Origin of the sequence: Rhizobium sp. ZPR4, from assembly GCF_040215725.1 — a bacterium.
In the GTDB taxonomy this organism is placed as follows: domain Bacteria; phylum Pseudomonadota; class Alphaproteobacteria; order Rhizobiales; family Rhizobiaceae; genus Rhizobium; species Rhizobium rhizogenes_D.
The window spans coordinates 3709536-3765000 of sequence record NZ_CP157967.1 but is presented as its reverse complement, the minus strand read 5'-3'; the positions used below and the strand labels follow the sequence as shown (position 1 = coordinate 3765000).

Here is a 55465-nt window from a genome sequence, read left to right as displayed (position 1 = left end):
CATTGTCCATGAGATTGTCGAGTACCCGCACCAGAGCGGTCTCGGTCAGCGTCACGGCGATTGGCTGCCCGATCGGCGCAAAACCCACGAGGCCCTGCCCGTCTTGCCGCTCCGCGAGATGGCCTCGAATGGCCGCATCGAGATCGACGATGGTCTTGCCATCCGAGACGACCGTGCTGCGGGCAAAGCCGAGCGCATCCTCCACCAACCGCTGCATGGCCTCGACATCGGCGATCGCCCGCTCGCGGTGCGGCGTTTCCGGCATCATTTCCATGCGCAGGCGGAAACGGGTGAGATAGGTTCTCAGATCATGCGAAATCGCCCCGAGAATGAGAGTACGATTGCTGACGAGCGCGGCGATGCGCAATTGCATGGCATTGATCGCCTTGATCAGCAGACGCAGCTCGCAGGCGCCTCTTTCGGGAATGTGAACCGGCTGCAGGCCATTGCCGATCGAGTTGACGGTTCGCGACAGGCGCGTCAGGGGCCGGGTTTCCCGCGCAACGGCGGCTATGGCGATGACCGCGACCAGCATGCCGAGGATGCCGGCAATCAGGCCGACCGGTATGCCGTTCAATCTTACCGTCGGCGTGTCGGGCAGGTTGAACACGGCGATCTTGCCGCCGGCAACGCCGATCGACACTTCCATGATCCTGTCCGGCGCACCGACAGAGAACCAGCCCTGCGGCTTTTCGGAGAGCGAGCGCATGTTGAAGTAACGATTGCCCAGGGCGATTGTCGCAAATTCGCGGGCCAACTTGTCGGTCAGCGTCAGATTGGATGTTTCCTCTTTGTGGCCCGGAGCCGGCGGATCGGCCAGATGGATCGCCAGGCCATTGGCGTTCAGCGCCCGCACGGCTGCCGGCTGTGCCTCGGGCGGAATGGCATCGAGAAGACGGATGGCCGTCTTGACCTGCATGGCCGGTGACAGTTCCGGATTGAACGGCGTATCCGGCTTCAGCTGCGCGGCGACGAAAGCCGCAAGCTGGATGATGAACAACGCCACGGCGACGATCATGATGATGCGCGCGACGAGACCGAGTTTCAGCATGGCTCAGACATCCTTCACGTCCATTGTGAGGAGATAGCCGGCATTGCGCACGGTGGTGATGATATGGGCGCCATCGGGCAGGCAGTGCCCGAGCTTGGTGCGCAGGCGGGAGACCGTGACATCGATGGTGCGATCGAAGGGATCGGCACCGCGACCGCGAGTCCAGTCGAGCAATTGCTCGCGCGACAGCACGCGGCGTGGTCTTTCGAGAAAGCAGACGAGCAGATCGAATTCGGCCGTCGTCAGATGCACGACGCGCTCGCCATCCATCTCGATCACCCGGCCGTCGAGATCGACGGTCAGCCCGGCAAAGCTTTTTCGCCTTGAGGGGGGAGCAACATCTTCCGGCCGCTCCGGACCGGAGCGGCGAAGGATGGCGCGGATGCGCGCCAGGAGCTCGCGTGGATTGAAAGGCTTGCCGAGATAATCGTCGGCGCCCATTTCGAGGCCGAGGATGCGGTCGATATCTTCCGTTTTCGCCGTCAGCATCAGAATCGGCACCTTGCTGCGGGCGCGGATGCGCCGGCATGCGGAGAGGCCGTCTTCGCCTGGCAGCATGAGATCGAGAATGATCAGATCGGGAAAGCCCTTGGATAGAATACGATCCATGGCGGCGGCGCTATCGGCAGCCTGCACGGAGAAACCCTCACGGCTCAGGAACTCCTCCAGGAGCGCCCTAATCTCGCGGTCGTCCTCGACCAGAAGCAGCGATGCGGAAACCATGACTCTTCCATGCGGGGCGAGAGGCGGTTTTGGCAACAGGGAAACAGCCGGCGTTACAAACTGTAACAAATTTCCCCTCTTTTGAAAAATCCCAGCAAAAGAAGCAGTGCAGTTTCTCTGCAACCGCGATCCCTCCGGAGCGAATGGCGGCAACCACGTTGCCGTCTACCCGACCCCATCGCCCGCTCCGGTCCGCGACAGGGCTCGCACCACGAATGCGAGCCCTGTTTGCCTCCGCTGCCCCTCGACCCCTGCCCCTCGACAATGCGATTTGCGTCCGGTTCGTCGCCGTGCGAAAGGATTGTGCTCGACCGGCTGCCATGCCGGGCCACGACAACAAGCACATGAGGCAAGACGGGTGAGCCAACGGCAATCACCGCAAAGATCCGGCAGGGCGACGAAAGGCAGGCCGGAGCCAGAGGGTAAGCGCGTGACCTTGCCACGGGCACTTTCCAAGCTCGGCTATTGCTCCCGCACCCAGGCAGAGGCGCTGATCACGGCCGGCCGCGTGAGCGTGGATGGCCGCAAAGTGTCAGATCCCGCCACCTGGGTCGATCTGGAGCATTCGAAATTCGCGGTCGACGGCACGGAGATATCAGCGGAGAAAAAACTCTATTTCATGCTGAACAAGCCGCGCGGGCTGGTGACCACCCGCGACGACCCGGAGGGCCGTCCAACGGTCTATGATTGCCTCAGGGATATCGATGCCCGCCACCTTGCCCCGGTAGGGCGGCTGGACAAGGCAAGCGAGGGACTGCTGCTCTTCACCAACGATACGGTGCTGGCGCAGGCTCTGCTCGATCCGGTCAGCCATGTCGGCAAGACCTATCACGTACAGGTCGACCGGATCATGGATCACGAACAGCTTGCGCGCATGGAGCGCGGCATCGTCGACGATGGTGAGCTGCTGACCGCCAGTTCCGCCCGCCTCCTGCGCAGCGGCGATCGCAACGGCTGGATCGAGGTGGAGCTGAAAGAGGGCCGCAACCGTCAGATCCGGCGCATGCTGGAGGCGCTCGGTATCGAATGCCTCCGGCTGGTGCGCATCGCCTTCGGCGATATCGTGCTCGGCGATCTGCCAAAGGGCGCGGTGCGCGCCCTGACCGAGGCCGAAATCCTCGTGCTGCACCGGCGCGCCGGAATGAAGACCAACAGATAGAAGGCGGACTGCGATGCAACCCCATGACTTCTGGCAGGAGCTGCATACGCCTGGCACTTTCGACCCCATGGAAGAGCGCGCGGATTTCCATGTGGCCGAACTGCCGGACGGGCGCCAATTGCGCCTGCCGATCCGCGTGCTTGCCGACGGCGATCATGCGCTGGCATCGCTGATCGTCAATCAGGCAAGCTTTGCCGTGCAGGACGCGCTAGCGGAAGCGCTGGCCGCACAGATCTCAGCTCATGATGTCGATGTCATCGCCGGTTTGCCGACCCTCGGCCTGACGCTGGCGGCAGCGGTGGCCCGCACGCTCGGCCATGCGCGCTATGTACCGCTCGGAACATCGCGCAAGTTCTGGTATCGCGACGAGCTGTCAGTCGCGCTTTCCTCCATCACGACGCCGAACCAGGAGAAGCGTCTTTATATAGACCCGCGCATGCTGCCATTGCTGCAAGGCAAGCGCGTGGCGCTCATTGACGACGTAATCTCCAGTGGCGCGTCGATCGTTTCCGGACTTGCCCTGCTGACATCCTGCGATATCGAACCTGTCGTGATCGGCGCGGCCATGCTGCAATCCGATCGCTGGCGGGATCGTGTCGATCTGAGCGGCAAGCGATGGAGCGAGAGGATTGTCGGTGTGTTTTCGACACCCATCCTCGAGCAAGGTGAAAACGGCTGCTGGCGCCGGCCACGCTGACGCTTTTCGGGCCCGCAACCCGACGAATGGAGCGGGTTACCTATTATTATATGTGAAAACCGTTCCGATTCCGGCTGCAATGCGCTAAGGGTCCGCTCAAGAAGCATCCGTTGGGCGGATGCATAAGCCTGTTGGTGGACGCGTTGCGAATTCTCTCCGAAGCCCATTTCCCGGAATTGCCCAACTACTATCGCGGCAAGGTACGCGAGAATTACGATCTGCCCGATGGCAGCCGCATCATCATCAGCACCGACCGATTGAGCGCCTTCGACCGCATCCTCACCTGCATTCCCTACAAGGGTCAGGTGCTGACGCAGACGGCGCGCTACTGGTTCGAACAGACACGCGATATCTGCCCCAACCACGTCATCGACTATCCGGACCCGAACGTCGTCGTCGGCAAGCGGCTGAATATCCTGCCCGTCGAGGTCGTCGTTCGCGGCTATCTGGCCGGCACCACGGGCACCTCGGTTCTGACCCTCTATAGGAAGGGTCAGCGCGAGATGTATGGCATCACGCTGCCCGAGGGTATGCGCGACAACCAGATCCTGCCGGAGCCGATCATCACGCCGACGAGCAAGGAATTCGACGGCGGCCACGATGAGCCGCTGACGCCGACACAGATTGTCGAGCATGGGCTTCTGACAAAAGAGCAATGGCAGACGTTGACGGATTACGCTTTTGCCCTGTTCGCACGCGGGCAGGAAATCGCCCGTAAGCGCGGGCTTATCCTCGTCGATACCAAATATGAATTCGGTACCGATGAAAACGGCACCATCATCCTTGCCGACGAAATCCACACGCCTGACAGCAGCCGCTATTGGCTGGCGGACAGTTATCAGGACAGGTTCGAAAAAGGCGCGCGTCCGGAAAGCTTCGACAAGGATTTCGTCCGCGCCTGGGTTACGGAGCGCTGCGATCCCTATAAGGATGAGATTCCGGAGATTCCGAGCGACCTCATCGAAGAGACGTCCAAAGTCTACATCCGCGCTTACGAAGCGATTACAGGCACTGCTTTCGTGCCCGACGATCGCGGTGCGACACCGCGTGACCGGGTTCGCGCAAGCCTCGCCCGCTATTTCCCGCAATAGACCGTCTGAACGGTCGTTTAGCTGAATCGATACGCCGAAACTTCCCGGAAGTTGCGGCGGCGATGGAGTTTTGCGCCATTCACATCCCTTGATTGCGGATGCGAGGGTATGTTTTTTGCAACACTTCAGATTTTTTTTACCGATAAGCTGATATTTCGCCCGATCCTACATATGTTCGCTGCCGAGAATTCGTAAAAGCCACTGTGCTATTGCTAAACTCGTTGCTAGATTGACGCCGACCGCTTCGGGTCATTGTTTGTATTGCGTAAGACTGGAGCGCCGGAACGTGGAGTCATGCCGACTCCGTCAAAAGACACTGATCAGTAAATTGAATTGTGGGACAATGTGATGGTTTCCATTCGTACTGCCGCCCCCGCCCTGCTGCTTGTTTTGGCAGGATGCGTCAGCGGCCCAGACCATAAGCCACCGGAAATGCCTCTCCCGGCCAAATTCTCGGAGGGCGGTACGAAGGCGAACGGCGATATCGCCGGTTCGCAATGGTGGACCGCTTTCGGCGATTCCAAGCTGAACGCCTTCGCCGCACAGGGACTTGCCCAGAACCTTACCATCCAGCAGTCGCTGGAACGCATCAACCAGGCGGAAGCTGCTGTCGTCACGGCGGGTGCAGGCGGTCTCCCAAGCCTCACCGTCAGTGGCGATAACACGACGAGCGGCCAGAAGGGCGGCTCGAGGGTTTCCTCTTCGGGTGGACGGCGCAATACCACGACAGGCACCGCTTCGGCTTCCTGGCTGCTCGACCTCTGGGGTCAGTATCGCCGTGCAACGGAAAGCGCCAACGCTTCGCTCGATGCCGCCTATTCCACCGTCGACGTCCAACGCCTAGCCTTCCTGTCGGATCTCGCCAACAGCTACGTCAACGCCCGCTATTATCAGGCCCTGATTTCGATCGCTCAGGAAAACCTGAAGTCACGGCGCGACACGCTTTCGCTGACCAAGTTCCAGCTTGAAGCCGGTGCGGCATCCCGCCTCGACGTGGTTCAGGCGGAAGGCCTCGTCAACCAGACACTGGCACTGGTACCTGGTTATGAAATCAGCTACCGCCAGCAGGTGCATCATATCGCAACGCTGCTCAACGTGCCGTCGTCGACGATCATCGCACAGATGCAGGGCGGCGGCAGGCAGCCGGTGTTCCGCGGCAGCGTTCGCACCGGTGTTCCGGCCGACCTGATCCGCAACCGTCCGGATGTTCGCGTGGCAGAACGGACCCTTGCAGCCTCGACGGCCCAGATCGGCGTTGCTGAAGCCAAGCTCTTCCCGTCGATCACGCTCAGCGGCTCGATTTCGCCGACCTATATCCATACCTCGTCGGCGAGCGGCGGCCTAACCACCTGGTCCTTCGGTCCGCAGCTGAACCTGCCGATCTTCGACGGCGGCGCCCTGCGCGCCGGTGTCAAGAGCGCGGAATCGACGAGCCGCGAGAACTATCTCGCCTGGCAGTCGACGGTACGTTCAGCTATCGAAGATGTCGAAAACTATCTGTCCGCCGTCGCCCGCGACGCACAGACGGTCGCCGCGCTGCAGGCTCAGGTCAAGTCCTATCAGGAAGCCCTGCAGCTCTCGACCGCGAGCTATAAGGATGGTGCATCCTCGCTGCTCGACGTTCTCGATGCACAACGCAACGTGACCGCTGCCCAGCAGAGCCTGGCGCAGGCCGTTCAGCAGAGCGCTCTCGACTATATCGGGCTGAACGTCAACATCGGCGCAGGTTATGTCCCGGCCGGCAAGGCAACCATCGCACAGGCTCAGGCCAAGGTTGTCAAGGTTTCGGCCAAGAAGGCAAACTGACGATCTCGCCCGCTTCGGCGGGCGCATCACTTAAATTGAAAAACCGCCGCGGTCATCTGCGGCGGTTTTTCTTTTGTCACCTGAAAGATGCCGAAAATGAAAATGGCGCACTCCGCTTTCGCCACGAGCACGCCATCGCCAAAAAACAAAAAGGCCGGAATGATCCGGCCTTTCGCCATCCGCCTTCGCATCAGTGCCAGTACATCCGTGGTCAAAGGCAAGAGCGGAACTGCAGCCAGATTGGTCATGAAAGGTCAACGAAGAGTTAACGCTGCTTCCATGATATTGACGGACCAAACGGCTCGCTTTCCAGCGCGCCAGCGCCCATCGGCTGCATGACTGAACCGTATATCGGCGTCCAAGGTGGCAATTTCAAGGCCGCTTTTTTAGTTTCTTTCAAAAAGCTTTTGAAGCAGCCGATGCTGCCACATCGGTAACGCCGATGAAGGCAAGCAAGCCTTATCAAAAAGTCTTGCAGCATTTCAGTTTCGAATTGATGCCGTTCAAGCTGCATTCATGCAATTACTTCTACAACACATGCAAAGATTGAAGAGGCATCACGGAATCCTATCAGATTCCGTGCAGCGCCAGGCCTTTATCTTGCCGAAATTGGAAAGTCTTACCGAAGAGCGCCGGAGTAGGCGCACGACAGCGGAACAGGCATCAGGCAGCGATTTCGCAGCATGGGTGCGCAAAGGGAGAATAATCTATGAGGTTCAAGGTTCTTGCGGCGGGCATTCTGGCGGCGCTCGTGGCGTTGCCGGCCATCGCAGAAGCGGCAGAAGGCTTTGCCACCGCAAACGTCAACATGCGGTCCGGTCCGAGTACCGCCTATCCGGCAGTGACGATGATCCCCGTCGGCGTGCCGCTTCAGATCAATGGCTGCCTTAACGAGACGCCCTGGTGCGACGTTTCCTTCTATGGCGGCCGCGGATGGGTTGCCGGCCGTTATATCCAGGCAACCTATCAGTCACGCCGCATCTATGTCGGTCCGCAATATTACCGCCCGCTCGGCATCCCGACGGTGGTCTTCAACTTCGACGACTACTGGGGTCGCTACTATCGCGGCCGCGACTTCTATCGTGACCGCGACCGCTGGCGCCGCGGCCCGGGCTGGGTCGACCGCCGCCCTGACAGCGGCTGGGACCGCAATCCTCCGGGTTGGGATAATGGGCAGGACCGCAATTGGGACCGTCGTCCCGATCGCAACCGCGATTGGGATCAGGGGTCGGACTGGAACAACAGACCGGACCGCAACTGGGATCGCCAACCCGATCGTGATCGCAACTGGGACAGGCAGCGCGACGGCAATCGCGACTGGAACAGACAGCGCCCAGACAACAATCAGGATTGGGGTAATCGGCCAGACCGCCAGCGCGACAACAACCGCCCGGACAATAATCGTCCGGACAACCGCCCGCGCCCGCAGCCGCAGCAGGCTCAGCCACAGCCGCAGCCGCAGCCGCAGCCGCAGAACAATCCGCAGCCGAACGCAGGCCAACCAGGACCCTACAGCCCCGATCACCGGGATCCATGCCCAGCGTCGGAGCCGAATTGCCGGATGTCCGTGAGAGGCTCGAACCGCTGACGGTCGTGCAACAACTCCTAGAGCGGTTCAGTTTTTCACGGAACCTCTGAACCGCTCTATCTCTTTGTTTTCACGCAATTCCGGACGGAAAACCGCTTCGCAGTTTTGCCGACAGCCTATAAAAAGCCAAAAGGCCGGCGACTTTGAAAGTCGCCGGCCTTTTTTATGGAATGCACCGCCTCGGAGAGGAATGCGCTCACCGACTTGCGCGGGAGCTGCATCATCGAGGCGCCTTCACGGAACTGCGCGCATCCAAAACTCTCAACTCCCGCCGCATTTTCGCGGGCTCGCAAGGCTTGGACGGATAATCGGCCCGAGTGGTGCCGAGGCGCTTCAGTGCATCTTGAGATGCGCTTCCCGCGTCGCCGAGATGAACATTTCCCGTGCCTCTTCGGCGGACTTGCGACCGTCGATGGCCGCACGGCAAAGACTTCTCGCCGCCACATAGAGCGGACCGCGCCGGTCAGGCCAGAGATTGGCCATGCAATTCAGGGCCTCGGACGGGCCTGTGACAACCTGGAACGTATCCTGAGCAAAACCGATCTCGATTGGATTGCTCCATTTGACGTGTCGCATGAATACTCCTCCTCACGCGCTACCAATTGCCTGGAACTGTCCTCCAAGACAGCCACATGACAATACTATAACCTCGATCAGACCATTCGAAAATACGGAAGATTGAGTGCGATACGCGAAGTTTCGACGCATCCGACGAGATAGCTTGGCCGGGACGGCGGCGGCATCGTTTTCCTGAAGCTTTGTGGAAACTGGCATGATTGACGATACCGGATGCGTGGCACGGCTATTTTTCGCGCGCGATCCGCCTTGCCTCGTCTGGAGAAAAACCTGCTCGGCGGGCAAGCCGCTCAAGCCCGAAAATCCGGTCGATCTGGTCGACCAGCCACAATTCGAAACGCTTCCACATCAGCGTAGCCTCCTCCGCTGCAAACCCTTCGGTCACAGCAGCCCACGATAACATCGCGCCCGGCCTGCCAAATCCCTTTCAGCAACCCTGTCAACGAAATTGGGGCGGCCTTTGCGCGTTTGAGAGCAATTCCTGCTTCGTTGCGAAGTCGCCAAACAGCTTTTTCAGCCGGGCTTCCTCCTCCTTGCAAATCCGGTGGCGCCGGGCAAAATCCTGGACGCTCCAGACCTCGCGTAACTTGCTCTCGTCGACTTCCTCTATCTTCAGCAATGAACTCATCTATTCGCCCTCTTTGTTTTTTATGAAAGGATAATGCTCAGGGTAGCGAAAAGTTCCCTACGCACGTCTGCTGGATGCACGGGCGAATTGACCGACATAGCGGACCGAAATGTTCTTAATCCCTCCTTAAATCGCCGCATTTACAGTTCAGGCGGGACTTGATGTCTTCACGAGGGGTTCGTGGACGAATTAGCGGGTTGCTTCGCCTTGAGAGCCATTGGCGGTTTTCGAGGTCATGCGCCGCCCTGGCGACCGAGCAGGCTCAAAGATTTCTACCGCTCCTGTAAGCAGCCTGATAGAAGACATGGAACACAAGGGCACCGAGGTACGACCGGCCGGCAATGGCAGATAAGAAGAAATCACGCCAGAGGATAGAACCATCCTTTTCCAGCGGCCGAGAACGCAGCGATGACGGATTCAATGCTGGCGAACGCATCGTTGGCAGCAGGCGTTCGGCCAAGGCATATTCATCTTCTTCCAAGACATACTACGAAGAGCCGGACCCCGACGAAGAAGAGGATGAAGACGACGAGGATGAGCCCGTGGTCGCAAAGCCTCGCCGCACCCGTAGCCGCCGCAAGCCCGCACGACGTGCGCGTCCGCGGCGCGGCTTTTTCGGCTTCATCCGTTCGACGATCTACTGGGGCCTGGTGCTTTGCCTCTGGGCCGGCATCGGCCTTGCGGGCCTCGTCGCCTATTATGGCTCGCGCATGCCGAGCGCCAGCACCTGGTCGATCCCCGAGCGGCCGCCGAACGTCAAGATCAACGATCTCGACGGCAGCCTGATCGCCAATCGCGGCACGACAGGCGGCGAAGCCGTCGCGCTAGGCGACATGTCGCCCTATATCCCGGAAGCCATCATCGCGATTGAGGATCGGCGCTTCTATTCGCATTTCGGCTTCGATCCGATCGGCCTTGCCCGCGCCATGGTGACAAATGTCGTGACGGGCCACGCCGTCCAGGGTGGCTCGACGCTGACGCAGCAGCTCGCCAAGAACCTCTTCCTGTCGCCCGATCGCACACTGGAGCGCAAGGTGCAGGAAGTGCTGCTGGCGCTGTGGCTGGAGCACAAGTACACCAAGGACCAGATCCTGACGATGTACCTGAACCGCGTCTATTTCGGCTCCAACGCCTATGGCGTCGAGGCCGCCTCGCGGCGCTACTTCAACAAATCGGCAAAGGACGTCAATCTCGGTGAAGCCGCCATGCTTGCCGGCTTGGTCAAGGCGCCGTCGCGACTGTCGCCGGCCCGCGACCCAGCAGCCGCAGAGGCGCGCGCCCAGCTGGTGCTGCAGGCCATGCATGACCAGGGCTTCATCAGCGAATCCGATATCAAGACTGCGATGTCGCAACCTCCGACCCGCTCGAAAAGCTATTGGAGCGGCGCAGAGAATTACGTTGCCGATATGGTCATGGACCAGCTGCCGAAGCTGATCGGCGGCGACGTCAAGGAAGATCTGATCGTCGACACAACGCTCGATATGTCGCTCGAGGAAAAGGCCGAAAAAGCGCTAGCCGATGTGCTCGAGAAGGACGGCAAGAAGCTGAACGCCTCGCAGGCTTCGCTCGTTTCCGTCGACGCGACAGGTGCCATCCGCGCGCTCGTCGGCGGCCGCGACTATGCCCAGAGCCAGTTCAACCGTGCAGTCACCGCCAAGCGTCAGCCGGGCTCCGCTTTCAAGCCATTCGTCTATACCGCAGCCCTGGAGGCGGGCCTGACGCCCAACTCGATCCGCAACGACATGCCGGTCAAGATCGGCAACTGGGCGCCGGAGAATTACGAGCAGCGCTATAGCGGCCCCGTAACGCTTGCGACGGCGGTGGCGAAGTCGCTGAACACTGTTGCCGCGCAGCTTGTCGCCGAAGTCGGACCGGATCAGGTCATCAAGGTCGCCCACCGGCTCGGCATCGAATCGGACCTGCAGTCCAATGCCTCGATCGCGCTCGGCACCTCGGAAGTATCGCTGATGGAGCTCACCTCCGCCTATGCGACGTTCATGAACGGCGGTTTCAAGGTGGCGCCGCATGTCATTACCAAGGTGACGACAGCCTCCGGCAAGGTGCTCTACCAGGCCAATACCGATAATCCGCAGCGGGTGCTGAACCCGGATATTGTCACCAACATGAACGCCATGATGGCCGGCGTCATCGCCAATGGCACCGGCAAGTCGGCGCGCATTCCCGGCTGGCAGGCGGCCGGCAAATCGGGCACGACGCAATCCTTCCGCGATGCGCTGTTCGTCGGCTTCACCAGCCATCTGACGACGGGCGTCTGGTTCGGCAATGACGACGGCAAATCGATGCGCAAGGTGACCGGCGGCGGGCTGCCGGCAAAGGCATGGAAGGAATTCATGGTCGCCGCCCATAAGGGCATCACGCCGACACCGATCTTCGGCGGCGGTCAGATCATCGATAACGGCCTGCCGATGGCGCAGACGGGACCGAACGGCGACCAGCCGACCACCATCGGCAACATCATCTCCGGTGTCGCAGACGGCGGACAGCCAATCCAGCAGCCAACCTTGCAGCAAAGGCCATCGCAGCAGCCGATCCAGCCTCAGATCGTCAATCAGACCTCCGTCAACGAGGATCCGCAGGACCTGCCTCCGGCAAACCTCACCGACGACACCAATCCCTACAGCTCCAACCCGTATGACAGCGATATACCGCCTGCCGATGTCGGCGATAGCGGCGCTCCGGTCGCCACCGCGCGGCCGCATCGCTCCTCGCTGCTCGACGTCATCCTTGGTCGATAAAATTGCAATTTTTCACCTTGCCGCTTGCATGGCCGCGGCAAGGCTGCTCTGATACACGGTCGCGTCAAATTCGCTGGTCCCCGGCGCATATGGGACCATGTGGAATTTGGGCGACAAACCATTTGTTTTGCTGGATTTCAGGCCATTTCCTGCCTTGCAGTCAGTAAAACCGCTACTTATATACGCGGCATCACCGCAGTCATGGCTGCGCAATCCTCAAGACCATCCCGTAAGGGGCTGTCAATGGAATGCCTGACAGGGGTTCCGACAGCTTGCTTCAAGGAGAGAATGACATGGCAAAAGTAATTGGTATCGACCTTGGAACGACAAATTCCTGCGTCGCCGTCATGGACGGTAAGGACGCGAAAGTGATCGAAAATGCCGAAGGCGCCCGGACCACCCCCTCCATGGTTGCCTTCTCCGACGACGGCGAACGCCTCGTCGGCCAGCCGGCCAAGCGCCAGGCTGTCACCAACCCCACGAATACCCTCTTCGCTGTCAAGCGCCTGATCGGCCGCCGCTACGAAGATCCGACCGTCGAGAAGGACAAGCACCTCGTTCCCTTCACGATCGTCAAGGGTGACAATGGCGACGCCTGGGTCGAAGCTCAGGGCAAGGGCTATTCGCCCGCACAGATTTCCGCAATGATCCTTCAGAAGATGAAGGAAACCGCCGAATCCTATCTCGGCGAAAAGGTCGAAAAGGCCGTCATCACCGTTCCCGCCTACTTCAACGACGCGCAGCGCCAGGCAACCAAGGATGCCGGCAAGATCGCCGGTCTTGAAGTTCTGCGCATCATCAACGAGCCGACGGCTGCGGCACTCGCTTACGGCCTCGACAAGAAAGACGGCAAGACCATCGCCGTTTACGACCTTGGCGGCGGCACCTTCGATATCTCGATCCTCGAAATCGGCGACGGCGTCTTCGAAGTGAAGTCGACCAACGGCGATACTTTCCTCGGCGGTGAAGACTTCGACATGCGTCTCGTCGAATATCTCGTTGCCGAATTCAAGAAGGACAACGGCATCGACCTCAAGGGCGACAAGCTTGCTCTGCAGCGCCTGAAGGAAGCTGCCGAAAAGGCCAAGATCGAACTTTCGTCCGCACAGCAGACCGAAATCAACCTGCCCTTCATCACGGCAGACGCCACCGGCCCGAAGCACCTGACGCTGAAGCTGACCCGCGCCAAGCTCGAAAGCCTGGTCGACGATCTCGTTCAGCGCACCATCGCTCCCTGCAAGGCAGCGCTCAAGGATGCCGGTGTCACGGCTGCCGAGATCGATGAAGTCGTTCTCGTCGGCGGCATGAGCCGCATGCCGAAGGTACAGGAAGTCGTCAAGCAGCTGTTCGGCAAGGAGCCGCACAAGGGCGTCAACCCGGATGAAGTCGTCGCTCTCGGCGCCGCCATCCAGGCCGGCGTTCTGCAGGGCGACGTCAAGGACGTTCTGCTCCTCGACGTGACTCCGCTGTCTCTCGGCATCGAAACGCTGGGCGGCGTCTTCACCCGTCTGATCGAACGCAACACGACGATCCCGACGAAGAAGTCGCAGACCTTCTCGACCGCCGACGACAACCAGTCGGCCGTAACCATCCGCGTCTCGCAGGGCGAGCGCGAAATGGCTGCCGACAATAAACTGCTCGGCCAGTTCGACCTCGTCGGCCTGCCGCCGGCACCGCGTGGTGTTCCGCAGATCGAAGTCACCTTCGATATCGACGCCAACGGCATCGTCCAGGTTTCGGCCAAGGACAAGGGCACCGGCAAGGAACAGCAGATCCGCATCCAGGCTTCCGGCGGTCTTTCCGACGCCGACATCGAAAAGATGGTCAAGGATGCCGAAGCCCATGCTGCTGAAGACAAGAAGCGCCGCGAAGGCGTTGAAGCCAAGAACCAGGCTGAAAGCCTGATCCACTCCAGCGAGAAGTCGCTGAAGGATTACGGCGACAAGGTCACCGAAGCCGATCGCACCGCGATCTCCGACGCGATCGCTGCGCTGAAGACGGCAACCGAAGCTTCCGAGCCGGATGCCGAAGACATCAAGGCCAAGACCCAGACGCTCATGGAAGTTTCCATGAAGCTCGGCCAGGCGATCTATGAGTCGCAGCAGGCGGAAGCTGGTTCGGGCGATGCCTCGGCAGCAGCCGGCAAGGACGATGTCGTCGATGCCGACTACGAGGAAATCAAGGACGAAGACGACCGCAAGCGGTCTGCATAAGCGCGAATCGAAAGGTTCTCGAGGAAACTTAGCTCCGGCTGCCTTCGGGCAGCCGGAAATCCATTTCCGGGGTTCTAATCCTTAATATGGCAAAAGCGGATTTTTACGAGACGTTGGGCGTCTCCAAGACGGCGGACGAGAAAGAGCTGAAGAGCGCCTTTCGCAAGCTGGCAATGCAATATCATCCGGACAAGAACCCGGACGACAGCAATGCCGAGCGGAAGTTCAAGGAAATCAACGAGGCCTACGAAACGCTCAAGGATCCGCAGAAGCGCGCAGCCTATGACCGCTACGGCCATGCCGCTTTCGAGCATGGTGGCATGGGCGGCGGTGGCGGCTTCGGAGCCGGTTTCGGCGGCGGCGGCTTCTCCGATATTTTCGAGGATATTTTCGGCGAGATGATGGGTGGCGGACGCGCACGCGGACGCTCGTCCGGCGGACGCGAGCGCGGCGCAGATCTTCGCTACAATATGGAAATTTCGCTCGAGGAAGCCTTCAGCGGCAAGACGGCGCAGATCCGCGTTCCGACCTCGATCACCTGCGACGTCTGTTCCGGCTCGGGCGCCAAGCCCGGCACACAGCCGAAGACCTGCGGCACCTGCCAGGGTTCCGGCCGCGTCCGCGCTGCCCAGGGCTTCTTCTCCGTCGAGCGCACCTGCCCGACGTGCCATGGCCGCGGCCAGATCATTCCCGATCCCTGCACCAAGTGTCATGGCCAGGGCCGTGTGACCGAGGAGCGTTCGCTCTCCGTCAATATCCCGTCGGGCATCGAAGACGGCACACGCATCCGCCTGCAGGGCGAAGGCGAAGCCGGCCTGCGCGGTGGTCCTTCGGGCGACCTTTACATCTTCCTGTCCGTCAAGCCGCATGAATTCTTCCAGCGGGATGGCGCCGATCTCTATTGCGCCGTGCCGATCTCGATGACAACGGCGGCACTCGGCGGTACCTTCGATGTGGCGACGCTCGATGGCACCAAATCGCGTGTCAGCGTTCCCGAGGGAACCCAGGTCGGCAAGCAATTCCGCCTGAAGGGCAAGGGCATGCCGGTGCTGCGCTCCAGCCAGGTCGGCGATCTCTATATCCAGATCCAGATCGAGACACCGCAGAAGCTGACCAAGCGTCAGCGCGAACTGCTGCAGGAGTTCGAGCAGATCTCTTCGAAGGACAACAATCCCGAATCGACGGGCTTCTTCGCCCGCATGAAGGATTTCTTCGATACGTTCAGCGACTGAGCAGCGAATCAAAAGTGTTTCACATGAATCCGGCCGATGATTCGGCCGGATTTTTTGTTTGAGCGGACGAATCAGTTATCCGCTTGCGAATCAGCCCCAGGTCAGCGGATCGAGCCTGAGATAGAAGGCAAGGCGCCCGTGATCCGGCTCTTCAATCTCAAGGGTCTCGAACAGGATCGAAAAAGCTCTCTGTCCCTGCTCGAGCATTGTCCAGCTCTCTTCGGCATTGGCAATCATCAGCGAGAGATCGACATAGCGATCCGCCTTGCCGACACGGCCGAGATCGATCAGTCCGGTACATCGCAGGCTATGCGGATCGACCATGAAGTTTGGCATGCAGGCATCGCCATGGCAAAGAACCCTGTCGATCGCCTCTTGAGCAAGCCGCGCGGGCAGACCGCGCTCGACACGATCAAGCAGTTCGCGGGCCGGCCTACCCCGATCCTCCGGCGGCAGGAAATCCGGGTTTACCGCATCGCGCGAGACCACATCCGCCGCCCGGGCGAACATCAGCGAAAGGCTGCGATCGAAGGGGCATTGATCCGAAGGCAGCTCGTGAAGAGATTTGAGTTGCCGCGCCATTGACGGCCAAGCCTTCAGCAAGGCATCTCCGTCCAAATCGACTGTCGGCACGCCGGGGATCGCAGTCATGATGAGGCACGCGCCATCCTCGACTTCACGCCAGTCGATCACTTCAGGCCCGGCAATGCCCCTGCCCTGTAGCCAAAGCAGCCGGTCGCGTTCGCCGGCGAGATCCGCTGATCGGGCTGATGAGGCGACTTTTGCGTAAGCAAGACCGTCCTCACGCCGATAGACGAGATCGCCCGATTCGCCTGTCTTCACGCGCATCCAATCGCGGCTGGTGCGCGCGAGCAGTATTTTTGCAAGATCCAATGGATGCCCCTACCTCAAATTTCCCCGAGCATGGCGATATAGGGAGTGCGATACGCCAATACCAACATCGGTGAGAACTCAGGCGGAAGTCTTCGAAGGACAACAAAGCCGAATTGTTCCACATAATCCTTCGCTGATCGGCCGGATTTTCGTTTTGCGAGCGAATCACCCGCCCTTGTGGTTCGAGACGGCCCTTTTGGCCTCCTCACCATGAAGGCCAGCCTTCAACGACTCGACGTCTTTGGGACCAGGCGCAAGCTCTTACTCCACCCTCATCCTGAGCCCGTCGAAGGACAAGGGTGGCCCATGACAGGCCTCACCCCGCTTACGCCGCGAACCATCGGCAAAATCCTTGCACTCGTGCGGTGTTCGGCATACCCCTCGGCATCGATTAAGAATCCGAAAGACCCATGCCGAACAAGGTTTTCATCTCGCGCCTGAAGCTGACCGACTTCCGCAACTATGCGGCGGCAGCGCTGACACTTGACGAGCGGCATGTGGTGCTGACTGGCGACAATGGCGCGGGCAAGACCAACCTCATGGAAGCGGTCTCGCTGCTGTCGCCCGGCCGCGGCTTGCGTCGCGCTGCCTATGCCGACATCCCCCGCGTCAACGCGCCGGGTGGGTTTTCGATCTTCGCCGAACTCGAGGGCATGGAGGGCACGGTCGAAATCGGCACCGGTATCGACACCGCCGATGAATCCGCCGCCCGCAGGCTCCGAATCAACGGCACACCTGCCAAGACCGTCGACGAACTGACCGACCATCTGCGCGTACTCTGGCTGACGCCTGCCATGGATGGCCTTTTCACCGGCAGCTCCTCGGAGCGCCGCCGCTTCCTTGATCGGCTGGTGCTGTCGCTGGACCCCGCCCATGGCCGCCGCGCCAGCGATTTCGAGCGCGCCATGCGCAGCCGCAACAAGCTTCTGTCGGAAAGCCGGTTCGATCCGTCCTGGCTTGGCGGTATCGAAGAGCAGATGGCAAGCCTCGGCATCGCCATGGCGATCGCGCGGCAGGAAATGCTCGGCCTTCTTTCGCGGCTAATCGCAGAAACGCGTGAGACGACGCCGTTTCCTTCGGCGGCCCTTGAACTTTCCGGCTTCCTCGACGGGCAATTCGATCGGCCGGCCGTCGATCTGGAAGATGCCTATGCCGACATGCTGCGCGAAGGGCGCTATCGCGACGCCGCCGCCGGCCGGACGCTGGATGGACCGCACCGGGCCGATCTTCTCGTACGCCACCGCGAAAAAGACATGGAGGCAGAGCGTTGCTCGACGGGCGAGCAGAAAGCTCTTCTCGTGGGCCTTATCCTTGCCCATGCGTGTCTCGTCGGCAACCTCACGGGCTATGCGCCGATCCTACTGCTCGACGAGATCGCCGCCCATCTCGACGAAGGACGACGCGCGGCCCTCTTCGACCTTATCGACGGGCTCGGCGGCCAAGCCTTCATGACCGGCACGGACAAATCCATGTTCTCGGCCCTTGGCGAGCGTGCGCAATTCTTTACCGTTGCGCATGGCGGCATTACGAAAACCTAGCGCCTCCTTCCCGGTGATTGTGCTAGACTCGCACCCATGGATCCGTTGAGCTCAGACGAAATCGGCCGCTATCACCGCCATATCCTTCTGCCGGAGGTTGGCGGCGCCGGCCAGCAACGATTGAAAGCGGCGCGCGTGCTTGTGATCGGCGCCGGTGGTCTCGGTGCGCCGGTGCTGCAATATCTTGCCGCGGCCGGCGTCGGGACACTCGGCATTGCCGATGACGACCGCGTTTCGCTGTCCAACCTGCAGCGGCAGGTAATTCACGACACGGGTACGATCGGCGAGATGAAGACGCAGAGCGCGGCGGACGCCATCGCCCGGCTGAACCCGCATGTGCGCACCATCCGCTTCGAAGAGCGCTTCAGCCCCGATACCGCTGCGCGGCACCTCGCCGGCTTCGATCTCGTCATCGATGGCTCCGACAATTTCGACACCCGCTATGCGGCTGCCGATGCAACCGAAACAGCGCACCTGCCACTGGTGACCGGCGCTGTCGGTCGTTTCGACGGGTCCGTGACGACATTGAAGCCTTACGAAAGCGACGCGGACGGCAACGCCAATCCACGCTATCGCGATCTCTTCCCGGCGCCGCCGCCGGAAGGTCTCATCCCCAGCTGCGCGGAGGCAGGAATCATCGGCGCTCTCACCGGCGTCATCGGCACGCTGATGGCCATGGAGGCGATCAAGCTCATCACCGGTATCGGTGAGCCGCTGATCGGCCGCCTGCTGCTCTATGACGGGCTTTCTACACGCTTCGAAACCGTGCGCTATCGCCGCAAACGCCCCCAGGTCGCGGCGGAATGAGCGAAATCGCGCTTCGTCGTCTCGATGACGGCTTCGATCGCTGGGATGCGTTGCTGGATCTTATCCTGGCATCCTTCGCTTACATGAACGGGCGCATCGATCCACCCTCCTCCGCGCTGGCGCTGACGCCGGAAACGCTGAAGACGAAGGCTATCGGCGAGATCGCTTATGCGGCACTCGATGGCGAACGGTTGGTCGGCTGCATTTTCTGCCGGCCGGAGGCGGAGAGCCTTTATGTCGGCAAGCTTGCCGTGCTGCCGGCGGCGCAGGGCAAGGGTATCGGCAAGCGTCTGCTTGTGTTGGCTGAGGCTAGGGCGCGGGATCTCGGCCTCAAGGACCTGCGGCTGGAGACGCGGATCGAGCTGATCGACAACCACGCCACCTTCGCCGCCTGGGGCTTCCGAAAAACAGCCGAAAATCGCCATGCCGGCTTCGATCGCACGACATCGATCGAGATGCGCAAGGCGATCGCCTAGAGCGGTTCAGTTTTTCACGGAATCTCCGAACCGCTCTATCTCTTTGTTTTCACGCAATTCCGAACGGAAAACCGCTGCGCACTTTTCCTGGAATTGCTCCAGCACATCTTCATCCGTTGAATCGGGTTCTTACGCCTCGCGCGGCGGAATGCGGGTGATTCGAGCGCCCATGGCATTCAGCCGCTCCTCTATGCGCTCGTAACCGCGCTCGATCTGCTGGGCGTTGTTAATGACGCTCGTGCCCTCGGCGCACATCGCCGCGATCAGCATCGCCATGCCGGCGCGAATGTCAGGGCTTTCGAGCTGGGCGGCGCGCAGCTTGGAGGGGCCGGCGACGATGGCGCGATGCGGATCGCACAGCACGATACGGGCGCCCATGGCGATCAGCTTGTCGACGAAGAACATGCGGCTTTCGAACATTTTCTCGAACATCAGCACGACGCCATCGCATTGCGAGGCGGTGACGATGGCGATCGACATGGTGTCAGCCGGAAAGGCCGGCCAGGGCTGATCTTCGATCTTCGGAATATGGCCGCCGAAATCGGGCTGGATCTTCATTTCCTGGCCTGAGCGGATGATGAGATCGTCGCCGTCGATCTGGCAGCGGATGCCGAGGCGCTCGAAGGTCATGAGGGTGGAGCGTAGATGCTCGACGCCCGCGCGGCGAATGGTGATTTCCGAGCCGGTGACGGCGGCAAGGCCGATCAGCGAGCCGACCTCATTGTGGTCGGGTCCGATACGATGCGATGCGCCGCCGAGCCGCTGGCCACCATGGATGGTCATCATATTGGTGCCGACCCCCTCGATGCGGGCGCCCATGGCAATCAGGAACCGCGCCAAATCCTGAACATGCGGCTCGGAAGCGCAATTGCGCAGGATTGTCGTTCCCTCAGCGAAAACGGCAGCGCAAAGAGCGTTTTCCGTTGCCGTCACGGAGGGCTCGTCGAGGAAAACATCGGCGCCACGCAGCCCTTCGGTGCGGAAGCTGTAGACGCTGTTGACCTCGATCCTGGTGCCGAGCTGTTCCAGCGCCAGGAAATGGGTGTCGACCCGCCGGCGGCCGATGACGTCGCCTCCCGGCGGCGGCAAGGTGATCTCGCCACAGCGCGCCAGCATCGGACCGGCAAGCAGGATGGAGGCGCGGATGCGGGCGCAGAGATCGGGATCGAGATTGGCGGGGCGAAGCTCGCGCGCTTCGATTTCGAGCTCGTTGCGGCCGAGCCAGCGCACCTTGGCGCCAACCGACTGGATCAGCTCCACCAGCGCCTCGACATCGCGAATGCGCGGCACGTTGCTGAGCTCGACGCGTTGATCGGTCAGAAGCGATGCGGCGATGATCGGCAATGCGGCATTCTTGTTACCGCTCGGTTCGATCTCGCCCGACAGCTTGAAGCCGCCCTCGACCACATATTGAATCCGCTCATGCGGCAGCGCACGCGCCATCGTTTCCGCCCTTCCTGATTTGTGTTTGTGGTCACCTCTGGCCCGGCTTTGTGACATGCACATGACCGGCGAGAGGCAAGTGAGATCAAATTTGAAGCTGACACTATCCGCTTGGTTTCGCCAGGAGATTGCAAGCGATTCGCTTATCGAAACGGCAGCACGCGATTGGGCGGACGATGGCCGTCGATGAAGGTGCGGATGTTGATGATGACCTTGTCGCCCATATCGATACGGCCCTCAAGTGTGGCCGAACTCATATGCGGCAGGATCACCACCTTGCCTTCATTTGCGAGCTTCACCAGCTTCGGATTGACAGCCGGTTCGTTCTCGAACACGTCGAGGCCGGCTCCGGCGATCTTGCCTTCGCGCAGGATCTTGATCAGCGCCGTCTCGTCGATCACATCGCCGCGCGCCGTATTGACGATGTAGCTCGTCGGCTGCAGCAGCGCCAGGCGACGCGCCGAGATCAGATGATAGGTGGCCGGGGTCGACGGGCAATTGACCGAAACGATATCGACGCGAGCGAGCATCTGGTCGAGGCTGTCCCAATAGGTTGCCTCCAGCTCGTCCTCGGTCGCCGGATTGACGCGCTTGCGATTGTGATAGTGGATCGAGAGGCCGAATGCCTTGGCGCGGCGGGCAACGGCGGTGCCGATGCGCCCCATGCCGACGATGCCGATTCGCTTGCCGTGGATGCGGCGGCCGAGCATCCAGGTGGGCGACCATCCGGCCCATTCGCCGGGGCTGTCGGTCAGCACGCGCGCACCTTCCGCCAGCCGGCGCGGCACGGCGAGGATGAGCGCCATGGTCATGTCGGCTGTATCCTCGGTCAGCACGTTCGGCGTATTGGTAACGGTAATACCGCGGCGGGCGGCCGCCTCGACATCGATATGATCAGTGCCGTTGGAGAAGCTGGCGATCAGCTTCATCTGCGGCCCGGCCTCGTCGATCACCTCCGCATCGATACGGTCGGTGACGGTCGGCACCAGCACGTCGACGGAGCGGACGGCCTCGATCAATTCGTCTTTGGTGCGCGGGCGGTCGTCGATATTGAGCTCGGCATCGAAGAGCTCGCGCATCCGCGTCTCCACCGCGTCAGGTAGTTTGCGCGTGACGTAGACCTTTGGTTTTTTCTTCGTCGTCATGGTGAGCGGCGATGCCTTGTTCAGATGTTCTTAACCAAGAAGCGGGATAATTTTCCCGTTCCGGGCATTTCTACCAGACCCGCAGGCGAAGACAAATAAAACTCGCTGACGCGATCCGAGGATTTGCCGCTCACCGGAGCGAAAGGTCGCCGGAACGGCGCCTTTGTCATGACGAACGAACGGAAATCCCATGCGTGGCAAAGCATTGAAGTCCTGCGCCATTTTCGCAATCGGCCTGATGATGGCCGCTGTGTCGGCCGATCTTGCCGCTGCCCAGGCCGCCAAGGGGCCGAGCGGCCTGCCACTGCCGCGCTTCGTCACGCTGAAGTCGAAGAGGGTCAATCTGCGCATCGGTCCCAGCGCTGATTACGCCGTGTCGTGGCTCTATCTCAGGCAGGGCCTCCCGGTCGAAATCATCCAGGAATATGATAATTGGCGGCGCGTGCGCGATGCCGACGGCACCGAAGGCTGGGTCAACCAGTCGCTGCTGTCGGGCCAGCGCTCGGCGATTGCCGCGCCGTGGATGAAGGGCAAGGGCAAGGCGGTTTTCGTCAACATGCGCCGCGAATCCCAACCGTCCGCGGCCGTCATCGCCAAGCTTCAGCCCGGCGTGATGATGACCATCAAGGAATGCACCGGCGACTGGTGCCTCGCCACCGCCGACGGCACCGAAGGATGGGTGGCGCAATCCGAGATCTGGGGCGCGTACCCCGGTGAAGCCTTCAAGTAACGACCGCTTGGTGCCGAACGCAACCATGCAACTTTCGCGGCGCAATGCTATATCCGGGATCGAATAGGGAGACCGGCGATCTTGGGTTATGTGCTAGGCGTTTTCGGCGTTGCCATTGTCATGTTCGCATCGACGAACATAGACGACATATTCGTCCTTCTCGGCTTTTTCGCCGATCGGAAATTCCACCTGAGGCAGATCGTTATCGGCCAGTATCTCGGCATTGGCGCGCTCTATGGCTTCAGTGCCCTAGCCTCGTTTCTGGTTCTCGTCATTCCCGCCACCTATATCGGTCTGCTCGGTCTTGCGCCGATCTATTTCGGCGTCAGGCGATTGTGGGAACTCTGGAACGGCATCGAGGCCGGTGACGATCCGGAAGATCATGCGAAAGCTTCGGCGGGGCACGGAAACATCGTCGCGGTTGCACTGGTGACGATCGCCAATGGCGGCGACAATATCAGCGTCTACACGCCGATCTTCGCGACGCGCTCGGCCTATGAGATCCTTACCATCGGCTGCATCTTCGTGGTGCTGACGGCCATCTGGCTCGGCGCCGCGCACTCCCTCGTCAATCACCCCACCTTGGGCGCGCCGATCCGGCGCCACGGCCACAGGATCGTGCCGTTCGTTCTGATCGCGCTCGGCATCCTCATTTTCTACGAGGCCGGGACCGCGACGCTCTTCTGGCGCTAGACGATCACATCAAAAACAAAAGCCGCCCGGCGCTCTGCAGCGGGCAGCTTTCTTTATCACTCACAATGGATTTCTGTCAGAGCAGGCCGAATTGCTTGCCGGCTTCCGACAGCGACCGCATCGGCCGCGGGCCGATCTGTTCGATGACGATGGCTGCTGCGAGATTGCCGAGCTTGGCGCAATCTTCCAGGCCGCGGCCTTGCGTATAGCCAAAGAGGAAACCGGCGGCGAAAAGATCGCCGGCGCCGGTCGTATCGACGCGTTCCTCAATCGGATGGGCATCGACGACATAGCGTTCGTTGCCGCGCACGATGACAGCGCCGTCCTTGCCCGTCGTCACGGCGGCGATCTTGCAATCGGCCGAGATCAGCGTCAGCGCCCTATCGAAATCATCGGTCTCGTAGAGCGACAGGGCCTCGTCACGGTTGGCAAAGACGATATCGACGGTGCCGGAGCGCATGAGATCCAGGAATTCGTCACGGTAGCGGCCGACGCAGAAGCTGTCGGAGAGCGTCATCGACATTTCCCGGCCATTGGCATGGGCAATACGGGCGCATTCGCGGATAGCTTCCTTGGCGCGCGGCGGATCCCAGAGATAGCCTTCGAAATAGGTCACCTTGGCATCGGCAACGACGTGTTCCTCGACGTCTTCCGGACCAAGCTCGACACAGGCGCCGAGATAGGTGTTCATGGAACGCTCGCCGTCCTCGGTTACGAAGATCATCGAACGGGCGGTGGGCGGAAAGGTGCCCTTGGCCCTGGTTTCGTAGTGCACGCCCTGGGCGCGGATATCGTGGGCGAAAATCTCGCCGAGCTGATCTTCGGCAACCTTGCCGAAATAGGCAGCCCTGCCGCCGAAATTCGCGACCCCGGCCGCCGTATTGCCGGCGCTCCCGCCCGAGGCTTCCAGGGCCGGTCCCATGCGCGAATAAAGAAGTTCGGCGCGCTCGGCGTCGATGAGGTTCATCGCGGCTTTGGTGATCTTGTTGTCGATCAGGAACTGATCATTGCAACGGGCGATAATGTCGACGATGGCATTGCCAACGGTCAGTACATCGAAGCGAGTCATCTATAGGAAGGTCCCGGATACTGGTGATAGCCGGTATCCGGTATTATCGGTTTTTCTGAAGTTTGGAAGAAAAATCGGCACCAGCGCCGCCAAGTTAATTGCATTCAGTCATTTGCCTGTCACTTTCTATCTTTAAATGCTTATCAAGCGGCTGGGATGGGAAGTTCGAAAGACTTTCGAGCCAGTCTGGGAAGGAATGATGCCTTCCGCCTCACCGGTACGCGGGCCGACCACGGATGAACTGGCGGCATGTGCACCGGGGGGAATTTCCGGCGAGACCGGACACACAAGCGGGCATTGCCCGCTTTTTTGTTTTTACGGGTTCCCACACCTACAGCGCGCCGCGATCTTTCGAACCCGTTCCTCGTGTTTTAAGCTTTTGATTTTGCGCATGTCGTCTTCGCAAAACCGCTGCGCACTTTTGCGCGACATGCTTCGAGCAAGCTGCTACAACTTCTGGATCACCCTCCAGAGTCACGCTTTTTCACGGCCTCCGTCCGGCATGTCCGAAATCTTCACTGATGTTCTCCCGGTCTTCCTGCTCATTCTCGTCGGCTGGGTGATCGTTCGCACCGGCCTGTTGAAGGCCGAGGTCGGCGAAGCCATGAGCGAGTTCGTCTTCAAGATCGCCGTGCCGCTGCTGCTGTTCCAGACCATCGCGGAGGCTGATTTTCGCGGCGCTTCGCCGTTTCGGCTGTGGATCGCCTATTTTTCCGGTGTCGCGATCACCTGGACCGCCGGCCATATCGTCGCAACGCGGCTGTTCGGGCGGGATGCGCGTATCGGCGTGCTCGCCGGCGTCTCATCCGCCTTCGCCAATACGATCTTCATCGGCCTGCCGCTGGTCGGGCGCACAGTCGGGCCTGACGGCGTCATGGCGATGTCAATCCTGATCGCGGTGCATCTGCCAACGATGATGATCGCCGGTACGCTGCTGATGGAACAGGCCGAGCGCAAGGAGAATGCCGGTGCCGGTCGCAGCATCGGCGAATTGTTGCAGCATGTCGGCAGCAATCTTGTCCGCAATCCGCTTGTCATCGGCCTTTTCTGCGGTCTTGTCGTCCATCTGACCAGCCTTCCCATCCCTGCAACACTCGGCACCGCTATCGACAGCATCGCCAATATCGCCGGCCCGGCGGCACTGATCTCGCTCGGCATGGCGCTGCGCCAATATGGGCTGTCAGGCAATCTCGGCATTACCAGCGTGATTGCCTCCTTCAAACTGTTCCTGCTGCCGGCCTGCGTACTGGCAGCCGGCCATCTTCTCGGCCTTAGCCCGGAATGGCGCGCCGCACTGGTCTTGACGGCGGCAGTTCCTACAGGTGTGAACGCCTGGCTGATTGCCAATCGCTTCGGCGTCGGTCACAGTCTCGCCGCCTCGACGATTACCTTGACGACAGCGCTCGGGGCGTTCTCGGTGTCGTTTTGGGCCTATCTGCTCGGATAGCCGAGGCTCGAACTTGCCGACGATAACCGCATCTCTCCGCTTTCGGAGAGGCCGGCAGGAAAGTGGTCATATATTTGCGCATCCCGGCCTTCCCACCCGGAGCGCAGCAAAGGATGGCACATGAATATTGCAGCTCCAATCACCAACCCCGCGTCAGCCTATTCGCAGAAGGTCTTCGTGCTCCAGGGCGGCGGCGCGCTTGGCTCCTATCAGGCGGGTGCCTTTCAGGCATTGCGCGAACAGAATATCGAGCCGGACTGGATCGCCGGCATCTCGATCGGCGCGATCAACGCCTCGATCATGGCCGGCAACGTACCCGGCGAGCGGCTCGAGGCGCTGCGCTCCTTCTGGAACAAGGTGACCGTTCATCTTCCCGTCGATCTGCTGATGGAAGATCGGCGCGAAACCAATCCTTTCTATCGCTCAGTCAGCAGCTGGTGGGTTTCGACCTTCGGCGTGCCCGGTTTCTTTTCTCCCTGGCAGATTCCAGCCTGGTTCCAGACGCGAGGATCGGCGGGCGCGACCAGCATCTACGATACCGAGCAATTGCGCCAGACGCTGCTCGATCATGTCGATTTCGACCGGATCAACCACGGCCCGGTGCGCTTGAGCCTCGGCGCGGTCAACGTCCGCACCGGCAATTTCGCCTTCTTCGACAACAAGGACACCAAGATCGGACCGGAGCATGTGATGGCGAGCGGCGCCCTGCCGCCCGGCTTTCCCGCGGTCAAGATCGGCGGCGAATATTACTGGGATGGTGGCCTCGTCTCGAACACGCCGCTGACTTACGTGCTGCGCAATGGTGCCGATATCGATACGGTCGTCTTCCAGGTCGATCTCTTCAGCGCCGTCGGCCCGCTGCCGCAAGATCTCGAGGAAGTCGAGGAGCGGCGCAAGGACATCACCTATTCAAGCCGCACCCGGCTCAATACCGATCTCTTTCTGGAACGCCATCGTCTGCGGCGCGCGATATCCGACCTCTATGCCCGCCTTCCCGAAGAGGCCAAGGCCGATCCGGAGATCAAGAAGCTGGAGCAGCATTGCTCCGATTACGGCGTCACCATCATTCACCTGATCTACCGCAACAAGCAGTTCCGCTCGCATTCGAAGGATTACGAGTTTTCGGCACTGTCCATGCATGAGCATTGGGAGGCCGGATTGCGTGATGCCCGCAAGGCGCTGATCGCGGAAGACTGGCGCATGCCTCCGAGCGCGGAGGACGGGTTGAAGGTCTTCGACCTCGATCAGCGGACGCGCTCACGCCGTCACGCAATCTGAATACCGCAACACGAAAAACCCGGCCCTGAAGGCCGGGTTTTCCAATTACGCCTGTGACTTGTCTTAGTTCGTGGCGGCCGGTGCGTTCGGGTCCGGCAGCGGCACCTGCGTATCGGCGAGCGTGCGCAGATAGGCGATCACGTTGGCACGATCCTCTTCCTTCGGCAGGCCGGCAAAGCCCATCGCCGTGCCGGCGACGAATTTCTTCGGAGCGGCCAGGAAGTGATAGAGGTGGTCATAGGTCCACTTTTCCGCACCACCCTTGGAGAAGTCCTTCATGCCGGACGAATAGGCGAAGCCCTCGTGCTCGGCGACCGGGCGGTCGACAATACCCCAGAGATCGGGGCCGACCTTGTTCGGCCCGCCCTTCTCTCCGGAATGACAGGCCTGACACTTCTTGAAAATCGTCTCGCCGACCTTGGCATCAGCCTTCTGCAGCAGCTGAGCGATCGGCGTATCCGGCTTGGCGGCCGCGGCCTTGTCGCCTGCAGCCGGTTCCTCGGTCGCGACGATGGCGAAGCCTGGCTTTTCCGGTGCCTCTGTATGGAAAATAAATCCTGACGCGAGCGACACGGACTTCAACACGAATAGCGTGGCCAAAAGCGCCCCGACACCCATGTTCACGTAGGATGAATTCATCTGCTATGCTCCCCTCGCCGCCAGCATCCTCCGCTGGCCCATCTTGAATTCGCGCGAAACCTATGTCTTTTGGCTGTTTCTTGCAACTCTGTAAACGGTCTCCACCATGAGACGTTTTGACACTTTTCCCTCGGGAATAGAAGGCCCAACAATGACTGATTCAAATTTAGACAAGACGCTGGTCCTCATTCCCGCCCGCATGGCCTCCACGCGCCTGCCGGGCAAGCCGCTGGCGGATATTTGCGGCCTGCCCATGATCGTACAGGTTGCCAAGCGTGCGCGCGAGGCGGCGATCGGTCGCATCGTCGTTGCAGTCGACCATGCGGATACCTATGCCGCGGTCGCCAATGCCGGCTTCGACGTCGTCATGACACGCGGCGATCATCAATCCGGCTCGGACCGCATCTATGAGGCGCTGCAGGCCGTGGATCCGCAGGGTCGCGCCGAAATCATCGTCAACGTGCAGGGCGACCTGCCGACGATCGATCCCGACACCATCCGCGCATCGCTGCGCCCGCTCGAAAACCCGGCGGTCGACATCGCCACGCTGACCGTCGAGATCAAGGACGAGGAAGAAAAGACCCTGCCGAGCGTCGTCAAGGTCATCGGCTCGCCGATTTCCGAAAATCGCCTGCGCGCCCTCTATTTTACCCGCGCCACCGCACCCTACGGCAAGGGGCCGCTCTATCACCACATCGGTCTTTACACCTACCGCCGTGCCGCACTGGAAAAGTTCGTGAAAGCTGGGCCATCGCCACTCGAGTTACGCGAATCACTCGAGCAGCTGAGGGCTTTGGAGGCCGGCATGCGCATCGACGTCGAGATCGTTGACACGGTCCCGCTCGGTGTCGATACTCCCGGCGACCTTGAAAAGGCCAGACGTATCCTCTCCGCCGCTTCTCTCTGACGGCATTCCCCCAAGGGCAGTTCCATGATCACCAAGACCAACAAGATCTCCTTCCAGGGCGACTACGGCGCCAATTCCGACATGGCCAGCCGTGACATGTTCCCGACCATGGAGCCGCTGCCCTGCCAGACCTTCGAGGATGCCCTCACCGCCATCGACAATGGCGACGCGGATCTCGGCATGATCCCGATCGAGAACACGATCGCCGGTCGTGTCGCCGACATCCACCATCTGCTGCCGGAATCGCGCCTGCATATCGTCGGCGAATATTTCATGCCGATCCGCTTCCAGCTGATGGTCCTGCCTGGTGTCAAGAAGGAAGAGATCCGCACGGTGCACAGCCACATCCACGCACTCGGCCAATGCCGCAACATCGTGCGCGCGAATGGCTGGAAGCCTGTGATTGCCGGGGATACGGCGGGTGCTGCCAAGCTGGTGAAGGAAACCGGCGATCGCAGCATGGCGGCATTGGCGCCGCGGCTTGCGGCCGATCTCTACGGCCTCGAAATCATCGCCGAGAATGTCGAAGACACCGAAAACAACATGACGCGCTTCGTCATCCTGTCGCGCGATGAGGACTGGGCGGAGCGCAGCTCGCCCGACGAAAAGATCGTCACCACCTTTGTCTTCAACGTCCGCAACATTCCGGCCGCGCTCTACAAGGCGCTCGGCGGCTTCGCCACCAACGGCATCAACATGACCAAGCTCGAAAGCTATCAGCTCGGCGGCCGTTTTGTAGCAACGCAGTTCTATGCCGACATCGAGGGCCACCCCTCCGATCCGCATGTGCGCCGCGCGCTGGAGGAATTGCGCTTCTTCTCCGAAAAGGTCCGCATCCTCGGCGTCTATAAGGGCCACCCGACGCGGGGCGATCTCTAAGCAGCGGTTATTGCGACGCTTTGGTCACGACCTCGATACGATGCCCATCCGGATCGATGACGAAGGCGGCGAAATAGTTCGGGCCATAGTGAGGCCGAAGACCCGGTGCGCCGTTGTCCTTACCGCCATGGGCCAATGCGGCCTGATGGAACAGGACAACGGCTTCCCGGTTTGGCGCGGCAAAGGCCAAATGAAAGCCCGAGCCAGGGGCTCGCGCTTCATTGCCGCGCAATTTGATGGCGAATTTATCGCCACCGCCCGCAGGGCCATATCCAACCGCCTGGTCGGGATCGCCGGGGCTCAAGTCTTCCCAAACCCTGACATAGCCGAGCGGCGCGAAAGCGGCGTCGTAGAAGGCGGCGGCTCTCACGATATCGGACACACCGAACGAAATATGATGGAGCAATTGGTCCTCCCTTGGCTCCAAGTGTATCGATCAGTTTCTTTTGCAAACGCTGGAAGTCAACTCGGACGATTGGCATGACTGCATCGCAAGTCACTTTGATGAAACGATCTCCGGCGGTCGCCGCTAGCCCCTCATCCGGCCTTTCGGCCCCCGTCTCCCCGCCTGCGGGGAGAGGGTTAGGGTGAGGGGCAAGCCATTCGCTCAGTGCCTACTTATCCGGCTCACATACCCGCAGGCGATGGCCATCCGGGTCGAGCACAACGAAGGTCGGGCCGAAATCCATCGTCGTCAGCTCCTGCGCGATAGGCAGGCCGCGTGCCTTCCAATCCCTATAATGCTGCTCGACGGCGCCGGCGCCTTCGACCATGAAGCCCAGTTCGCCACGATTGCCGATGGCGGAGGGCTGCGGCTCGACGCTGCTGCGGCGCCAGAGGCCGAGGCTTAGGCCGTTGTCGAGCGCGAAAGCCACGAAGTTCGGCGACGCAAAAGCCGGCTCTCGGCCGAACAGATCGCGGTAGAACGGCGCACTTTCGCCGGGGTCCTTGACGTAGAAGATAATGAGGTTGGGGTTGGTCATTTGGATATTCCTCTTGTTTCGATGGATATGCGGGCATGCGCAGGCAGTCCGGCGAGCGGAGCGGCGCCCGCCAGGGATGGCTTTGTCAGTGCATGGTCAGATCTTATGCAGGCGAGTTTCCAGAACGCATCACGCTGTTCGTATCAGCTTGCTGCACTTGGTTTTTTGATTGTGCGTAGTCGTTATCGCGGAGGTCGCGACGAGCTTCTGCGGCTCGCGTCAGCGCATCCGGTCTTCCTCCCGGTAAGGGGCGCAGCCGTCCAGGAATCCCAGATCGCGCTTAACGGAACTCGGCGCCTCGTCGATATCGAGACGATTCCAGCGGCGGGTGAAATAGCCAAGCGCAATCTGCGAGAGCCGAGCCGGCCACGCCGGATATCCGTCTTCGCGCGCCTCGGCGCCACCGCGATGCGCTTGTTTCGTTAAGGTGAAAACATTGGCTGCCATGATCGGTCCTCCTTCCTGATTGGATAGACCCATCATAGTCGTACCTACTGACAGTTTCTGGCAGTAGTATCGCGTCGCCGGATCAATTGTGGACCATGCCTTCCCGCGCCTGCCATTCTCTGGCGAGGGCGACACGGCGGCGCGGGTAACGCGCCTCCAGCACCGCGAAATCGACGATACGGTCGGCGCGGAAATGGCGATAATCCTGACGCAGTTCGCACCAGGCCATGATGATGCGCGCATTGTCGAAATAGCCGAGCGCGAAAGGCCAGATGCGCCGGGTCGAGATGGCACCGTTCACGTCGCCATAGGTCAGCTGCACCATGCGCTCCGTCTGGATCGCCTTGCGCATCAGGGAAAGATCGGCCTTGTCTTCCGTGATACGACGCGTACCGACGACCACCGCCGCCTGGTCGACCGCATCGCGAAGGTCCGCGGGCAGCACGGCGGCGATCTTGGCGAGCGCATCGGCGCCGGCGGCCGCCAGACGGGCGTCAGTGGCGCGTGCCACCCATCGCGATCCCAGAACCAGCGCCTCGATCTCATCCTGAGAGAACATCATCGGCGGCAGCATGAAGCCGGGCTTCAGGACATAGCCGATACCCGGCTCGCCCTCGATCATGGCGCCCTGCGACTGCAGGCTGGCGATATCGCGATAGAGCGTGCGCAGGCTGACGCCGGTCTCCTCCGCCAGCACGGCGCCGCTGACCGGACGGCGATAGCGCCGCAATGTCTGCAACAGCGTCAGCAAGCGTTCCGAGCGGGCCATGACGCGACAAGACCTAGCGTTTCCATTCCACCCAGTCGCGCATCAGGCGATGGGCAATGGCGCCCTTGGGTGGAGATGTGTTGCCGGATGCCGAGACGCGGTCGAGCATTGCAAGCGTCTCTTCCGGGGTGAACCAGCGGCAATCTTCCAGCTCGGCCTCATCCATGTGGATTTCGCTCGACTTCGCCTCGGCGTAGCAGCCGATCATGAGGGAATGCGGCATCGGCCAGGGCTGGGATGCATGATAGCGCACGCGGCCGGTATGGATGCCGGATTCCTCATGCGTCTCGCGGCGCACCGCGTTCTCGATGGTTTCGCCCGGCTCGACGAAACCGGCGAGACAGGAATACATGCCCGGCGCGAAATGATGGCTGCGGCCGAGCAGGCAGAGGTTCTTCTCCTCGTCGATAACAAGCATGATGACCACCGGATCGGTGCGCGGGAAGATCATGTGTTCGCAAGCCGTGCACACCCGCTTGTAGCCGCCGATGCGGCTTTCCATGACCGATCCGCAACGGCCGCAGAAGCGGTTGTCGCCATTCCAGCGGAGAAGGCTCATGCCCTGCGCGGCTTCGCCGAGGATTTCGCCTTCCAGCAGCAGATCGCGCCAGAGCGAGCGCATGTCGGCCGGTTTGTACTGGCAGGCAAGCTCGTCGGCATTGACGCGCACGGGCACGGCAAGCCGGGGCTCGCCGGTCTTGCGGTATCCGAGCAGCACGGCCTCATCCCAATTCGGATCGAGATCCTTCAGCTCGTAGCGGGCAAACAGCGGGTCGAGCACCTGGCCGTCATGCTTCAACACCAGACGATCCTGGGCGAAAGCCAGGATATGGGTGCCTTCCTTGGCGAGCGCATGTTTGATCGATTCCTCGTCGCGATGCTCGGCATCCCGGTTGAGCTGGTTTTCCGCAAAGGCGGTGAGACTGCTTGGTTCCGGATGCGGGGCATCCGAGGAAAAGATGGAATGGCTCATTGTGAAAGCGTTTCCCGCAACTTGGCTATGAGGCTGTTCATGTCTTCGTCCGAATAGGGTTCCGCCTTGCCGTAGCCCCAGACCGGGCCTGGCCAGTTGGCATCACCTTCGAACCGCGCGATGACATGAACATGCAGCTGACGGACGATATTTCCAAGTGCCCCGACATTGATTTTTGCAGCGCCCGTCACCGTCTTCAGGGCGCTTGCGACCTTATCCGTTTCGAAGGTCAGCAGGATCCGGTCGAGCGGGGTCAGCTCGAAAACCTCCGATTTGTCGGGCCTGCGGGGGATCAGCACAAGCCATGGCCAGCGGCGATCCTTCATCAGCCTGACGTCGCAAAGGCCTGTGATCGCGACAGAAACGCTGTCATTCGCCAGACGATCGTCGAGCGTAAACTCCTTCAAGGGGGCATCCTCCATTGTTTTATCAAATGTTTAGCAGTTTTTTTTGACCTTGGCTTGCTTTTGATGGCGATATTGCCGATATGTGCATCCGGGAGGTTGGTGGTGGACGAGCCACTCGCCAACCGGGTCAGGTCCGGAAGGAAGCAGCCCTAACGAGCCCGGCACGGGTCATTCGTGCCAGCCTCCCACCCTTTCCGAAAGCAAGACCCGGCTTTCGCCGGGCAACAAGCTAGGCACCGGGCAACAAGCAGGGCGATGAGCGACACCGAGCGACAAGCAAAAGATGCCGCTTCGACCGGCACCGGTTACCGGGTGCTGGCCCGCAAATACAGACCCAAGGACTTCACAGATCTTATGGTCGGCCAGGAGCCGATGGTTCGCACGCTGACCAACGCGTTCGAAACCGGCCGTATTGCCCAGGCCTATATGCTGACCGGCGTCCGCGGGGTCGGCAAGACCACGACCGCCCGCATTCTGGCGCGCGCCCTCAACTACAAGACCGCCGACATCGATCGGCCGACAATCGACCTGCGTGAACCCGGCGACCACTGCCAGGCGATCATGGAAGGCCGGCATGTCGACGTCATCGAGATGGACGCCGCCTCGCACACCGGTATCGACGATATCCGGGAGATCATCGAGCAAGTGCGCTACCGGCCGGTCTCGGCGCGCTACAAGGTCTACATCATCGACGAAGTGCACATGCTGTCGACGGCCGCCTTCAACGGGTTGTTGAAGACGCTCGAAGAGCCGCCCGAGCATGTGAAGTTCATCTTCGCCACCACCGAAATCCGCAAGGTGCCGATCACGGTGCTGTCGCGCTGCCAGCGCTTCGACCTGCGCCGCATCAGCGCCTCCGATCTCGTCGGGCTGTTCACCACCATTGCCGGCAAGGAAGGCATCGAGGCCGAGCCGGAAGCGCTCGCCATGATCGCCCGCGCCGCCGAGGGCTCGGCGCGCGACGGCCTGTCGCTGCTCGACCAGGCGATCGCCCATGGCAGCGGTTTCGTTGCCGCCGATGCCGTGCGCGGGATGCTCGGGCTCGCCGACCGCGCCCGCATCGTCGATCTCTTCGGCCATGTCGTCAAAGGCGATGTTTCGGCAGCGCTTGCCGAATTCAACAGCCAGTACGAGGCCGGCGCCAATCCCGTCGTCGTCTTGACCGACCTTGCCGATTTCACCCATCTCGTGACCCGCCTCAAATATGTGCCCGATGCCGCCGACGATCCGTCGCTCAGCGAAATCGAGCGCACGAAAGCGGCGGAATTCGCGCAAGGGGTCGCCGTAACCGCACTTTCCCGCATCTGGCAGATGCTTCTCAAAGGCATCACCGAGACGGAAAACGCTTCTCGCACGGCCGGCGCTGCCGAAATGGTGTTGATCCGGCTGGCACATGCAGCCCATCTGCCGGCACCGGAAGATGCCGCCCGCAGGCTTGCCGAGTTTTCCGATGGTAATGGTGGTTCGCGCCCATCGCCCGCCCCAAGCGGCGGTAACGGCGGCGGCGCGGTATCCTATCAGGGTAGCGCCATGGCGCGTGCGGTCGAAACATCTGCGCCGCGGCCCACGCCCTCCGCACCGGTCGCCATGCTGCGTGCCGTGCCGAGTGCCCAGCCGGATTCGCAACCCTTCGGACGTATCGAGCCGAAGCCGGTCGAAGCGCCGAAACCACTCGTGCCGGTCAATTCGATGGCCGACATCGCCGAACTCGCCAGCCAGAAGCGCGATCCGAAGCTGAAGGCGCTGGTGCGAACCTTTGTGCGCCCCGTCAAACTGGAGCCGGGCCGGCTCGATGTCAGCCTCACGCCGGGCGCGCCCGGCACGCTTTTGAACGAGCTTGCCGTCAAGCTGAAGGAATGGACCGGCATCCACTGGATCGTCAGCCTCAGCCGCGAGGAAGGCCAGCCGACGCTGGTCGAAGCCGAAGCGAACGCTCAGAAACAGCGTGTCGCCGATGCACGCCAGGACCCCGACGTCGCAGCGATCCTGGCGCAGTTTCCAGGCGCAAAGATCATCGACGTGCGGGTGCGGGCACCCGAGACGGAAGACGAAGAGGAAGTTACGGCGCCTCCCGCCGCCGCCGAATCCGTTGACGGCGATATTCTACCGGGCGACGATATCGAATTCTAACGCTAGGATGGCCGTTTACGGAACCGCATCGGCCTGAGGCCGTTGGCGATATATCCCGGCTGAGCATACAGACACTTGCAGAAGAAGGACCAAAGACGATGCGCGACATCATGGGCATGATGGGCAAAGTGAAGGAAATGCAGGCGAAGATGGAGAAGATGCAGTCGGAGATCGCCGACATTCGCGTCGAAGGCAAGGCCGGCGGCGGTCTCGTCACCGTCACCGTCAACGGCAAGGGCCTGATGCTCGGCCTCAAGATCGATCCCTCGCTCTTCAAGGAAGACGATGTCGAGATCCTCGAAGACCTGATCGTCGCCGCCAACAAGGATGCCCAGGAAAAGGCCGAGGCGATCGCCGCTGAAAAGACCCGCGAACTGACGGCTGGCCTGCCGATCCCGCCCGGCTTCAAGCTGCCGTTCTGAGACTAGAGCCTTTCCGCGTTTCTTCGAATCGCGAAAACGCTCTATTTTTTGCTTCTACGCAATTCCAAGCGGAAAACCGCTATACACTTTTCCTGGAATTGCGGTGCCCCTCTTCCATCAGCGGGCGGCGGCTTTGCGAATGAGATCGCGGCCGATCGCCTTTATTGGCTCATTTCGCAGCACCAGCGACGTCGTCACGGCCCCATGGCGGGCAATGGAATCGACGATGGTTTCAAGATCAGATGGCGTCGGCACGAGAACCTTGAGCATAAAGCAATCCTCGCCCGTCAGCCTCAAGACCTCGATTATCTCGGGCATTTCGGAAAATTGCTTCAGATAGGGCCGGATGTGCTCATGCGTGGTCCTGAGACGGATGACCGCCATCATGCCGAGCCCGACAGCTGAGGGATCGACGACCGCGCGATAACCGGCAATCACGCCACGCTCTTCCAATCGCTTCAGCCGCTCCGAGGCTGCCGGCTGCGATAGACCGACCCGGCGGCCAAGCTCCGATACCGAGATTCGCCCATCCTGCTGCAAAATCTCGATGATCGACAGATCCGTCGGATCCAAACCTCTTTCGATGATATCCATTGCCCACCTTCAATTCATCGGTTGGTGAAAGTTTTATCCGATGGATTGCAATGTCAATCGGCAACCCGACATGTCAGCTTTTCTCCATTCGGGACTATGGAGAAAGAATAGAGATGAGCGATATCATCACGCTACCGGGGCTCGACGGCTCAGGTGAAGGTCACTGGCAAACGCTTTGGGAACGGGATGATCCGATCATGCGCCGTTTCCAGCCGTCGAGCTGGGACAGGCCGATACTCACGGACTGGATTGCCGCGCTGGAGAGGGAAATCTCGCGCTCCAGAACGCCGCCGATCCTGATCGCGCACAGTCTTGCCTGCCAGTTGATCGCCCATTGGGCTCCGTCAACGACAAGCGCGATCCGTGGCGCATTCATGGTGGCTGCGCCAGATCCGACGGGGAAAATCTATCTTGCCGAGGCCGGCAGCTTTGCAAACCCGCCGCTGAAGCGGCTGCCTTTTCCGTCCCTGCTTGTCGCCAGCACCGACGATCCGTTCGGCTCCTTCGATCATGCGCGTCGGAGCGCCGAAATCTGGGGCAGCGCCTTCGTCGATGTCGGGCCGCGCGGCCATGTCAACGCCGCATCCGGCCTGGGCGACTGGCCGGAAGGCAAGGCGATCTTCGAGCGCTTTCGCGCGCAGCTCGGCTGAATGCAAATCAGGCGTTTGGAAAAGCCGGGCCGGGGTGCTATCTCTCAATCTCGCCTTCCAGATATCGTCTGGTCTGCCTGCTCGGAGGGAATGCGATGAGCCTGTCGACGCTGCTTGTTTTTGCCGGCGCTTTGTTCATTGCGGCGGGATCGCCGGGGCCGAACATTGCCGCGCTGGTGGCGCGCGTGCTGACGAAGGGCGCGCGCAACGTGCTGCCCTTCCTCTCGGGCATGTGGCTCGGCGAGGCGATCTGGTTGACCTGCGCCGTTGCCGGCCTTGCGACCATCGCCGAAACCTTCCACCTCGCCTTCGTGGTGATCAAGTGGCTCGGCGTTGCCTATCTGCTCTATCTTGCCTGGAAGATGTGGTTTGCGGCTTCCGACGCTGCGGAAGAGCAGTTGCCGAACGAGCAATCGGCCGTGCGGCTTTTCCTTGCCGGCTTCACCGTCACCATGGGCAATCCGAAGATCATGGTCTTCTATGTGGCGCTGCTGCCCTCGATCATCGATCTGCACGGTGTGACGATCTCCGGCTGGGCCGAGCTGGTGGCGACGATGTTCGTAGTGCTGATCGTTATCGACCTCTCATGGGCGATGCTGGCGGCAAAGGCCCGGACCTTCCTCAAGAGCCGCCGCGCCGTGCGCATCGCCAATCGCGCCAGTGCCGGCACGATGGCGGGTGCGGCCGTCGCCATCGCCATGCGATAAGCTTAGACGCCAGCGTCGTTATCGAGCGTCGCCCGCAGCTTGTAATGGATCGGAGCCGCAAGGTAACGCGCCCGATCCACCGGCGATAATCGCCTGCCAAACGTTGCCATCAGCTCCGGCATGGTCACCCGTCCGCCGGCATAAGGCACATAGGCGACCGGCGTACCGGCACTCACGGTGCCAGAGGTAAGCACCCGGCAATAGATGCCGGGGCGACCCGCACGGGAATAGAATTTGACGAACAGGGGATCGCCCATCTTCGCGGCAAAGGTGGCGCAAGGGGTGCGTGCCGAGGTCACCTCCAAAACCAGATCGCCGGCTATGAATCTATCGCCGACGGCGACGGTGCAATTGTCCAGGCCCTCGACAATGAGATTCTCGCCAAAGGCGCCGGGCTCCAGCGGGCGTCCGAGTTCCTTCGCCCACCAGTCCAAGGTCAGCGAACCCTCGACATAGACGGCCTGATCGCGACCGCCGTGATATTCGCGATTGCAGATGGTGTCGCCGAGCAGACCCTCGGTGTCGATCATCACGGCGCCGTTGACCGCATGCTTGTTGATGCCGGTCTTCATTTTCTTGCCCGGCAGCGTTTCCGGAGCGCCGAGGCAAACGGCCAGAATTTTCATCGCTCAACCGTCCCTTCCGTGATTCCGTTCCTTGAGCATATGAGCTAAAAGCCTCCCATGGCAAAGCGAGTCACCGGCCCCGAAATCGAAAAACTCATCCAGCTTCTGGCGAAGGTGCCTGGGCTCGGGCCGCGCTCGGCGCGGCGCGCGGCACTGCATCTGATCAAGAAGAAGGACCAGCTGCTCGGGCCGCTGTCCCATGCCATGGGCGAGGCCTATGACAAGGTGAAGATCTGCTCGCACTGCGGCAATGTCGATACCGTCGACCCCTGCACCGTCTGCACGGACGACCGGCGTGACCAATCGGTCATCATCGTCGTCGAAGATGTCTCGGACCTCTGGGCACTGGAGCGATCAGGCGCGATGAACGCTGCCTATCACGTTCTAGGCGGCGTGCTGTCGCCGCTCGACGGCGTCGGACCGGACGATCTCAACATTCGCGGGCTGGTTGCCCGCGTTGGCGAAGGCGGTGTCCGCGAAGTCATCATCGCCGTCAATGCGACGGTCGAGGGGCAAACCACAGCACACTATATAACCGATCAGCTCGACGGCCTCGAGGTCAAGATCACCCGTCTTGCCCATGGCGTACCTGTTGGAGGCGAGCTCGACTATCTGGATGAAGGCACGCTGGCGGCGGCGTTGAGAGCACGGACGGCGATTTGAGGCGATTTTTCGCGAAGATATAAAGGACTGAGCATGAGGAGAGTGCACACCCCCCTCCGTCAGCTTTCGCTGACATCTCCCCCACAAGGGGGGAGATTGGTTGCTCGTAGCGCCGACGTGCCTCAAACCAATATTGTGTCCGCGGAAACTTCTGACCATCGATATGGCGTGAAGCGCGCCGCAAACGATCTCCCCCCTTGTGGGGGAGATGTCCCGATAAGGACAGAGGGGGGTATCTCGCGGCATATTCTGCGGCTGCTCATCCTCCTCCTTACGCTTCTCCCCCTCCCCGCTCTCGCCGCCTCGAAGGCCGATGTCGAGGCACAGTTTCAGACCTGGATACAGAAGGATCTCTGGCCGGACGCACAGAAGGCCGGGATTTCGGAAAAGACCTTCCAGGCCGCCTTTACCGGCGTGACGCTGAATTGGGATCTGCCTGACCTCGAGCCGCCGGGCTTCCCGAAGCCGAAGCAACAGGCGCAGACCCAGGCCGAGTTCTCCTCGCCCGCCCCCTATTTCAACGAGGCGCGGCTGCAGAAGCTCGCCACGACGGGACGGAGCCTTGCCTCGCAATATGGGCCGGTGCTGCGGCGGATCGAGAAGACCTATGGCGTGCCGGGGCCGATCCTGCTCGCCATCTGGGGCCGAGAAACCGGCTTCGGGGCCGCCAAGCTGCCGAATTCGGCGATCCAGGTGCTTGCGACCAAGGCGTTCATGTCGACCCGCAAGGACATGTTCCGCAACGAGCTCATCGCGGCGCTGCGCATCCTCGAGCACGGCGACGTGACGCCGGATCAGTTCAAGGGCTCCTGGGCGGGCGCTCTTGGCCAACCGCAATTCATGCCGACCAACTATCTGAAATATGCCGTCGATTTCGATGGCGACGGCCATCGCAACATCTGGACCTCGGTGCCGGACACGCTGGCTTCCATAGCCAACTATATGGTTCAGAAGGGCTGGCAACGCGGTCGTGGCTGGGGATACGAAGTGACCATCCCTCAAAACGTCTCCTGCGCACAGGAAGGGCCTGATCTCGCCAAGCCGGTTTCGCAATGGGCGTCGCTCGGGATCGCACGCGTCTCCGGCAAGGCGTTTCCGTCGGACGAAATGCGGGCGAGCGGCATGATGCTAGTGCCGGCCGGCCGCGACGGGCCGGAATTCATCGTCACGCCGAATTTCTACGTCATCAAGGAATACAATAATTCCGACCTCTACGGCCTCTATATCGGCAACCTCGCCGACCGCATCGCCAATGGTAGCGGCGCCTTCCAGGAAAAATGGGGCGATGTCGGCAAGATGCTGCGCTCGGATGTCGCCAACATGCAGAAGGTTCTGGAGCACAAAGGCTACGATGTCGGCGGGACCGACGGCCTGCCCGGCTACAAGACCAGGCGCTCGATCGGCCAGTGGCAGGAAAAGAGCGGCATGAAGCCCACCTGCTATCCGGACAGTTCGATGCTGGGCGTCCTGAAATAGCAGCGCGGACAGCTTTCGGCGCGAATGCCTTGCAATTTGCCGGAAAGGGGCTTATATCGGCTTCAAATTCTTGATCGCGTGATGAAGAGTGGGCCGCAAGGACCCGCTCTTTTTTATTAGCGCGATCTCCCAATGCATGAACAATGCAGGAGTGAATGCTTGTCGGACGTGACAAACGCAGACAATACCAATGAACCCAGGCTGATCGTCGAAACCGGCCTTGATCAGCGCGTCGCCGCCATCATCGAGCCCGTCCTTGTGGGCATGGGCTTCCGTCTGGTGCGCGTGCGTCTCCTCAATCTGAACGGCCTGACGCTGCAGGTCATGACCGAGCGCAACGACGGCACGATGACCGTCGAGGACTGCGAAGAGGTCTCCACGGCCATTTCGCCGGTTCTGGATGTGGAAGATCCGATCGATAAGGCGTATCATCTTGAAGTATCTTCGCCGGGCATCGACCGCCCGATGGTGCGCAAGTCGGATTTCCAGCGCTGGATCGGCCATATCGTCAAGTGCGAAACGTCGATCCTCGTTGACAACCGCAAGCGTTTCCGCGGCAAGATCGCCGCCGTCGACAATGATGGTTTCACGATCGAGCGCGACCAGGTTGCCTATGGCGAGGAGCCGAAGGTGACCATTCCGTTCAGCACGCTGGCCGAAGCCAAGCTGATCCTGACGGACGATCTCATCCGCGACGCGCTGCGCGCCGACAAGCTGGCGAAAGCCGAGGCAGCGAACCAGAACGAAGCGGACGACGACGAAGAATAACCGATCAACGAACCGCCTGACGGAACGGGAACCCAGAAGGCAGGAAGACGGAGACTAATACAATGGCAGTCAGTGCGAACCGGCTAGAACTTCTGCAGATCGCAGATGCAGTGGCGCGCGAAAAGGTCATCGACCGCGAGATCGTGCTTGCCGCAATGGCGGATGCGATCCAGAAGGCCGCGCGCTCGCGTTACGGTACGGAATCGAACATCCGCGCCGACATCAACCCGAAGACGGGTGAGATTCGTCTGCAGCGTCTGCTCGAAGTGGTCGAGAAGGCCGAGGACTATTCCACGCAGATCCCGCTGGAGCTGGCCCGCGACCGCAACCCGGACGCAGCGCTTGGCGATTTCATCGCCGATCCGCTGCCGCCGATGGATTTCGGCCGCATCGCCGCCCAGTCGGCAAAGCAGGTCATCGTGCAGAAGGTGCGCGAAGCCGAGCGTGACCGTCAGTTCGACGAATTCAAGGATCGCGTCGGCGAGATCGTCAACGGCACCGTCAAGCGCGTCGAATACGGCAATGTCATCGTCGACCTCGGCCGTGGTGAAGGCATCATCCGCCGCGACGAGATGATCCCGCGCGAAAACTTCCGCTACGGCGACCGCGTTCGCGCTTACGTCTACGACGTTCGTCGCGAACAGCGTGGTCCGCAGATCTTCCTGTCGCGCACGCATCCGCAGTTCATGGTCAAGCTCTTCACCATGGAAGTGCCCGAAATCTACGACGGCATCATCCAGGTGAAGTCGGTTGCCCGTGATCCCGGCTCGCGCGCCAAGATCGCCGTCATCTCGAACGACTCGTCGATCGATCCGGTCGGCGCCTGCGTCGGTATGCGCGGTTCGCGCGTCCAGGCCGTCGTCGGCGAGCTGCAGGGCGAAAAGATCGACATCATTCCCTGGTCCAGCGAGCCGGCGAACTTCGTCGTCAACGCGCTGCAGCCGGCCGAAGTCGCCAAGGTCGTTCTCGATGAGGACGCAGAGCGTATCGAAGTCGTGGTTCCGGACGAGCAGCTTTCGCTCGCCATCGGCCGCCGCGGCCAGAACGTCCGTCTCGCCTCGCAGCTGACCGGCTGGGACATCGACATCATGACAGAAGCCGAGGAATCGGAGCGCCGCCAGAAGGAATTCAACGAACGCACGAACCTGTTCATGGACGCGCTCGACGTCGATGAAATGGTCGGCCAGGTTCTGGCCTCCGAAGGCTTTGCCGCCGTCGAGGAACTGGCTTACGTCGATCTCGATGAAATCTCCTCGATCGACGGCTTCGATGAAGACACCGCTCAGGAAATCCAGACCCGCGCCCGCGAATATCTCGAGAAGCTCGAAGCCGAGATGGACGAGAAGCGCAAGGCGCTCGGCGTTTCCGACGAGCTGCGCGAGATCAACGGTATGACGGCGCAGATGATGGTCGCGCTTGGCGAAGACGGCATCAAGACGATCGAAGATTTCGCCGGCTGCGCCGCCGACGACCTCGTCGGCTGGTCCGAGCGCAAGAACGGCGAGACGAAGAAGTTCGAAGGTCTGTTCTCAAAGCTCGAAGTTTCGCGCGTCGAAGCTGAGCAGATGGTCGTGCAGGCCCGCCTGCTGGCCGGCTGGATCACCGAAGCCGATCTCGCTACCGAAGCCGAAGAGGCATCGGAAGGTGAAGGCGAGGCCGAGCAGGAAGCATGATGAGCGCAGAGGGGCCGAAGGCTGCACCCGAAGACGACGATCTTGCGGGTGATGGCGAAAATGGCCGTATGTGCATCGTAACACGCGAAAGCGGATCGCCGGATGAGCTGATCCGCTTCGTCGCCGCTCCGGACGGAACCGTCGTTCCGGATCTGAAGCGGCAGCTGCCGGGACGTGGGTGCTGGGTCAAGGTCGACCGGGCGCTCGTGGACAAGGCAGTGGCAAAGAAGTTGTTCTCCCGCGCCCTGAAGGCGGAGGTGGCCGCGCCGAGCGATCTCGGTGCCACCGTCGACCGCCTGCTTGCGGCGCAACTGGCTGGGATGATGAACATGGCACGCAAGGCGGGCCAGTTCGTATCCGGCTCGTCGAAGGTGGATGGCGCCGTTCGCAACGGCTCGGCACTTGCCGTGTTCCATGCGATGAACGCCGCCGCCGATGGCGTGCGCAAGATAGACCAGGCTCGCAAGGCCTGGCATCTCGGCATGGAGACCGAAGCGGAAATACCGTCCTTCCGTGTCTTTACGGAGGCGGAAATGGACGAACTGATGGGCCAGAATGCTTTTATCCATGCCGCAGCGCTTGCAGGGCAGGCGGGTGAGGGTGTAGTGAAGCGCGCAAACCTGCTCGAACGGTACCGCAACGGCGGTCAGTCCCGGGCAACGGGCGGCGCTGGCCGGCGAAAACAATGACGCGGTCACCGGCCTTTGCCGGACGCCTCATTAAGGTACATGCATTGAACGACAGGGTCTGACGGACATTTCCGAGCCCTGTCCGAAGGAACAGGAACGGAATGACCGACAATCAAGACGACAAGACGCTGAGTGTTTCGGGTAAGAAGACCCTCACCTTGAAACCTTCAGGCGTAAACCAGGGCACCGTGCGCCAGGACATGGGCCGCGGTCGCACCAAGGCGGTCGTGGTTGAGACCCGTAAGCGCCGCCCGCTACGTCCTGAAGACGAAAAGCCAATCACGCCGACGACGACAGCCGCGCCATCGGTGACGCGCGTCGCCGAACCGACGCCGCAGCCGCCGCGCCCGCCGCAGCCGGCTCCGCGCATTCATCAGCCGGGCGGCCAGCAGCAGCGGCCAGCACAATCCAACCAGGGCTATCAGCAGCGCCCGCAGCAGGAGCGCTCGTCGCGTCCGGTGGTTCTGAACCACCTGTCGGCCGACGAGATGGACGCTCGCCGCCGCGCTCTCGCCGACGCCCAGGCTCGTGATGCGGCCGACGCTGTTCGTCGCGCCGAAGAAGAAGCCCGCCGCAAGCAGGAAGAAGAAGTCCGCCGCGTTGCCGAACAGGCCGAAGCCGCTCGCCGTGCCGCCGAAGAGGCTGCTCAGGCCGCGGCGGCAGCCAAGGTTGCCGAACAGGCTCCGGCTGCTCCGGTTGAAGCCAAGGTTGAAGCTCCGAAGCCGGCTACGCAGCCTGCTCCGGCTCCGGCCGTTGCACGCCGCCCGGATGCTTCCGCTCCACAGTCTGCCCGCCCCGGCGCAGCCGCTACGGAAGCGCCGGCCAATCGCCGTCGCCCGGGCAGTGAGGAAGAGGAAAGCCGTGGCCCGTCGCGCGGTGCTCCGATCCGTGGCAAGGTCACCCGGCCCGAGCCGGCGAAGCCCGTCACCACGCGTCCGAAGACAGACGAAGAGCGTCGCCGCGGCAAGCTGACGGTCACCACGGCCGATGTCGACGAAGACGGCAACGCACGCGGTCGTTCGCTTTCGGCCATGCGCCGCCGCCAGGAAAAGTTCCGCCGCAGCCAGATGCAGGAAACGCGCGAGAAGATTTCGCGTGAAGTCGTGCTGCCCGAGACCATCACGATTCAGGAACTGTCGCAGCGCATGTCCGAACGCGCCGTCGACGTCATCAAGTACCTGATGAAGGAAGGTCAGATGATGAAGCCGGGCGACGTCATCGACGCCGATCTGGCCGAACTCATCGCCGGCGAATTCGGCCATACGGTCAAGCGCGTTTCGGAATCCGACGTCGAGCAGGGCATCTTCGACGTTGCCGACGAGGAAGGCGAACTGGTTTCCCGTCCGCCTGTTGTCACCATCATGGGTCACGTCGACCACGGCAAGACCTCGCTGCTCGACGCCATCCGTCATGCAAACGTGGTTGCCGGCGAAGCCGGTGGCATCACCCAGCATATCGGTGCCTATCAGGTCGAGCAGAACGGTCAGAAGATCACCTTCATCGACACCCCCGGCCACGCCGCCTTCACGGCAATGCGTGCCCGCGGCGCCCAGGCGACCGATATCGCAATCCTCGTGGTTGCGGCTGACGACAGCGTGATGCCGCAGACGATCGAATCGATCAACCACGCCAAGGCGGCGGGTGTTCCGATCATCGTGGCGATCAACAAGATCGACAAGCACGAAGCCAACCCGCAGAAGGTCCGCACGGAACTGCTGCAGCACGAAGTCTTCGTCGAATCCATGGGCGGTGAAGTGCTCGACGTGGAAGTCTCCGCGAAGAACCGCACCAACCTCGACAAGCTGCTCGAAGCCATCCTGCTGCAGGCGGAAATCCTTGACCTCAAGGCCAATCCGAACCGCACGGCGGAAGGCACCGTCATCGAAGCCCAGCTCGATCGCGGCCGCGGCTCCGTCGCCACCGTGCTCGTACAGAAGGGCACGCTGCGTCCGGGCCAGATCGTCGTTGCCGGCGATCAGTGGGGCCGCGTTCGCGCGCTCGTCAACGACAAGGGTGAGCATGTGAAGGAAGCAGGCCCGGCCATGCCGGTCGAACTGCTCGGCCTTTCCGGCGCACCGCAGGCCGGCGACAAGTTCGCCGTCGTCGAAAGCGAAAGCCGTGCCCGCGAGATCTCGGAATATCGCCAGCGCCTCACCCGCGACAAGGCGGCTGCCCGCCTGTCCGGTCAGCGCGGCTCGCTGGAGCAGATGATGACGCAGCTCCAGGCTGTCGGCGTGAAGGAATTCCCGCTCGTCATCAAGGGCGACGTGCAGGGTTCGATCGAAGCCATTGCCGGCGCGCTCGAAAAGCTCGGCACCGACGAAGTCCGTGCCCGCATCGTTCATTCCGGTGCAGGCGGGATTACCGAATCGGATGTGTCGCTGGCGGAAGCCTCCAATGCGGCAATCATCGGCTTCAACGTCCGCGCCAACGCACAGGCACGTCAGTTCGCCGAGCGTCAGGGTATCGAAATCCGCTACTACAACATCATCTACGACCTGGTGGATGACGTGAAGGCAGCGATGTCGGGCCTGCTCTCGCCGGAGCGTCGCGAAACCTTCCTCGGCAATGCCGAGATCCTCGAGGTGTTCAACATCACGAAGGTCGGCAAGGTCGCGGGTTGCCGCGTTACCGAAGGCAAAGTCGAGCGTGGCGTCGGTGTGCGTCTGGTGCGCGACAACGTCGTCATCCACGAAGGCAAGCTCAAGACGCTCAAGCGCTTCAAGGACGAAGTGTCGGAGGTCAATGTCGGCCAGGAATGCGGTATGGCCTTCGAAAACTACGAAGACATTCGCGCCGGCGACACCATCGAGTGCTTCCGCGTCGAGCATATCACCCGCACGCTGTAAGCGATCCTTCGATTTACGAGATACAAAACCGCCGGCCAAGACCGGCGGTTTTTTGTTGGATGCTACGAACGGGATGCGCAAACGGTATGACGCCTGTATCTGAGGACGAACATTCAATCACCGTCTCCTTCATTCGCCAGCCGGACGAGCACGTCGCGGTGATGCTGCGGGCGGGCAGGCGCGCGGCGGGCCGCAGCCCGCAGAAAGCCCAAAACGACGCGGGATGGTTCGTACTGTGGGCGATCGCTATCGGTGCAGCCCTGCCCGTCGTCTTCCATTTCCTGCGCGAATACATATTCATTCCAATTTTCGGACTGTCGCCGTCGATCAATAAGGGCGACATGGCGATCATTTGGCTCATACCGACGCTGATCCTCTACGCACTGGTTTTGACCTACTCGAGTTGGCAGGTGCGGCGGCGCCTGGCGGCGATGCAAGCCCGTATACGGCCCGATATCACGATCACGGTGACAATTACGCCCAATGGCGCCACCTGGAACACAGAGCACACATCGATGTGGCTCGCCTGGAGCGAGATCGTCGATATCGGCCTTCGCGACAAACGGATCGAATTCGATCTCGAGTCCTTCGCAACCTATATCCCCATATCCGCTTTCGCCTCCGAGGCCGAGCAACAGGCCGCTTTCGCAAGGATTCTCGGCCTCTGGCGGGCTGCAAAGCCTGTGCAGCCTTGACCTTTGCGCCGGATCGAGTCATTTGACCCGCTTTATCGCGTCCAAGGGACGCTGCTAACGGAACAACCATGACCAAACCAACCTCTTCCGCGCCCTCGCAGCGCATGCTTCGCGTCGGCGAGCAGGTGCGCTCAGCGATCACGCAGGTTCTGCAGCGCGGCGAAGTGCGCGACGACCTGATCGAGCGCACCGTGATCTCCATTTCCGAGGTGCGCATGTCGCCCGACCTGAAGATCGCCACCGCCTTCGTGACCCCGCTCGGCGTTTCCGACCACAACGCCGTCATCGAGGCGTTGAACCGCCATGCGAAATATATCCGCGGCCGCCTCGGCCCGCAGCTTCGCCAGATGAAGTACATGCCGGAAGTCCGCTTCCGCGACGATACGAGCTTCGACAATTACAAGAAGATCGATGCGCTGCTGCGCTCGCCCGAGGTCAGCCGCGACCTCGAAGACGATAACGACCAAGATCAATAACAGAGACAGACAATGTCCAAGCCACGCAAGCCCAAGGGCCGCCCGATTTCGGGCTGGCTCATCCTCGACAAGCCGATCGATTTCGGCTCGACCGAGGCCGTTTCCAAGATCAAGTGGCTGTTCAAGGCCCAGAAGGCCGGCCATGCCGGCACGCTCGATCCGCTCGCCTCCGGCATGCTGCCGATCGCGCTCGGCGACGCCACCAAGACGGTTCCCTACGTCATGGACGGTCGCAAGATCTATGAATTCACCGTGACCTGGGGCGAGGAACGCGCTTCCGACGACCTCGAAGGCGAAGTGACCGCCACGTCCGACAGGCGTCCGAGCGAAGAAGATATTCGCGCGCTGCTGCCGAACTATACCGGCGTCATCAACCAGATCCCGCCGCAGTTCTCGGCCATCAAGATTGCTGGCGAGCGCGCCTACGATCTGGCCCGCGAAGGCGAGACGGTCGAGATCCCCTCGCGCGAAGTCGAGATTTTCCGCCTGACGCTGCTGGCCTGCCCGGATGCCAATACGGCGCATTTCGAAGTCGAGTGCGGCAAAGGCACCTATGTGCGCGCCCTTGCCCGCGATTTCGGCCGCGATCTCGGCTGCTACGGCCATATTTCCGGCCTGCGCCGCAGCTTCGTTGCACCCTTCGCCGAAGAGGCGATGGTGCCGCTTGCCGATCTTGTGGCACTCGAAGAGATCGAAGATGCCGACGAACGGCTTGCCGCCCTCGACGCGCTGCTGATCGACACGGCGGAAGCCCTGTCTTCGCTGCCGCATCTCGTCATCAGCGATGACCAGGCGCACCGCCTGAAGATGGGTAATCCCATTCTCGTGCGCGGCCGCGATGCGCCGGTTGCCGAAACCGAGGCCTACGCCACGGCACGCGGCAAGCTGATCGCCATCGGCGAGATCGGCCAGGGCGAATTCCGCCCCAAGCGCGTGTTCGGCTGATCCTCGATCAACCGGAAATGGCAGCTATTGCGAGGCAATGGCGATGCGATATGCTCTCCGACGGGCCATGACGGCCCGTTCAAGGGGGAGAATATGCGCAGCGCTACCATCAGCATACTGACATTCCTTTCGTTGTTCCTCACAGTCGCAAGCGCGCATTCCGCCGAACGCTGGGCCGGGCTGCCGCCCTTCCCGCCCATGCCACAGCCGAAGACGAGCGGCATGGCCGATGTTAATGACATCAAGATGTATTACGCCGAATATGGTCAGGGTGACCCCATCCTCTTCATCCATGGCGGACTGGGGAATGCCGATGTCTGGGGCGCTCAGGTTGCCGATTTCGCCAGGGATCACCTCGTTATCGTTGCCGACAGCCGCGGGCATGGCCGCTCGACGCGCAGCCAGCAGCCCTTCGGCTACGATCTGATGACTTCGGATTACGTCGCGCTGCTCGACTATCTGAAGATCGGCAGGGTGACGCTGGTCGGTTGGTCGGATGGCGGCATCATCGGCATCGACATGGCGATGAAACATCCCGAAAAGCTGACGCGCGTGATCGCGCAAGCCGCCAATGTCACGACCGACGGTGTCAAACCGGATGTCATGAGCAACAAGACCTTCAACGACTACATCAACGTCGCCGGCGAGTACTACAAGAAGCTGTCGCCGACGCCGAACGAGTATGATGCCTTCGTCAACCAGATTTCGCAGATGTGGGCGACGCAGCCGGCATGGACTGCAGCCGACCTTGGAAAGATCACAGTGCCGGTCACGCTTGCCATCGGCGATCATGACGAGGCGGTCAAGCTCGACCATACGCAGATGATGGCGAAGGAGATTCCGGGAGCCAAGCTCGTCATCCTGAAGGACGCCAGCCATTTCGCCATGCTGCAGCATCCAGAGGGCTACGATGCCATGATCCGGGATGCCATGGCGGGGCGCTGAAACCGCCTCGGGGACAACCCTCTTTCCATTGCCGCTCATTTGGTTTATAGGCAGCGCCAGCATCAGGCATGCCTGATTGCATTCGCGGCCAATGCTGGACGACATCCCGGCGTTTGGCGACTTCAATCTCCTCTCATAGAAAGGACCATCCGATGTCGATCACTGCTGAGCGCAAGGCTGCGCTGATCAAGGAATACGCTACCGCTGAAGGCGACACCGGTTCTCCGGAAGTCCAAGTTGCGATCCTGACCGAGCGCATCAACAACCTCACGGAACACTTCAAGGACCACAAGAAGGACAACCACTCCCGTCGTGGCCTTCTGACGATGGTTTCCAGCCGGCGCTCGCTTCTTGACTACCTCAAGAAGAAGGACGAAGGCCGTTATACCAAGCTGATCACCAGCCTCGGTATCCGCCGCTAACGGAATTTCCGGCGGGCGTTCACCTGAACGTCCGCCGGATGCTTATGAAGAGTACGAAATTCTGAGACCAGTTTCCCTCGCGCCTTGTGTCGGTGCGATGCGAAACCATCGGCAGGCCGGATGGGCCGGTGCTGCCAACAACAACCGTTGACCTGTCATGGGGCAGGATTGCCGGATGCTTTCAGCCGAAGCTTCGTGCTTCGGCCTGATTTCGAAAGCCTCTCGTTGTCTTGCCCGTGATGCGTCACATTTCGTGCGGTCGAAGATGTGCCCTGCCGAATTCGTCGGCGACGGCGCCTTTTCCCGCATAATGCAAGGACAAGATATGTTCGATATCCATACCGTCGAAATCGAGTGGGCAGGCCGCCCGCTGAAGCTGGAAACCGGCAAGATCGCCCGCCAGGCCGACGGCGCCGTTGTCGCCACCTACGGCGAGACCGTGGTGCTTGCGACCGTCGTTTCCGCCAAGGCGCCGAAGCCGGGCCAGGACTTCTTCCCGCTCACCGTCAACTACCAGGAAAAGACCTACGCAGCCGGCAAGATCCCCGGCGGCTACTTCAAGCGCGAGGGCCGTCCGAGCGAAAACGAAACGCTCGTTTCCCGCCTGATCGACCGCCCGATCCGCCCGCTTTTCCCGGAAGGCTACAAGAACGACACGCAGGTCGTCGTTACCGTCATCCAGCATGACCTTGAAAACAACCCTGACATTCTGTCGATGGTTGCCACTTCCGCAGCGCTCACACTCTCCGGCGTTCCCTTCATGGGCCCGGTCGGCGGCGCTCGCGTCGGCTACATCAACGGCGAGTACGTGCTGAACCCGCATCTCGACGAGATGGACGAATCGAGCCTCGACCTCGTCGTCGCCGGCACGCAGGACGCCGTTCTGATGGTTGAATCCGAAGCCAAGGAACTGCCTGAAGACGTCATGCTCGGCGCCGTCATGTTCGGTCATCGCGGCTTCCAGCCTGTCATCGACGCGATCATCAAGCTCGCCGAAGTGGCCGCCAAGGAGCCCCGCGATTTCCAGCCGGAAGACTATTCCGAGCTCGAGAAGGAAATGCTCGGCCTTGCCGAAGCCGAACTGCGCGATGCCTACAAGATCACCCAGAAGGCCGATCGCTACGCTGCCGTCGACGCCGTCAAGGCGAAGGTGAAGGCACACTTCCTGCCCGAGGAAGGCGAAGCCAAGTACACGGCCGAAGAAGTCGGCGCCATCTTCAAGCATCTGCAGGCCAAGATCGTTCGCTGGAACATCCTCGACACGTCCAGCCGCATCGACGGCCGCGACCTGTCGACCGTTCGCCCGATCGTTTCGGAAGTCGGCCTTCTGCCGCGCACGCATGGTTCGGCGCTGTTTACCCGCGGTGAAACGCAGGCAATCGTCGTCGCCACGCTCGGCACCGGCGAAGACGAACAGTATGTCGACAGCCTGACGGGCATGTACAAGGAGCGCTTCCTGCTCCATTACAACTTCCCTCCCTACTCGGTTGGCGAAACCGGCCGCATGGGTTCCCCGGGTCGTCGCGAAATCGGTCACGGCAAGCTCGCATGGCGCGCTATCCGCCCGATGCTGCCGACGGCGGAACAGTTCCCCTACACGCTGCGCGTCGTTTCCGAGATCACCGAGTCCAACGGCTCGTCTTCGATGGCAACGGTTTGCGGCACCTCGCTCGCTCTGATGGACGCCGGCGTTCCGCTGGCCAAGCCGGTTGCCGGCATCGCCATGGGTCTGATCCTGGAAGGCGAGCGTTTCGCCGTTCTCTCCGACATTCTCGGTGACGAAGACCACCTCGGCGACATGGACTTCAAGGTCGCCGGCACCGCTGACGGTATCACCTCGCTGCAGATGGACATCAAGATCGCCGGTATCACCGAAGAGATCATGAAGGTCGCGCTCGGCCAGGCACAGGGCGGCCGCGCCCACATCCTCGGCGAAATGTCCAAGGCAATCACCGAAAGCCGTGGCCAGCTCGGCGAATTCGCACCGCGCATCGAAGTCATGAACATTCCGGTCGACAAGATCCGCGAAGTCATCGGCTCCGGCGGCAAGGTCATCCGCGAAATCGTCGAAAAGACCGGCGCCAAGATCAACATCGAGGACGACGGCACCGTCAAGATCGCATCCTCCTCCGGCAAGGAAATCGAAGCGGCCCGCAAGTGGATCCACTCGATCGTCGCCGAGCCGGAAGTCGGCCAGATCTACGAAGGCACCGTTGTCAAGACCGCCGACTTCGGCGCCTTCGTCAACTTCTTCGGCGCCCGTGACGGCCTCGTCCACATCTCGCAGCTCGCCTCCGAGCGCGTGGCGAAGACCCAGGACGTCGTCAAGGAAGGCGACAAGGTCTGGGTCAAGCTGCTCGGCTTCGACGAACGCGGCAAGGTTCGCCTGTCCATGAAGGTCGTCGACCAGGCCACCGGCCAGGAAATCGCCGCCGACAAGAAGAAGGACGACGCAGCCGAGTAAGCTGCGCCTTCATCCAAGTTCCGGGGCGCGGGATTTTTCCGCGCCCTTTTTATATGATCGTCGTCGGCTTCATCCGACGGCCGAAGCCCGTTAGTTTGCCACGAGACCACGCCCATGAGCCGCGATGCCCTGAAGACCCTGTTCCACCCCTTTGCCTCCGGCACCGTCGAGGCGCCTGGCGAGGGGCAGCGAATCCTGTTTCTCGGCGCCGAGGCGGGCTTTGCGCTGCCGGAGGGGTTTGCCGCCGAGCTTTCCGCGGTTCAGGGCTTCCGTCCCTTCTATCGCCAGCTGCAGGCGCAGCGCATCAATGTGACGCCGGAAATCGAAGGCGAAGGCTATGACGGCGCGCTGGTGCTTTGCGGCAAGCACAAGGGCGAGAATGAAGGTCATATCGCCGAAGCCCTGGCACGCGTTAAGGAAGGCGGCCTCATCGTCGTTGCAGGCGGCAAGGAAGACGGCATCCAGCCGCTGCGCAAGCGCATCGAAGGCTTTGGCCTTACAGTCGAGCATATGCCGAAGTATCACGGCGTTGCCTTCTGGTTTGGACGTCCTGCCGACATCAAGCCGTTGACGGCCCAGCTTGCAAAGCCGGCGACTGAGGTCGAGGGCCGCTTCACCACGGCGCCCGGCATGTTCTCTCACGACCGGATCGATGCCGGCTCGGAACTGCTCGCCTCGCGCCTGCCGACCGATTTTGCCGGCGACGCCGCCGATTTCGGCGCCGGCTGGGGCTACCTCTCCGTCGAGCTCGCAACGAAGTCGCCGAGGATCGAGCGTATCGACCTCTACGAGGCCCATTACGGCGCTCTGGAGGCCGCACGCGCCAATCTCCTGGCAAACTGCCCGAAAGTCGCCCAGCGCTTCTTCTGGCACGATCTGGCGAGCGAGCCGGTCAAGGACAAGTACGACCTGATCATCATGAACCCGCCCTTCCACGAGGGCCATGCCGCCGAACCTTCGCTCGGCCAGGCGATGATCAAGACCGCCGCTTCGGCGCTGCGCGGCGGCGGGCGCCTGATGCTGGTCGCCAATCGCGGCCTCCCCTACGAGCCGGTGCTTTCGGAAAACTTCAAGGAGTTCGGCGAGACCTGCCGCAATGCCCGCTACAAGGTGCTCTGGGCCAAGAAATAAGACCGGGAGTCGCAAAGGCTCCGACCTCAATTACGCCACCGTCATATCCTCCCTTTCGCTTCACGCATATTCGAAGCCTTGGGGGGATCATGACGCGAATGATGGGCATCACACGCAGGGGCGTACTTCAATCCGGACTTCTCGCGCTCGCCTCGGCATTTCCAGGGTTACGCAGCGCCGAGGCGAAGCCGGGCTGGCAAACGGCATTGATCACCGCCGCGCGCAGTCAGATCGGCGTTACGACGCTTTATGACCCCGCTTATGTCCGCATCGCCTATCCAGGCGGCGACGTGCCGCCCGAGCGTGGCGTCTGCGCCGACGTCATCATCCGCGCCTATCGCAGCGCCTTTAGCCTCGACCTGCAGAAACTGCTCCATCTGGATATGAGCACGCATTTCTCCGGCTACCCACAGGCCTGGGGTCTGAAAAAGCCTGATAGTAACATCGATCATCGGCGTGTTCTCAATCTGGCAGCCTATTTCAGCCGCAGAGGAACAGCGCTACCGGTAAGCGACGATGTCAGCCAATATCAGCCGGGCGATCTCGTCACGCAGCTCCTGCCGGGCAACCTGCCGCATATCCTCATCATCTCCTCCGGCATGTCGAGCGACGTTGCAGGCCGTCCGCTGGTGATCCAGAATATCGGCGCTGGCGCAAAGGAGGACGACACGCTGTTTGCCTACCCGCGGACCGGACATTTCCGCTTCGCGCCAGAGGCGGCGGCTCTTTGAGGTCCATCCTCGCAAGACAAATCTTTCGCTGAGCCTTATCAGGTGGCGATCAACGTGCCTGATCCGGCATTCTTGCGGCCCATTCGCGGCTCAGCACGGCATAAACATATTCATCGCCCCAGACGCCATTGAAGCGATCGTTCTCGATGAGATGGGCCTCGCGCCGCAGGCCAAGCCGTTCGACGACACCGACGGAACCCGCATTCTTCGCATCCAGCCGTGCGAAAATCCGATGAAAGCCGAATTTTTCGAAGCCAAGGGTTATGATAGCGGCAGCCGCCTCGGTGGCGTAACCCTTGCCCGCAAAGGCTGGATTGAACATATAGCCGACCTCGGCCTGCAGAGCCGCCTTGTTTGCAATCTTCAAGCTGACCTGGCCCACCAAGGCATCATCCTCGCGCCGCACCACCGCGCAGCGGAGAATATCGCCATCATCAGACAAGCGCGTATTGAAACTCGCGTCAAAACGTTCCCGCATCTCCTCTTCCGACGGAGGATCGCTGTAGAGATAACGATAGATCTCCGGCAGGGAGCGATAAGCGCGATAGGCTTCGAAATCCTCGGGCACAAAGCGGCGGAGGATGAGACGGTCGGTCGATGCGAAGGATTCGGCGTCACTGGACGTCATCGGGAATCCTCTGGCAGGATATCCGGAAATTTGGTCCTCCCGGCCAAAGGGCCGAGAGAACAATTCAGACAAGCAGCTTTTACTCTGTATCCGCGCTCGACAATGTCTCCAGCGTCGGCATCGAGGTGATGTTGTAGCCGGCATCGACGAAATGGATTTCGCCCGTGACGCCGGCCGACAGATCCGACAGGAGATAGAGCGAGGAGGAACCGACCTGATCGATGGTGACGGACTTGCGCAGCGGCGCGTTGCGCTGGTTCCACGAGAGGATGGCGCGGGCATCGGAAATGCCGGCACCGGCCAGCGTGCGGATCGGGCCGGCAGAAACCGCGTTGACGCGAATGCCGCGCGGGCCGTAATCCGCAGCGAGATAGCGGACGGAAGCCTCGAGCGCGGCCTTGGCGACGCCCATGACGTTGTAGTTCGGGATCACGCGCGTCGAGCCGTTATAGGTCAGCGTCAGCATGCTGCCGCCCTCGGTCATCAGATCGGCTGCGCGCTTGGCGATCTCGGTGAAGGAGAAGCAGGAAATCACCATGGTGCGGGTGAAATTCTCCCGCGTGGTGTTGGCATAGAGCCCCTTCAGCTCGTTCTTGTCGGAAAAGCCGATGGCGTGGACGATGAAGTCCAGCTTGCCCCAGCGCTCCTTGATCGCCGCGAAGACGGAATCGACCGAAGCCAGATCCTCGACGTCGCACGGCAGAAGGAAGTCCGAGCCGACTTCGGCTGCCAGCGGC

The 55465-nt window shown here is 61.3% G+C and carries 57 protein-coding genes and 1 other RNA gene (2 of these 58 only partly in view); 36 read left to right on the top strand and 22 right to left on the bottom strand.

Annotated elements, in window-relative coordinates; translation table 11 throughout:
• Both ABOK31_RS18055 and ABOK31_RS18050 read right to left on the bottom strand, forming a co-directional pair.
• A protein-coding gene (locus tag ABOK31_RS18055) for an ATP-binding protein (RefSeq protein WP_349957026.1) crosses the window boundary here: on the bottom strand, positions 1-1051 show its 5' portion. It extends 302 nt beyond the left edge of the window; the window shows 1051 of its 1353 coding nt (coding positions 1-1051); the start codon lies at positions 1049-1051; the stop codon falls past the left edge of the window.
• Positions 1052-1054: 3 nt separating this feature from the next.
• Positions 1055-1774, bottom strand: coding sequence for a response regulator (locus ABOK31_RS18050; RefSeq protein WP_349957025.1), 720 nt, complete (start codon positions 1772-1774; stop codon positions 1055-1057).
• Between the two features lie 358 nt (positions 1775-2132).
• Here ABOK31_RS18050 and ABOK31_RS18045 point away from each other — a divergent pair, with 358 nt between their 5' ends.
• The 4 genes from ABOK31_RS18045 to ABOK31_RS18030 all read left to right on the top strand — a co-directional run bounded on the left by ABOK31_RS18045 (position 2133) and on the right by ABOK31_RS18030 (position 6527).
• Positions 2133-2933 (top strand): pseudouridine synthase, encoded by an 801-nt coding sequence (locus ABOK31_RS18045; protein ID WP_174178436.1) that lies wholly within the window; start codon positions 2133-2135, stop codon positions 2931-2933.
• Between the two features lie 13 nt (positions 2934-2946).
• On the top strand, positions 2947-3630 hold the full coding sequence (locus tag ABOK31_RS18040; protein WP_174178438.1) for a phosphoribosyltransferase: 684 nt from the start codon (positions 2947-2949) through the stop codon (positions 3628-3630).
• 143 nt (positions 3631-3773) lie between these two features.
• Positions 3774-4721, top strand: coding sequence for a phosphoribosylaminoimidazolesuccinocarboxamide synthase (locus ABOK31_RS18035; protein ID WP_349957023.1), 948 nt, complete (start codon positions 3774-3776; stop codon positions 4719-4721).
• 348 nt (positions 4722-5069) lie between these two features.
• Entirely contained in the window at positions 5070-6527 is a 1458-nt protein-coding gene (locus tag ABOK31_RS18030; RefSeq protein ID WP_349957022.1) for an efflux transporter outer membrane subunit, read from the top strand.
• A gap of 26 nt (positions 6528-6553) precedes the next feature.
• Here the strand turns inward: ABOK31_RS18030 and ABOK31_RS18025 are convergent, their stop codons facing one another.
• Positions 6554-6775: a hypothetical protein gene (locus ABOK31_RS18025; protein ID WP_349957020.1), complete on the bottom strand. Its 222-nt coding sequence runs from the start codon at positions 6773-6775 to the stop codon at positions 6554-6556.
• 17 nt (positions 6776-6792) lie between these two features.
• On the bottom strand, positions 6793-7041 hold the full coding sequence (locus tag ABOK31_RS18020; RefSeq protein WP_349957018.1) for a hypothetical protein: 249 nt from the start codon (positions 7039-7041) through the stop codon (positions 6793-6795).
• A gap of 195 nt (positions 7042-7236) precedes the next feature.
• Between ABOK31_RS18020 and ABOK31_RS18015 the strand changes: the two genes are divergently transcribed.
• A complete protein-coding gene (locus tag ABOK31_RS18015; RefSeq protein WP_174178448.1) occupies positions 7237-8115 on the top strand; it encodes an SH3 domain-containing protein in 879 nt (292 codons plus the stop codon).
• 333 nt (positions 8116-8448) lie between these two features.
• On the opposite strand, the gene ABOK31_RS18010 is transcribed toward ABOK31_RS18015, so the two are convergent.
• The 3 genes from ABOK31_RS18010 to ABOK31_RS18000 all read right to left on the bottom strand — a co-directional run bounded on the left by ABOK31_RS18010 (position 8449) and on the right by ABOK31_RS18000 (position 9319).
• On the bottom strand, positions 8449-8691 hold the full coding sequence (locus tag ABOK31_RS18010; RefSeq protein WP_174178450.1) for a DUF982 domain-containing protein: 243 nt from the start codon (positions 8689-8691) through the stop codon (positions 8449-8451).
• A gap of 226 nt (positions 8692-8917) precedes the next feature.
• Entirely contained in the window at positions 8918-9040 is a 123-nt protein-coding gene (locus ABOK31_RS18005; RefSeq protein WP_257714005.1) for a hypothetical protein, read from the bottom strand.
• A gap of 90 nt (positions 9041-9130) precedes the next feature.
• Positions 9131-9319 carry a hypothetical protein gene (locus ABOK31_RS18000; RefSeq protein WP_174178452.1) on the bottom strand — a complete coding sequence of 63 codons (189 nt, stop codon included), beginning with the start codon at positions 9317-9319 and terminating at the stop codon, positions 9131-9133.
• 341 nt (positions 9320-9660) lie between these two features.
• Here ABOK31_RS18000 and ABOK31_RS17995 point away from each other — a divergent pair, with 341 nt between their 5' ends.
• The 3 genes from ABOK31_RS17995 to dnaJ all read left to right on the top strand — a co-directional run bounded on the left by ABOK31_RS17995 (position 9661) and on the right by dnaJ (position 15520).
• On the top strand, positions 9661-12075 hold the full coding sequence (locus ABOK31_RS17995) for a transglycosylase domain-containing protein (protein ID WP_349957015.1): 2415 nt from the start codon (positions 9661-9663) through the stop codon (positions 12073-12075).
• 293 nt (positions 12076-12368) lie between these two features.
• The gene (dnaK, locus tag ABOK31_RS17990; protein WP_174178455.1) at positions 12369-14288 is read left to right on the top strand and encodes a molecular chaperone DnaK; all 1920 of its coding nucleotides are present in this window, start codon (positions 12369-12371) and stop codon (positions 14286-14288) included.
• An 86-nt stretch (positions 14289-14374) separates the two neighbouring features.
• Positions 14375-15520, top strand: a complete 1146-nt coding sequence (gene dnaJ / locus ABOK31_RS17985) for a molecular chaperone DnaJ (RefSeq protein WP_174178457.1) — start codon at positions 14375-14377, stop codon at positions 15518-15520.
• Positions 15521-15610: 90 nt separating this feature from the next.
• Here the strand turns inward: dnaJ and ABOK31_RS17980 are convergent, their stop codons facing one another.
• The gene (locus ABOK31_RS17980; RefSeq protein WP_349959023.1) at positions 15611-16369 is read right to left on the bottom strand and encodes an APH(3'') family aminoglycoside O-phosphotransferase; all 759 of its coding nucleotides are present in this window, start codon (positions 16367-16369) and stop codon (positions 15611-15613) included.
• Positions 16370-16824: 455 nt separating this feature from the next.
• On the opposite strand from ABOK31_RS17980, the gene recF reads away from it, so the two are divergent.
• The 3 genes from recF to ABOK31_RS17965 are packed head-to-tail and all read left to right on the top strand — an operon-like array spanning position 16825 to position 19235.
• Entirely contained in the window at positions 16825-17952 is a 1128-nt protein-coding gene (recF, locus tag ABOK31_RS17975; RefSeq protein WP_349957013.1) for a DNA replication/repair protein RecF, read from the top strand.
• 36 nt (positions 17953-17988) lie between these two features.
• Positions 17989-18759: a molybdopterin-synthase adenylyltransferase MoeB gene (locus ABOK31_RS17970; protein WP_349957011.1), complete on the top strand. Its 771-nt coding sequence runs from the start codon at positions 17989-17991 to the stop codon at positions 18757-18759.
• A 5-nt stretch (positions 18760-18764) separates the two neighbouring features.
• Complete coding sequence (locus ABOK31_RS17965) at positions 18765-19235, top strand: GNAT family N-acetyltransferase (RefSeq protein ID WP_349959021.1); 471 nt, start codon at positions 18765-18767, stop codon at positions 19233-19235.
• Positions 19236-19364: 129 nt separating this feature from the next.
• Here the strand turns inward: ABOK31_RS17965 and murA are convergent, their stop codons facing one another.
• Both murA and ABOK31_RS17955 read right to left on the bottom strand, forming a co-directional pair.
• A complete protein-coding gene (gene murA, locus ABOK31_RS17960) occupies positions 19365-20678 on the bottom strand; it encodes a UDP-N-acetylglucosamine 1-carboxyvinyltransferase (RefSeq protein ID WP_349957009.1) in 1314 nt (437 codons plus the stop codon).
• A 143-nt stretch (positions 20679-20821) separates the two neighbouring features.
• Positions 20822-21823 (bottom strand): D-glycerate dehydrogenase, encoded by a 1002-nt coding sequence (locus ABOK31_RS17955; RefSeq protein WP_174178463.1) that lies wholly within the window; start codon positions 21821-21823, stop codon positions 20822-20824.
• A gap of 190 nt (positions 21824-22013) precedes the next feature.
• Here ABOK31_RS17955 and ABOK31_RS17950 point away from each other — a divergent pair, with 190 nt between their 5' ends.
• Positions 22014-22553 carry an SH3 domain-containing protein gene (locus ABOK31_RS17950; RefSeq protein WP_349957007.1) on the top strand — a complete coding sequence of 180 codons (540 nt, stop codon included), beginning with the start codon at positions 22014-22016 and terminating at the stop codon, positions 22551-22553.
• Between the two features lie 90 nt (positions 22554-22643).
• Positions 22644-23246, top strand: coding sequence for a cadmium resistance transporter (locus tag ABOK31_RS17945; RefSeq protein WP_349959019.1), 603 nt, complete (start codon positions 22644-22646; stop codon positions 23244-23246).
• Positions 23247-23322: 76 nt separating this feature from the next.
• Here the strand turns inward: ABOK31_RS17945 and ABOK31_RS17940 are convergent, their stop codons facing one another.
• Positions 23323-24315 carry an adenosine kinase gene (locus ABOK31_RS17940; RefSeq protein ID WP_349957005.1) on the bottom strand — a complete coding sequence of 331 codons (993 nt, stop codon included), beginning with the start codon at positions 24313-24315 and terminating at the stop codon, positions 23323-23325.
• Between the two features lie 502 nt (positions 24316-24817).
• Between ABOK31_RS17940 and ABOK31_RS17935 the strand changes: the two genes are divergently transcribed.
• Positions 24818-25762, top strand: coding sequence for an AEC family transporter (locus tag ABOK31_RS17935; protein WP_349957003.1), 945 nt, complete (start codon positions 24818-24820; stop codon positions 25760-25762).
• A gap of 120 nt (positions 25763-25882) precedes the next feature.
• Positions 25883-27040, top strand: coding sequence for a patatin-like phospholipase family protein (locus tag ABOK31_RS17930; protein WP_349957002.1), 1158 nt, complete (start codon positions 25883-25885; stop codon positions 27038-27040).
• Between the two features lie 63 nt (positions 27041-27103).
• Here ABOK31_RS17930 and ABOK31_RS17925 read toward each other — a convergent pair whose 3' ends face one another.
• Positions 27104-27679 carry a cytochrome c family protein gene (locus ABOK31_RS17925; protein WP_349957000.1) on the bottom strand — a complete coding sequence of 192 codons (576 nt, stop codon included), beginning with the start codon at positions 27677-27679 and terminating at the stop codon, positions 27104-27106.
• Positions 27680-27830: 151 nt separating this feature from the next.
• Between ABOK31_RS17925 and ABOK31_RS17920 the strand changes: the two genes are divergently transcribed.
• Both ABOK31_RS17920 and ABOK31_RS17915 read left to right on the top strand, forming a co-directional pair.
• A complete protein-coding gene (locus tag ABOK31_RS17920) occupies positions 27831-28586 on the top strand; it encodes a 3-deoxy-manno-octulosonate cytidylyltransferase (protein ID WP_174178475.1) in 756 nt (251 codons plus the stop codon).
• 24 nt (positions 28587-28610) lie between these two features.
• Positions 28611-29465: a prephenate dehydratase gene (locus ABOK31_RS17915; RefSeq protein ID WP_349956998.1), complete on the top strand. Its 855-nt coding sequence runs from the start codon at positions 28611-28613 to the stop codon at positions 29463-29465.
• A gap of 7 nt (positions 29466-29472) precedes the next feature.
• Here the strand turns inward: ABOK31_RS17915 and ABOK31_RS17910 are convergent, their stop codons facing one another.
• The 6 genes from ABOK31_RS17910 to ABOK31_RS17885 all read right to left on the bottom strand — a co-directional run bounded on the left by ABOK31_RS17910 (position 29473) and on the right by ABOK31_RS17885 (position 33044).
• Positions 29473-29871, bottom strand: a complete 399-nt coding sequence (locus ABOK31_RS17910; RefSeq protein ID WP_349956996.1) for a VOC family protein — start codon at positions 29869-29871, stop codon at positions 29473-29475.
• Positions 29872-30079: 208 nt separating this feature from the next.
• Positions 30080-30448, bottom strand: a complete 369-nt coding sequence (locus ABOK31_RS17905; protein ID WP_174178481.1) for a VOC family protein — start codon at positions 30446-30448, stop codon at positions 30080-30082.
• A gap of 219 nt (positions 30449-30667) precedes the next feature.
• Positions 30668-30895: a hypothetical protein gene (locus tag ABOK31_RS17900; protein ID WP_174178430.1), complete on the bottom strand. Its 228-nt coding sequence runs from the start codon at positions 30893-30895 to the stop codon at positions 30668-30670.
• 82 nt (positions 30896-30977) lie between these two features.
• Positions 30978-31664, bottom strand: a complete 687-nt coding sequence (locus tag ABOK31_RS17895) for a YafY family protein (protein WP_075856776.1) — start codon at positions 31662-31664, stop codon at positions 30978-30980.
• Positions 31665-31677: 13 nt separating this feature from the next.
• On the bottom strand, positions 31678-32637 hold the full coding sequence (nudC, locus tag ABOK31_RS17890; protein WP_174178485.1) for an NAD(+) diphosphatase: 960 nt from the start codon (positions 32635-32637) through the stop codon (positions 31678-31680).
• The gene (locus tag ABOK31_RS17885; RefSeq protein WP_349956993.1) at positions 32634-33044 is read right to left on the bottom strand and encodes an HIT family protein; all 411 of its coding nucleotides are present in this window, start codon (positions 33042-33044) and stop codon (positions 32634-32636) included. Before ABOK31_RS17885 ends, nudC begins: the two co-directional genes overlap by 4 nt.
• Positions 33045-33135: 91 nt before the next feature.
• Here ABOK31_RS17885 and ffs point away from each other — a divergent pair.
• The 3 genes from ffs to ABOK31_RS17870 all read left to right on the top strand — a co-directional run bounded on the left by ffs (position 33136) and on the right by ABOK31_RS17870 (position 35596).
• Positions 33136-33233: signal recognition particle sRNA small type (ffs, locus tag ABOK31_RS17880), an RNA gene on the top strand.
• A gap of 66 nt (positions 33234-33299) precedes the next feature.
• The gene (locus ABOK31_RS17875) at positions 33300-35174 is read left to right on the top strand and encodes a DNA polymerase III subunit gamma/tau (RefSeq protein ID WP_349956991.1); all 1875 of its coding nucleotides are present in this window, start codon (positions 33300-33302) and stop codon (positions 35172-35174) included.
• 98 nt (positions 35175-35272) lie between these two features.
• Positions 35273-35596 carry a YbaB/EbfC family nucleoid-associated protein gene (locus ABOK31_RS17870; protein WP_047635820.1) on the top strand — a complete coding sequence of 108 codons (324 nt, stop codon included), beginning with the start codon at positions 35273-35275 and terminating at the stop codon, positions 35594-35596.
• Positions 35597-35713: 117 nt separating this feature from the next.
• Here ABOK31_RS17870 and ABOK31_RS17865 read toward each other — a convergent pair whose 3' ends face one another.
• Entirely contained in the window at positions 35714-36190 is a 477-nt protein-coding gene (locus ABOK31_RS17865; RefSeq protein ID WP_174178491.1) for an Lrp/AsnC family transcriptional regulator, read from the bottom strand.
• A gap of 113 nt (positions 36191-36303) precedes the next feature.
• Between ABOK31_RS17865 and ABOK31_RS17860 the strand changes: the two genes are divergently transcribed.
• Positions 36304-36840: an alpha/beta hydrolase gene (locus ABOK31_RS17860; protein WP_174178493.1), complete on the top strand. Its 537-nt coding sequence runs from the start codon at positions 36304-36306 to the stop codon at positions 36838-36840.
• Between the two features lie 95 nt (positions 36841-36935).
• The gene (locus ABOK31_RS17855; RefSeq protein WP_349956989.1) at positions 36936-37547 is read left to right on the top strand and encodes a LysE family translocator; all 612 of its coding nucleotides are present in this window, start codon (positions 36936-36938) and stop codon (positions 37545-37547) included.
• Positions 37548-37549: 2 nt separating this feature from the next.
• On the opposite strand, the gene ABOK31_RS17850 is transcribed toward ABOK31_RS17855, so the two are convergent.
• Positions 37550-38173, bottom strand: a complete 624-nt coding sequence (locus ABOK31_RS17850) for an MOSC domain-containing protein (protein WP_349956988.1) — start codon at positions 38171-38173, stop codon at positions 37550-37552.
• Between the two features lie 57 nt (positions 38174-38230).
• Between ABOK31_RS17850 and recR the strand changes: the two genes are divergently transcribed.
• From recR to ABOK31_RS17780, 14 genes are all read left to right on the top strand, one after another.
• Positions 38231-38836 carry a recombination mediator RecR gene (gene recR / locus ABOK31_RS17845; RefSeq protein ID WP_349956986.1) on the top strand — a complete coding sequence of 202 codons (606 nt, stop codon included), beginning with the start codon at positions 38231-38233 and terminating at the stop codon, positions 38834-38836.
• Between the two features lie 216 nt (positions 38837-39052).
• Entirely contained in the window at positions 39053-40312 is a 1260-nt protein-coding gene (locus ABOK31_RS17840) for a lytic murein transglycosylase (protein ID WP_349959017.1), read from the top strand.
• Between the two features lie 159 nt (positions 40313-40471).
• The gene (gene rimP / locus ABOK31_RS17835; protein WP_349956984.1) at positions 40472-41080 is read left to right on the top strand and encodes a ribosome maturation factor RimP; all 609 of its coding nucleotides are present in this window, start codon (positions 40472-40474) and stop codon (positions 41078-41080) included.
• A 62-nt stretch (positions 41081-41142) separates the two neighbouring features.
• A complete protein-coding gene (gene nusA / locus ABOK31_RS17830; RefSeq protein WP_113348110.1) occupies positions 41143-42753 on the top strand; it encodes a transcription termination factor NusA in 1611 nt (536 codons plus the stop codon).
• Positions 42750-43442, top strand: a complete 693-nt coding sequence (locus tag ABOK31_RS17825; RefSeq protein ID WP_174178503.1) for an RNA-binding protein — start codon at positions 42750-42752, stop codon at positions 43440-43442. Before nusA ends, ABOK31_RS17825 begins: the two co-directional genes overlap by 4 nt.
• Before the next feature lie 101 nt (positions 43443-43543).
• Positions 43544-46291 carry a translation initiation factor IF-2 gene (gene infB / locus ABOK31_RS17820; protein WP_174178505.1) on the top strand — a complete coding sequence of 916 codons (2748 nt, stop codon included), beginning with the start codon at positions 43544-43546 and terminating at the stop codon, positions 46289-46291.
• 86 nt (positions 46292-46377) lie between these two features.
• On the top strand, positions 46378-46986 hold the full coding sequence (locus tag ABOK31_RS17815; protein ID WP_349956981.1) for a hypothetical protein: 609 nt from the start codon (positions 46378-46380) through the stop codon (positions 46984-46986).
• Between the two features lie 68 nt (positions 46987-47054).
• The gene (gene rbfA, locus ABOK31_RS17810) at positions 47055-47462 is read left to right on the top strand and encodes a 30S ribosome-binding factor RbfA (protein ID WP_349956979.1); all 408 of its coding nucleotides are present in this window, start codon (positions 47055-47057) and stop codon (positions 47460-47462) included.
• Between the two features lie 12 nt (positions 47463-47474).
• Positions 47475-48407: a tRNA pseudouridine(55) synthase TruB gene (gene truB, locus ABOK31_RS17805; RefSeq protein WP_349956977.1), complete on the top strand. Its 933-nt coding sequence runs from the start codon at positions 47475-47477 to the stop codon at positions 48405-48407.
• Between the two features lie 93 nt (positions 48408-48500).
• Positions 48501-49352, top strand: a complete 852-nt coding sequence (locus ABOK31_RS17800) for an alpha/beta hydrolase (protein WP_349956975.1) — start codon at positions 48501-48503, stop codon at positions 49350-49352.
• A gap of 152 nt (positions 49353-49504) precedes the next feature.
• Positions 49505-49774 carry a 30S ribosomal protein S15 gene (gene rpsO, locus ABOK31_RS17795; RefSeq protein WP_069613589.1) on the top strand — a complete coding sequence of 90 codons (270 nt, stop codon included), beginning with the start codon at positions 49505-49507 and terminating at the stop codon, positions 49772-49774.
• A 325-nt stretch (positions 49775-50099) separates the two neighbouring features.
• Entirely contained in the window at positions 50100-52238 is a 2139-nt protein-coding gene (gene pnp / locus ABOK31_RS17790; RefSeq protein ID WP_174178513.1) for a polyribonucleotide nucleotidyltransferase, read from the top strand.
• 114 nt (positions 52239-52352) lie between these two features.
• Positions 52353-53369, top strand: a complete 1017-nt coding sequence (locus ABOK31_RS17785) for a class I SAM-dependent methyltransferase (RefSeq protein WP_349956972.1) — start codon at positions 52353-52355, stop codon at positions 53367-53369.
• An 89-nt stretch (positions 53370-53458) separates the two neighbouring features.
• Positions 53459-54100, top strand: a complete 642-nt coding sequence (locus ABOK31_RS17780; RefSeq protein WP_349956971.1) for a DUF1287 domain-containing protein — start codon at positions 53459-53461, stop codon at positions 54098-54100.
• 49 nt (positions 54101-54149) lie between these two features.
• Here the strand turns inward: ABOK31_RS17780 and ABOK31_RS17775 are convergent, their stop codons facing one another.
• Together ABOK31_RS17775 and fabI are read right to left on the bottom strand one after the other, a co-directional pair.
• Entirely contained in the window at positions 54150-54728 is a 579-nt protein-coding gene (locus ABOK31_RS17775) for a GNAT family N-acetyltransferase (protein WP_349956969.1), read from the bottom strand.
• Positions 54729-54807: 79 nt separating this feature from the next.
• A protein-coding gene (fabI, locus tag ABOK31_RS17770) for an enoyl-ACP reductase FabI (protein ID WP_174178519.1) crosses the window boundary here: on the bottom strand, positions 54808-55465 show its 3' portion. Its footprint extends 149 nt past the window's final position; 658 of the gene's 807 nt are visible here — the last part of the coding sequence; its start codon lies beyond the right edge, outside the window — the gene reads right to left on this strand; it ends in the stop codon at positions 54808-54810.

Coding starts and splice junctions, on each gene's coding strand:
- ABOK31_RS18050 (WP_349957025.1), bottom strand. CDS start 1,774: ATGGTTTCCGCATCGCTGCTTCTGGTCGAGGACGACCGCGAGATTAGG.
- ABOK31_RS18040 (WP_174178438.1), top strand. CDS start 2,947: ATGCAACCCCATGACTTCTGGCAGGAGCTGCATACGCCTGGCACTTTC.
- ABOK31_RS18030 (WP_349957022.1), top strand. CDS start 5,070: ATGGTTTCCATTCGTACTGCCGCCCCCGCCCTGCTGCTTGTTTTGGCA.
- ABOK31_RS18025 (WP_349957020.1), bottom strand. CDS start 6,775: ATGACCAATCTGGCTGCAGTTCCGCTCTTGCCTTTGACCACGGATGTA.
- ABOK31_RS18020 (WP_349957018.1), bottom strand. CDS start 7,041: ATGCAGCTTGAACGGCATCAATTCGAAACTGAAATGCTGCAAGACTTT.
- ABOK31_RS18015 (WP_174178448.1), top strand. CDS start 7,237: ATGAGGTTCAAGGTTCTTGCGGCGGGCATTCTGGCGGCGCTCGTGGCG.
- ABOK31_RS18010 (WP_174178450.1), bottom strand. CDS start 8,691: ATGCGACACGTCAAATGGAGCAATCCAATCGAGATCGGTTTTGCTCAG.
- ABOK31_RS18005 (WP_257714005.1), bottom strand. CDS start 9,040: ATGTGGAAGCGTTTCGAATTGTGGCTGGTCGACCAGATCGACCGGATT.
- ABOK31_RS18000 (WP_174178452.1), bottom strand. CDS start 9,319: ATGAGTTCATTGCTGAAGATAGAGGAAGTCGACGAGAGCAAGTTACGC.
- ABOK31_RS17995 (WP_349957015.1), top strand. CDS start 9,661: ATGGCAGATAAGAAGAAATCACGCCAGAGGATAGAACCATCCTTTTCC.
- dnaK (WP_174178455.1), top strand. CDS start 12,369: ATGGCAAAAGTAATTGGTATCGACCTTGGAACGACAAATTCCTGCGTC.
- dnaJ (WP_174178457.1), top strand. CDS start 14,375: ATGGCAAAAGCGGATTTTTACGAGACGTTGGGCGTCTCCAAGACGGCG.
- ABOK31_RS17980 (WP_349959023.1), bottom strand. CDS start 16,369: ATGCGCGTGAAGACAGGCGAATCGGGCGATCTCGTCTATCGGCGTGAG.
- recF (WP_349957013.1), top strand. CDS start 16,825: ATGCCGAACAAGGTTTTCATCTCGCGCCTGAAGCTGACCGACTTCCGC.
- ABOK31_RS17970 (WP_349957011.1), top strand. CDS start 17,989: ATGGATCCGTTGAGCTCAGACGAAATCGGCCGCTATCACCGCCATATC.
- murA (WP_349957009.1), bottom strand. CDS start 20,678: ATGGCGCGTGCGCTGCCGCATGAGCGGATTCAATATGTGGTCGAGGGC.
- ABOK31_RS17955 (WP_174178463.1), bottom strand. CDS start 21,823: ATGACGACGAAGAAAAAACCAAAGGTCTACGTCACGCGCAAACTACCT.
- ABOK31_RS17950 (WP_349957007.1), top strand. CDS start 22,014: ATGCGTGGCAAAGCATTGAAGTCCTGCGCCATTTTCGCAATCGGCCTG.
- ABOK31_RS17940 (WP_349957005.1), bottom strand. CDS start 24,315: ATGACTCGCTTCGATGTACTGACCGTTGGCAATGCCATCGTCGACATT.
- ABOK31_RS17935 (WP_349957003.1), top strand. CDS start 24,818: ATGTCCGAAATCTTCACTGATGTTCTCCCGGTCTTCCTGCTCATTCTC.
- ABOK31_RS17930 (WP_349957002.1), top strand. CDS start 25,883: ATGAATATTGCAGCTCCAATCACCAACCCCGCGTCAGCCTATTCGCAG.
- ABOK31_RS17925 (WP_349957000.1), bottom strand. CDS start 27,679: ATGAATTCATCCTACGTGAACATGGGTGTCGGGGCGCTTTTGGCCACG.
- ABOK31_RS17920 (WP_174178475.1), top strand. CDS start 27,831: ATGACTGATTCAAATTTAGACAAGACGCTGGTCCTCATTCCCGCCCGC.
- ABOK31_RS17915 (WP_349956998.1), top strand. CDS start 28,611: ATGATCACCAAGACCAACAAGATCTCCTTCCAGGGCGACTACGGCGCC.
- ABOK31_RS17905 (WP_174178481.1), bottom strand. CDS start 30,448: ATGACCAACCCCAACCTCATTATCTTCTACGTCAAGGACCCCGGCGAA.
- ABOK31_RS17900 (WP_174178430.1), bottom strand. CDS start 30,895: ATGGCAGCCAATGTTTTCACCTTAACGAAACAAGCGCATCGCGGTGGC.
- ABOK31_RS17895 (WP_075856776.1), bottom strand. CDS start 31,664: ATGGCCCGCTCGGAACGCTTGCTGACGCTGTTGCAGACATTGCGGCGC.
- nudC (WP_174178485.1), bottom strand. CDS start 32,637: ATGAGCCATTCCATCTTTTCCTCGGATGCCCCGCATCCGGAACCAAGC.
- ABOK31_RS17875 (WP_349956991.1), top strand. CDS start 33,300: ATGAGCGACACCGAGCGACAAGCAAAAGATGCCGCTTCGACCGGCACC.
- ABOK31_RS17870 (WP_047635820.1), top strand. CDS start 35,273: ATGCGCGACATCATGGGCATGATGGGCAAAGTGAAGGAAATGCAGGCG.
- ABOK31_RS17865 (WP_174178491.1), bottom strand. CDS start 36,190: ATGGATATCATCGAAAGAGGTTTGGATCCGACGGATCTGTCGATCATC.
- ABOK31_RS17860 (WP_174178493.1), top strand. CDS start 36,304: ATGAGCGATATCATCACGCTACCGGGGCTCGACGGCTCAGGTGAAGGT.
- ABOK31_RS17855 (WP_349956989.1), top strand. CDS start 36,936: ATGAGCCTGTCGACGCTGCTTGTTTTTGCCGGCGCTTTGTTCATTGCG.
- ABOK31_RS17850 (WP_349956988.1), bottom strand. CDS start 38,173: ATGAAAATTCTGGCCGTTTGCCTCGGCGCTCCGGAAACGCTGCCGGGC.
- recR (WP_349956986.1), top strand. CDS start 38,231: ATGGCAAAGCGAGTCACCGGCCCCGAAATCGAAAAACTCATCCAGCTT.
- nusA (WP_113348110.1), top strand. CDS start 41,143: ATGGCAGTCAGTGCGAACCGGCTAGAACTTCTGCAGATCGCAGATGCA.
- ABOK31_RS17825 (WP_174178503.1), top strand. CDS start 42,750: ATGATGAGCGCAGAGGGGCCGAAGGCTGCACCCGAAGACGACGATCTT.
- infB (WP_174178505.1), top strand. CDS start 43,544: ATGACCGACAATCAAGACGACAAGACGCTGAGTGTTTCGGGTAAGAAG.
- ABOK31_RS17815 (WP_349956981.1), top strand. CDS start 46,378: ATGACGCCTGTATCTGAGGACGAACATTCAATCACCGTCTCCTTCATT.
- rbfA (WP_349956979.1), top strand. CDS start 47,055: ATGACCAAACCAACCTCTTCCGCGCCCTCGCAGCGCATGCTTCGCGTC.
- truB (WP_349956977.1), top strand. CDS start 47,475: ATGTCCAAGCCACGCAAGCCCAAGGGCCGCCCGATTTCGGGCTGGCTC.
- ABOK31_RS17800 (WP_349956975.1), top strand. CDS start 48,501: ATGCGCAGCGCTACCATCAGCATACTGACATTCCTTTCGTTGTTCCTC.
- rpsO (WP_069613589.1), top strand. CDS start 49,505: ATGTCGATCACTGCTGAGCGCAAGGCTGCGCTGATCAAGGAATACGCT.
- pnp (WP_174178513.1), top strand. CDS start 50,100: ATGTTCGATATCCATACCGTCGAAATCGAGTGGGCAGGCCGCCCGCTG.
- ABOK31_RS17785 (WP_349956972.1), top strand. CDS start 52,353: ATGAGCCGCGATGCCCTGAAGACCCTGTTCCACCCCTTTGCCTCCGGC.
- ABOK31_RS17780 (WP_349956971.1), top strand. CDS start 53,459: ATGACGCGAATGATGGGCATCACACGCAGGGGCGTACTTCAATCCGGA.
- ABOK31_RS17775 (WP_349956969.1), bottom strand. CDS start 54,728: ATGACGTCCAGTGACGCCGAATCCTTCGCATCGACCGACCGTCTCATC.